61 protein-coding genes and 1 pseudogene (2 of these 62 running past the window's edge) are annotated in these 54659 nt (G+C 62.8%); 32 read left to right on the forward strand and 30 right to left on the reverse strand.

The annotated features are described in order from the left end of the window. From radA to rpsF, 9 genes are all read right to left on the reverse strand, one after another. Positions 1–867: the 5' portion of a DNA repair protein RadA gene (gene radA / locus NKI24_RS03270; protein WP_352453216.1), read on the reverse strand. The gene continues 552 nt to the left of window position 1, outside the view; only the first 867 of its 1419 coding nucleotides appear in the window; the start codon lies at positions 865–867; its stop codon lies beyond the left edge, outside the window. After that, positions 867–1472, reverse strand: coding sequence for a hypothetical protein (locus NKI24_RS03275; protein ID WP_352453217.1), 606 nt, complete (start codon positions 1470–1472; stop codon positions 867–869). The genes radA and NKI24_RS03275 overlap by 1 nt, the downstream gene beginning before the upstream one ends. A gap of 21 nt (positions 1473–1493) precedes the next feature. Then, positions 1494–2984, reverse strand: coding sequence for a replicative DNA helicase (locus NKI24_RS03280; protein WP_023677714.1), 1491 nt, complete (start codon positions 2982–2984; stop codon positions 1494–1496). A 207-nt stretch (positions 2985–3191) separates the two neighbouring features. Beyond that, entirely contained in the window at positions 3192–4160 is a 969-nt protein-coding gene (locus tag NKI24_RS03285) for a small ribosomal subunit Rsm22 family protein (RefSeq protein ID WP_352743324.1), read from the reverse strand. A gap of 3 nt (positions 4161–4163) precedes the next feature. After that, the gene (locus NKI24_RS03290) at positions 4164–4487 is read right to left on the reverse strand and encodes a YnfA family protein (RefSeq protein WP_352698635.1); all 324 of its coding nucleotides are present in this window, start codon (positions 4485–4487) and stop codon (positions 4164–4166) included. Positions 4488–4568: 81 nt separating this feature from the next. Beyond that, complete coding sequence (locus tag NKI24_RS03295) at positions 4569–5858, reverse strand: cyclopropane fatty acid synthase (RefSeq protein ID WP_352569676.1); 1290 nt, start codon at positions 5856–5858, stop codon at positions 4569–4571. A gap of 153 nt (positions 5859–6011) precedes the next feature. Next, positions 6012–6596 (reverse strand): 50S ribosomal protein L9, encoded by a 585-nt coding sequence (rplI, locus tag NKI24_RS03300; RefSeq protein ID WP_254820243.1) that lies wholly within the window; start codon positions 6594–6596, stop codon positions 6012–6014. A 213-nt stretch (positions 6597–6809) separates the two neighbouring features. Further along, on the reverse strand, positions 6810–7058 hold the full coding sequence (gene rpsR, locus NKI24_RS03305) for a 30S ribosomal protein S18 (protein WP_006203718.1): 249 nt from the start codon (positions 7056–7058) through the stop codon (positions 6810–6812). Then, complete coding sequence (gene rpsF / locus NKI24_RS03310; RefSeq protein WP_352743326.1) at positions 7058–7558, reverse strand: 30S ribosomal protein S6; 501 nt, start codon at positions 7556–7558, stop codon at positions 7058–7060. The genes rpsR and rpsF overlap by 1 nt, the downstream gene beginning before the upstream one ends. 455 nt (positions 7559–8013) lie before the next feature. On the opposite strand from rpsF, the gene NKI24_RS03315 reads away from it, so the two are divergent. Beyond that, positions 8014–9558, forward strand: a complete 1545-nt coding sequence (locus NKI24_RS03315) for a pilus assembly protein TadG-related protein (protein WP_352453221.1) — start codon at positions 8014–8016, stop codon at positions 9556–9558. Positions 9559–9589: 31 nt separating this feature from the next. Here NKI24_RS03315 and NKI24_RS03320 read toward each other — a convergent pair whose 3' ends face one another. Beyond that, positions 9590–11515 carry an LTA synthase family protein gene (locus NKI24_RS03320; RefSeq protein ID WP_023677707.1) on the reverse strand — a complete coding sequence of 642 codons (1926 nt, stop codon included), beginning with the start codon at positions 11513–11515 and terminating at the stop codon, positions 9590–9592. Positions 11516–11762: 247 nt separating this feature from the next. Between NKI24_RS03320 and fabD the strand changes: the two genes are divergently transcribed. The 9 genes from fabD (at position 11763) to gmk (ending at position 18810) form a co-directional block, all read left to right on the forward strand. Then, positions 11763–12740, forward strand: coding sequence for an ACP S-malonyltransferase (gene fabD / locus NKI24_RS03325; protein ID WP_352743329.1), 978 nt, complete (start codon positions 11763–11765; stop codon positions 12738–12740). 52 nt (positions 12741–12792) lie between these two features. Beyond that, on the forward strand, positions 12793–13014 hold the full coding sequence (gene relB / locus NKI24_RS03330; RefSeq protein ID WP_352467166.1) for a type II toxin-antitoxin system RelB family antitoxin: 222 nt from the start codon (positions 12793–12795) through the stop codon (positions 13012–13014). Next, a complete protein-coding gene (locus NKI24_RS03335) occupies positions 12998–13264 on the forward strand; it encodes a type II toxin-antitoxin system RelE family toxin (RefSeq protein WP_352467165.1) in 267 nt (88 codons plus the stop codon). Before relB ends, NKI24_RS03335 begins: the two co-directional genes overlap by 17 nt. A 54-nt stretch (positions 13265–13318) precedes the next feature. After that, positions 13319–14056 (forward strand): 3-oxoacyl-[acyl-carrier-protein] reductase, encoded by a 738-nt coding sequence (gene fabG, locus NKI24_RS03340; protein WP_352743332.1) that lies wholly within the window; start codon positions 13319–13321, stop codon positions 14054–14056. Positions 14057–14243: 187 nt separating this feature from the next. Then, positions 14244–14480, forward strand: a complete 237-nt coding sequence (locus tag NKI24_RS03345; RefSeq protein WP_006203723.1) for an acyl carrier protein — start codon at positions 14244–14246, stop codon at positions 14478–14480. 34 nt (positions 14481–14514) lie between these two features. Continuing rightward, on the forward strand, positions 14515–15777 hold the full coding sequence (gene fabF / locus NKI24_RS03350; protein WP_352467164.1) for a beta-ketoacyl-ACP synthase II: 1263 nt from the start codon (positions 14515–14517) through the stop codon (positions 15775–15777). A 93-nt stretch (positions 15778–15870) separates the two neighbouring features. After that, a complete protein-coding gene (mltG, locus tag NKI24_RS03355) occupies positions 15871–17091 on the forward strand; it encodes an endolytic transglycosylase MltG (RefSeq protein ID WP_352743335.1) in 1221 nt (406 codons plus the stop codon). A 138-nt stretch (positions 17092–17229) separates the two neighbouring features. After that, positions 17230–18120, forward strand: coding sequence for a YicC/YloC family endoribonuclease (locus NKI24_RS03360; RefSeq protein WP_352743337.1), 891 nt, complete (start codon positions 17230–17232; stop codon positions 18118–18120). Positions 18121–18153: 33 nt separating this feature from the next. Continuing rightward, positions 18154–18810, forward strand: coding sequence for a guanylate kinase (gene gmk, locus NKI24_RS03365; protein WP_023677701.1), 657 nt, complete (start codon positions 18154–18156; stop codon positions 18808–18810). Here the strand turns inward: gmk and NKI24_RS03370 are convergent. The 7 genes from NKI24_RS03370 to lptF all read right to left on the reverse strand — a co-directional run bounded on the left by NKI24_RS03370 (position 18743) and on the right by lptF (position 26858). Next, on the reverse strand, positions 18743–19105 hold the full coding sequence (locus NKI24_RS03370; protein WP_352743339.1) for a DUF1330 domain-containing protein: 363 nt from the start codon (positions 19103–19105) through the stop codon (positions 18743–18745). The genes gmk and NKI24_RS03370 overlap by 68 nt on opposite strands. 75 nt (positions 19106–19180) lie before the next feature. Continuing rightward, positions 19181–20014 (reverse strand): 16S rRNA (adenine(1518)-N(6)/adenine(1519)-N(6))-dimethyltransferase RsmA, encoded by an 834-nt coding sequence (gene rsmA / locus NKI24_RS03375; protein ID WP_352743341.1) that lies wholly within the window; start codon positions 20012–20014, stop codon positions 19181–19183. 67 nt (positions 20015–20081) lie between these two features. After that, the gene (gene pdxA, locus NKI24_RS03380; RefSeq protein WP_352743343.1) at positions 20082–21101 is read right to left on the reverse strand and encodes a 4-hydroxythreonine-4-phosphate dehydrogenase PdxA; all 1020 of its coding nucleotides are present in this window, start codon (positions 21099–21101) and stop codon (positions 20082–20084) included. Between the two features lie 12 nt (positions 21102–21113). Next, on the reverse strand, positions 21114–22040 hold the full coding sequence (locus NKI24_RS03385; RefSeq protein WP_352743345.1) for a peptidylprolyl isomerase: 927 nt from the start codon (positions 22038–22040) through the stop codon (positions 21114–21116). Between the two features lie 116 nt (positions 22041–22156). After that, positions 22157–24574: an LPS-assembly protein LptD gene (locus NKI24_RS03390; protein WP_352743347.1), complete on the reverse strand. Its 2418-nt coding sequence runs from the start codon at positions 24572–24574 to the stop codon at positions 22157–22159. Then, positions 24574–25659 (reverse strand): LPS export ABC transporter permease LptG, encoded by a 1086-nt coding sequence (gene lptG, locus NKI24_RS03395; RefSeq protein WP_023677695.1) that lies wholly within the window; start codon positions 25657–25659, stop codon positions 24574–24576. Before lptG ends, NKI24_RS03390 begins: the two co-directional genes overlap by 1 nt. After that, complete coding sequence (lptF, locus tag NKI24_RS03400) at positions 25656–26858, reverse strand: LPS export ABC transporter permease LptF (RefSeq protein ID WP_352471099.1); 1203 nt, start codon at positions 26856–26858, stop codon at positions 25656–25658. The genes lptG and lptF overlap by 4 nt, the downstream gene beginning before the upstream one ends. Before the next feature lie 354 nt (positions 26859–27212). On the opposite strand from lptF, the gene NKI24_RS03405 reads away from it, so the two are divergent. The 5 genes and pseudogenes from NKI24_RS03405 to NKI24_RS03425 all read left to right on the forward strand — a co-directional run bounded on the left by NKI24_RS03405 (position 27213) and on the right by NKI24_RS03425 (position 31886). Then, positions 27213–28379 (forward strand): flavin-containing monooxygenase, encoded by a 1167-nt coding sequence (locus NKI24_RS03405; protein WP_352743349.1) that lies wholly within the window; start codon positions 27213–27215, stop codon positions 28377–28379. A 72-nt stretch (positions 28380–28451) separates the two neighbouring features. Then, the gene (locus NKI24_RS03410; RefSeq protein ID WP_352743351.1) at positions 28452–28835 is read left to right on the forward strand and encodes a VOC family protein; all 384 of its coding nucleotides are present in this window, start codon (positions 28452–28454) and stop codon (positions 28833–28835) included. A 49-nt stretch (positions 28836–28884) separates the two neighbouring features. Then, positions 28885–30381, forward strand: coding sequence for a leucyl aminopeptidase (locus NKI24_RS03415; protein ID WP_352453235.1), 1497 nt, complete (start codon positions 28885–28887; stop codon positions 30379–30381). A 38-nt stretch (positions 30382–30419) separates the two neighbouring features. Then, complete coding sequence (locus NKI24_RS03420) at positions 30420–30869, forward strand: DNA polymerase III subunit chi (RefSeq protein WP_023719810.1); 450 nt, start codon at positions 30420–30422, stop codon at positions 30867–30869. Positions 30870–30960: 91 nt separating this feature from the next. Further along, positions 30961–31886, forward strand: a pseudogene (locus NKI24_RS03425) (aminoglycoside phosphotransferase family protein). A gap of 27 nt (positions 31887–31913) precedes the next feature. On the opposite strand, the gene NKI24_RS03430 reads toward NKI24_RS03425, so the two are convergent. Then, a complete protein-coding gene (locus NKI24_RS03430; RefSeq protein ID WP_352743353.1) occupies positions 31914–32381 on the reverse strand; it encodes a carboxymuconolactone decarboxylase family protein in 468 nt (155 codons plus the stop codon). An 85-nt stretch (positions 32382–32466) separates the two neighbouring features. On the opposite strand from NKI24_RS03430, the gene NKI24_RS03435 reads away from it, so the two are divergent. From NKI24_RS03435 to NKI24_RS03450, 4 genes are all read left to right on the forward strand, one after another. Next, the gene (locus NKI24_RS03435) at positions 32467–33138 is read left to right on the forward strand and encodes a TetR/AcrR family transcriptional regulator (RefSeq protein WP_352743355.1); all 672 of its coding nucleotides are present in this window, start codon (positions 32467–32469) and stop codon (positions 33136–33138) included. Between the two features lie 4 nt (positions 33139–33142). Further along, the gene (locus NKI24_RS03440) at positions 33143–33754 is read left to right on the forward strand and encodes a hypothetical protein (protein WP_352743357.1); all 612 of its coding nucleotides are present in this window, start codon (positions 33143–33145) and stop codon (positions 33752–33754) included. Continuing rightward, positions 33751–34599: a 23S rRNA (adenine(2030)-N(6))-methyltransferase RlmJ gene (locus NKI24_RS03445; RefSeq protein ID WP_352680759.1), complete on the forward strand. Its 849-nt coding sequence runs from the start codon at positions 33751–33753 to the stop codon at positions 34597–34599. Before NKI24_RS03440 ends, NKI24_RS03445 begins: the two co-directional genes overlap by 4 nt. A 123-nt stretch (positions 34600–34722) precedes the next feature. Beyond that, the gene (locus NKI24_RS03450; protein WP_352743360.1) at positions 34723–35175 is read left to right on the forward strand and encodes a hypothetical protein; all 453 of its coding nucleotides are present in this window, start codon (positions 34723–34725) and stop codon (positions 35173–35175) included. Between the two features lie 36 nt (positions 35176–35211). On the opposite strand, the gene NKI24_RS03455 is transcribed toward NKI24_RS03450, so the two are convergent. Next, positions 35212–35571 carry a VOC family protein gene (locus tag NKI24_RS03455; protein ID WP_352680757.1) on the reverse strand — a complete coding sequence of 120 codons (360 nt, stop codon included), beginning with the start codon at positions 35569–35571 and terminating at the stop codon, positions 35212–35214. A 116-nt stretch (positions 35572–35687) separates the two neighbouring features. Between NKI24_RS03455 and NKI24_RS03460 the strand changes: the two genes are divergently transcribed. After that, positions 35688–36440: a sulfite exporter TauE/SafE family protein gene (locus tag NKI24_RS03460; protein WP_352743363.1), complete on the forward strand. Its 753-nt coding sequence runs from the start codon at positions 35688–35690 to the stop codon at positions 36438–36440. Between the two features lie 38 nt (positions 36441–36478). Here NKI24_RS03460 and NKI24_RS03465 read toward each other — a convergent pair whose 3' ends face one another. Continuing rightward, a complete protein-coding gene (locus NKI24_RS03465; RefSeq protein WP_502901425.1) occupies positions 36479–37114 on the reverse strand; it encodes a TetR/AcrR family transcriptional regulator in 636 nt (211 codons plus the stop codon). 64 nt (positions 37115–37178) lie between these two features. Between NKI24_RS03465 and NKI24_RS03470 the strand changes: the two genes are divergently transcribed. Beyond that, positions 37179–37709 (forward strand): DinB family protein, encoded by a 531-nt coding sequence (locus NKI24_RS03470; RefSeq protein ID WP_352457640.1) that lies wholly within the window; start codon positions 37179–37181, stop codon positions 37707–37709. A 455-nt stretch (positions 37710–38164) separates the two neighbouring features. On the opposite strand, the gene NKI24_RS03475 is transcribed toward NKI24_RS03470, so the two are convergent. Continuing rightward, positions 38165–38464 (reverse strand): hypothetical protein, encoded by a 300-nt coding sequence (locus tag NKI24_RS03475; protein WP_352743365.1) that lies wholly within the window; start codon positions 38462–38464, stop codon positions 38165–38167. 655 nt (positions 38465–39119) lie between these two features. Here NKI24_RS03475 and NKI24_RS03480 point away from each other — a divergent pair. Next, on the forward strand, positions 39120–39716 hold the full coding sequence (locus tag NKI24_RS03480) for a glutathione S-transferase family protein (RefSeq protein WP_352743367.1): 597 nt from the start codon (positions 39120–39122) through the stop codon (positions 39714–39716). 77 nt (positions 39717–39793) lie between these two features. Here NKI24_RS03480 and NKI24_RS03485 read toward each other — a convergent pair whose 3' ends face one another. Beyond that, the gene (locus NKI24_RS03485) at positions 39794–40444 is read right to left on the reverse strand and encodes an outer membrane protein (RefSeq protein WP_292662341.1); all 651 of its coding nucleotides are present in this window, start codon (positions 40442–40444) and stop codon (positions 39794–39796) included. Between the two features lie 420 nt (positions 40445–40864). Between NKI24_RS03485 and NKI24_RS03490 the strand changes: the two genes are divergently transcribed. From NKI24_RS03490 to NKI24_RS03520, 7 genes are all read left to right on the forward strand, one after another. After that, complete coding sequence (locus NKI24_RS03490; protein WP_352743369.1) at positions 40865–41641, forward strand: SDR family oxidoreductase; 777 nt, start codon at positions 40865–40867, stop codon at positions 41639–41641. After that, positions 41638–43716, forward strand: coding sequence for an excinuclease ABC subunit UvrC (gene uvrC / locus NKI24_RS03495; protein ID WP_352452952.1), 2079 nt, complete (start codon positions 41638–41640; stop codon positions 43714–43716). The genes NKI24_RS03490 and uvrC overlap by 4 nt, the downstream gene beginning before the upstream one ends. A 100-nt stretch (positions 43717–43816) precedes the next feature. Beyond that, a complete protein-coding gene (gene pgsA / locus NKI24_RS03500; protein WP_023719790.1) occupies positions 43817–44413 on the forward strand; it encodes a CDP-diacylglycerol--glycerol-3-phosphate 3-phosphatidyltransferase in 597 nt (198 codons plus the stop codon). 1 nt (position 44414) lies between these two features. After that, the gene (gene moaD, locus NKI24_RS03505) at positions 44415–44672 is read left to right on the forward strand and encodes a molybdopterin converting factor subunit 1 (RefSeq protein ID WP_023677674.1); all 258 of its coding nucleotides are present in this window, start codon (positions 44415–44417) and stop codon (positions 44670–44672) included. A 3-nt stretch (positions 44673–44675) separates the two neighbouring features. Then, positions 44676–45155, forward strand: a complete 480-nt coding sequence (locus NKI24_RS03510) for a molybdenum cofactor biosynthesis protein MoaE (protein WP_352452953.1) — start codon at positions 44676–44678, stop codon at positions 45153–45155. Positions 45156–45220: 65 nt separating this feature from the next. Continuing rightward, positions 45221–45988: a YbaY family lipoprotein gene (locus NKI24_RS03515; protein WP_352452954.1), complete on the forward strand. Its 768-nt coding sequence runs from the start codon at positions 45221–45223 to the stop codon at positions 45986–45988. Between the two features lie 194 nt (positions 45989–46182). Then, entirely contained in the window at positions 46183–46452 is a 270-nt protein-coding gene (locus tag NKI24_RS03520) for a hypothetical protein (protein ID WP_352452955.1), read from the forward strand. 75 nt (positions 46453–46527) lie between these two features. Here the strand turns inward: NKI24_RS03520 and NKI24_RS03525 are convergent, their stop codons facing one another. The 5 genes from NKI24_RS03525 to NKI24_RS03545 all read right to left on the reverse strand — a co-directional run bounded on the left by NKI24_RS03525 (position 46528) and on the right by NKI24_RS03545 (position 50165). Then, positions 46528–47136 carry a class I SAM-dependent methyltransferase gene (locus NKI24_RS03525; protein ID WP_352743373.1) on the reverse strand — a complete coding sequence of 203 codons (609 nt, stop codon included), beginning with the start codon at positions 47134–47136 and terminating at the stop codon, positions 46528–46530. Positions 47137–47394: 258 nt separating this feature from the next. Continuing rightward, positions 47395–47817, reverse strand: a complete 423-nt coding sequence (gene ndk, locus NKI24_RS03530) for a nucleoside-diphosphate kinase (protein ID WP_023677669.1) — start codon at positions 47815–47817, stop codon at positions 47395–47397. A 244-nt stretch (positions 47818–48061) separates the two neighbouring features. Next, positions 48062–48358 carry a DUF1905 domain-containing protein gene (locus NKI24_RS03535; RefSeq protein ID WP_352743375.1) on the reverse strand — a complete coding sequence of 99 codons (297 nt, stop codon included), beginning with the start codon at positions 48356–48358 and terminating at the stop codon, positions 48062–48064. Between the two features lie 147 nt (positions 48359–48505). After that, positions 48506–49141: a 5,6-dimethylbenzimidazole synthase gene (gene bluB / locus NKI24_RS03540; RefSeq protein ID WP_352743377.1), complete on the reverse strand. Its 636-nt coding sequence runs from the start codon at positions 49139–49141 to the stop codon at positions 48506–48508. 313 nt (positions 49142–49454) lie between these two features. Next, positions 49455–50165: a glutathione S-transferase family protein gene (locus NKI24_RS03545; protein WP_352452960.1), complete on the reverse strand. Its 711-nt coding sequence runs from the start codon at positions 50163–50165 to the stop codon at positions 49455–49457. Positions 50166–50238: 73 nt separating this feature from the next. Here NKI24_RS03545 and NKI24_RS03550 point away from each other — a divergent pair, with 73 nt between their 5' ends. From NKI24_RS03550 to NKI24_RS03560, 3 genes are all read left to right on the forward strand, one after another. Continuing rightward, positions 50239–50751 (forward strand): DinB family protein, encoded by a 513-nt coding sequence (locus NKI24_RS03550; protein WP_352452961.1) that lies wholly within the window; start codon positions 50239–50241, stop codon positions 50749–50751. A 14-nt stretch (positions 50752–50765) separates the two neighbouring features. Continuing rightward, positions 50766–51065, forward strand: a complete 300-nt coding sequence (locus NKI24_RS03555) for a hypothetical protein (RefSeq protein ID WP_156937369.1) — start codon at positions 50766–50768, stop codon at positions 51063–51065. Between the two features lie 130 nt (positions 51066–51195). After that, positions 51196–51984, forward strand: coding sequence for a GGDEF domain-containing protein (locus NKI24_RS03560; RefSeq protein ID WP_352452963.1), 789 nt, complete (start codon positions 51196–51198; stop codon positions 51982–51984). A 12-nt stretch (positions 51985–51996) separates the two neighbouring features. Here NKI24_RS03560 and NKI24_RS03565 read toward each other — a convergent pair whose 3' ends face one another. From NKI24_RS03565 to NKI24_RS03575, 3 genes are all read right to left on the reverse strand, one after another. Continuing rightward, positions 51997–52299, reverse strand: coding sequence for a DUF982 domain-containing protein (locus NKI24_RS03565; RefSeq protein WP_352452964.1), 303 nt, complete (start codon positions 52297–52299; stop codon positions 51997–51999). Between the two features lie 164 nt (positions 52300–52463). Further along, positions 52464–54545 carry an ATP-dependent helicase gene (locus NKI24_RS03570; protein ID WP_352743380.1) on the reverse strand — a complete coding sequence of 694 codons (2082 nt, stop codon included), beginning with the start codon at positions 54543–54545 and terminating at the stop codon, positions 52464–52466. A 94-nt stretch (positions 54546–54639) separates the two neighbouring features. Then, positions 54640–54659 carry the end of a hypothetical protein gene (locus NKI24_RS03575; protein WP_023677660.1) on the reverse strand. Its footprint extends 154 nt past the window's final position, so 20 of the gene's 174 nt are visible here — the last part of the coding sequence; its start codon lies off the right edge, out of view; the stop codon is at positions 54640–54642.

Below are 54659 nucleotides of genomic sequence, written 5' to 3' on the forward strand. Positions count from 1 at the left end.
GCGCTCACCGAGGAAAAGCTCGGACGGGTTGGCGACTTCCCGCAAGCCCTTGTCCGACATTTCGAAGACGCCGATCTCATCGGTTGGCCCGAAGCGATTCTTGACCGTGCGCAGGATGCGGTAGTGGTGGCCGCCTTCGCCCTCGAAATAGAGCACCGCGTCGACCATGTGCTCGACGACGCGCGGTCCGGCGATCTGGCCCTCCTTGGTGACGTGGCCGACCAGAACGATCGCCGCCCCTGTGGATTTTGCGTAGCGGATCATCGCCTGGGCGGCGGCACGCACCTGGGTCACCGTGCCGGGCGCCGAATCGGCCATATCGGTCCACAGCGTCTGGATCGAATCGAGAATGACCAGATCCGGCCGCTTGCCATCGGCGATGGTGGCGAGGATGTCCTCGACATTGGTTTCGGCGGCGAGCTCGACCGGGGTGTCGGCGACGCCGAGCCGCTGGGCGCGCAGCCTGATCTGCGCGACCGCCTCTTCGCCCGAGACATAGACGATGCGGTGGCCCTTTGCCGCCAGCGCGGCCGCGGCCTGGGTGAGCAGCGTCGACTTGCCGATGCCGGGATCGCCGCCGACCAGCAGCGCCGAGCCGCGCACGAAGCCGCCGCCGGTGGCGCGGTCGAGTTCGCCGATGCCGGAGACGATGCGCGGCGCGTCCTCGATGTCGCCGGAGAGGCTGGTCAGCACCACCGCGCGGCCCTTGCGTGCATTGCGCGTATTGGCCGGGCCGGAACCTATGCCGCCTGACGTGCCTTCCTCGACCAGCGTGTTCCACTCGCCGCAGGCATCGCATTTGCCGGCCCAGCGCTGATGCACCGAACCGCAATTCTGGCAGATGAACTGGATACGGGATTTGGCCATCAGTTTATTGGTTCCAAGAGGTATTTGGAACGATCCCAGTAAATCGGCAGAGCATTTTCGACTGTATCGAAATGAGTGCGGCGCTGGCCGTTGCTCTGAGCCCAATTGTCGTATGCCGACCAACATGCATAGATGAACAAATTTACCGCCAAATCATTGTCTCGCCTGACTGCTTCATGCAGCGTTTCGAACAATCGCCTGAGCGCTAACGAGAGGCGGCGGTCCTGAAGCCGATGCATGAGAAGGAATGCACACCCGATCGCAGCGACAGACGTACTCTGCCGAGAGTCCCCTGACCAAAGTGCCAAAAGGCCCAGAAGATTATCGATGTCGCGAGTCGTTCCCAGCTTCCAAATCCGATAGAGGCCGGTCACTGCCGCGCTTCGCGAATAGTCTTCGACATGCTTGGCAAGGAATTTCCTCACCAATTCAACGTTCTCGGGCGTCGGTTCGCTTGAGTAGCAGAACACCAGCAAACCGGCGTGCGATTCCGTGCGAGAAATTGACCCGGCAGATCTCAGATATTCAGTGAGTTGCGCGCGTTCATCCTCGGAGATGTCATACTCTTCGAATTTTATCCTTTGGTAGATATCGCTAAAGTCCAATCGGCTGCTCCGCGACAATGCCTACTCGAACCGGTCCGGCAAATGATGCTCCTCGGCGAGGTCCGAGAAGCGGGTGAATTCGCCCTGGAAGGCGAGGCTGACCGATCCCGTTGGGCCGTGGCGCTGTTTGGCGACGATGACCTCGGCCTTGCCGCGCATCTCGTTCATCTCGTGTTCCCATTTGATGTATTCGTCGGTGCCCGGCTTCGGCTCGCGGTTCTTCAGATAATATTCCTCGCGGTAGACGAACAGCACCACGTCGGCGTCCTGCTCGATGGAGCCCGATTCGCGCAGATCCGAAAGCTGCGGGCGCTTGTCGTCGCGGCTCTCGACCTGGCGCGACAGCTGCGACAGCGCGATGATCGGCACCGCCAGCTCCTTGGCTAGTGCCTTGAGGCCGGTGGTGATCTCGGTGATTTCCTGGACGCGGTTTTGCGAGGATTTCGCGCTCGATCCCTGCATCAGCTGGATATAGTCGATAACGATGACGTCGAGGCCGCGCTGGCGCTTCAGGCGACGCGCGCGGGCCGACAGCTGAGCGATGGAAATGCCGCCGGTCTGGTCGATGAACAGCGGGATTTTCTGCATTGTCTGCGAGCAGGCGACCAGCTTTTCGAAATCCATCTCGCTGATCTCGCCGCGCCGGATTTTCGACGACGGGATTTCCGTCTGTTCGGAAATAATGCGGGTGGCCAGCTGTTCGGATGACATTTCGAGCGAAAAGAAGCCGACGACGCCGCCATTGGCCGCCTTGAACGAGCCGTCCGCCTGCTGCGCCGGGACATAGGCCTCGGCGATGTTGAAGGCGATATTGGTGGCGAGCGAGGTCTTGCCCATGCCGGGGCGGCCGGCAATGATGATCAGGTCGGACGACTGCAGGCCGCCCATGCGGCGGTCGAGATCGCGCAAGCCGGTAGCAACGCCCGACAAATGCCCGTCGCGCATATAAGCCGCATTGGCCATGTCGACGGCGGTCTTGACGGCATCGGTGAAGCTCTCGAAGCCGCCATCGTAGCGGCCGGTTTCGGCCAATTCGAACAGGCGCCGCTCGGCATCCTCGATCTGGTCGGAAGGCGACATGTCGACCGGCGCGTCATAGGCGATGTTCACCATGTCCTCGCCGACAGTGATTAGCGCGCGCCGCGTCGCCAGATCGTAGATGGCGCGGCCATAGTCGGTGGCGTTGACGACGGTGACGGCCTCGACCGCCAACCGCACGACATATTGCGCCACCGTCATGTCGCCGACCTTCTCGTCGGCCGGCAGGAAGGTCTTCAGCGTGATCGGCGTCGCGATCTTGCCCATGCGGATCAGCTCGGCCGCGACCTCGAAGATCTTTCTATGCAGCGGCTCGTAGAAATGGCCGGGCTTCAGGAAGTCGGAGACGCGGTAGAAGGCATCGTTGTTGACCAGTATGGCGCCGAGCAGCGCCTGCTCGGCCTCGATGTTGTTCGGCGCCTCGCGATAGAGCGGTGTTTCCGCCACGCCGAATTTTCGTGCTGCCTCTGCCATGATGTCCCCGGTCCTGATCCCCGGTCTCTCGATATCAGAACGAGACAAGTCGGTGATGACTTATCTGCATCAGTCCCCAACCAACCAACTTTGATGCCCGCGATTCACAGCCAGGTTCTTTCGGTGGAAAGAATCTCGATTGACTCGAATCAAGATGGCGAGCCTAGCCGTTCTCAGGCGAGAACAAAACAGGAAAATAGCTGCCGGTCATTCCGGCAAGGCATCACCCCAGTCCAGTCGCCGCGCGGTCTTGAACGTCTCGCCGTCGCGCTTGGTGAACAGTCGCTCGGCAGCATTCCCATTCTGTTGGCAAAGCTTCAGCAAGACCTTGCCGGAGCCCGACTTCGGCGGTGCGATCACTCGCGCTCGAGGCGGAGCGGCCGGATGGCGGGAAGCCGCGACAAAGATGAATTTCTCGTCCTCCCACGGCACCTCGGCATCCTTGGCCAGCCGGTGCAGGCGCGAGCGGGCGACGCGACGGGCGAAATGGCACCAGTCGGGAGCGACGAGCGGGCAGGGCGCCTCATGCGGACATGGCGCGAGCACATGCGCGCGCGCCTCGATCAGCTGTCGGCGCACGGCAAGGATGCGCTGCCAGCCGGCCGGCGTGCCTGGCTCTACGACCAGCAGCGTGTCGGCGGTCAGCTGCCAGAGCCGGTCGACGAGTTTTGCCAGCGATGCCGGCGCGATCTCGTCCAGCACATAGGCTGAGGTCACCAGCTCGGCCGGCTCCAGCTCGGCCAGGTCGATAGTGACATCGCCGGTCCGCCAGGCGGTCCTGGCAGTGACCGCCTCGGCGGCAAGCGCCTCGCCGACGCGTCGCACCGCGGCACCGGCCTCGAGCAGCACCGCCTGTTCGAGATCGGGCCAGAGATCGATTGTGGCCCAAAGCACCGTACCAGGGCCGGCGCCGACATCGAGCAGGGTTTTTGGGAAAAAATCCGGCCGTGCCTCGCTGACCGCATCGAGGCTGGCGCGGATGGCGGCATAGGTCGCCGGCAGCCGCGTTGCCAGATAGGCCTTCACCGCCAGGTCTTCGGCCATGTGCAGGCGACCGTCGCGCAACTCTGCGCGGGAGCGGTCCGACAGCGTCTTTGCCGCTTGCTTAAGCATCGGCAACGGCACCTGTTCGAGAAGGCGGTCGACGCCTTGTCTAAGCGGGACGGGCAATTCCATCGCTTACGCCGCCCGAGGTGCGAGCACGATGACCGAGGCGCCAACGATGCAGATCGCGGCACCGGCAAGGTCCCAGCGGTCTGGGCGCACGCTTTCCGCCAGCCACAGCCAGACCAGCGAGGCGGCAATGTAGATGCCGCCATAGGCGGCATAGGCACGACCGGCCGCACTGGCGTCGACCAGCGCCAGCAGCCACGCAAATAGCACCAGCGAGACGAGACCGGGCGCCAACCACAGCGGCGACTTGTCCAGCCGCCACCACGCCCAGAACGAAAAGCAGCCGGCGATCTCGGCAAGTGCGGCGGCGACGTAGAGGAGGTAGGTCATGAAAAAAGGTCCTGCCTTGACGGGACCCTTTTCAGCGTGCCGGCCGGCAATGGCAAGCGGCAATGGCGTGATGCCGGCAGTCTACTCCGGATCCGCCACCTTGCGGCGGCGAGTGGGCTTGGCCACCGGAGCCTTTTCGCGACGTCCAAGATCGCGCATCTCCAGCGCCTTCTCGCAACTGGCCATGTAGTCGCGCGTCATCGGCAGCGTGTCGTTCTTCTTGGCAATCTGGATCTGGAAGATCACCAGATCCTGCCAGCGGAAGGCAGCTTCCGAGGCGGCAAGATAGAACTCCCACATGCGGCAGAAGCGCTCGTCATAAATCGCCTTGGCCTTGTCGCGGTTGGCCGCGAAGCGCTCGCCCCAATGCTTCAGTGTCTCGGCATAATGCAGCCGCAGAACCTCGATATCGGTGACGACGAGCCCCGATTTTTCGATGGCCGGCATCACTTCGGATAGCGACGGGATGTAGCCGCCCGGGAAGATGTACTTGCGGATGAAGGCGCTGGTTGCCCACGGCACGCCGGAGCGGCCGATCGTGTGCAGCAGCATGACGCCGTCCGGCTTCAGCAGCGTCGCCGACTTGTCGAAGAAGGTGCGGAAATGATTGACCCCGACATGCTCGAACATGCCGACGGAGACGATGCGGTCGAAACGCTCATTGAGCTCGCGATAGTCCTTGATGTCGAAATGCACCCGGTTTTGCAGGCCTTGCGCATGGGCGCGGTCGGTGGCGACGCCGTGCTGCTCGGTCGACAGCGTCACGCCTTGCACGTCGACGTCGAACGCCTTGGCTAGATAGAGCCCAAGCCCACCCCAGCCGGAGCCGATATCAAGAACCGTCTGGCCGGCCTTCAGCCTGAGCTTGGCGGCGATATGGCGCTTCTTGGCCGCTTGTGCCTCGTCGAGCGTCATGTCCGGCTGCTCGAAATAGGCGCAGGAATATTGCATGTCCTCATCGAGGAAGAGGCGGTAGAGGTCGCCCGACAGATCGTAATGGCGCTGCACGTTGCGGCGCGCCCGCGACGCCGTGTTGATCTGCTGCAGGCGCCGGAAGGCGTGGCGCAGACCTTCGATCGCCTTCGACCAGGTGGCATCGATACCGCCGCTGCCCATGTTCTGGAAGGCAATCCGCATCACCCCCAGCACGCCGCCCTCGAGAATGTCGAGTTCACCGTCCATGTAGGCTTCCGGCACCGCCAGCATCGGATCGAAGGTTATTGCGCGCTCGGCATGCCTTGTCTTGATGTGCATGTGCACCGGCTCGCCGCTGCCGTCACCGAAAGTCACCATCGAGCCTTGCGGCCCTGTCACCTTGAGATTGCCTATGCGGACCAGGCGGTCGAGAACGCGCTTCAGCAGAATATTCATGACCAATTGTCCCCTCTCGGCCAGACATGCTGTCCTATTCTGCATCAAGATATAGGGGTTCGAAAAGTTCCATTTGGCATAAAAATGCCCGGGTACGAGGCCCGGGCATTGGTCCAGAATAGCGATTAGCCGGCGAATGCCGACGAATGACGATCAGCCGTTGTCTTCGCCGCCTTCGAACTCCGCATTCGGATCGAAGAAGTTTTCCGGCCGCGCATTATCGTTGATGTCCTCGCCGTAGATGGCTTCGGCGGTGGTCAGTGTTTCGCCCTTGGCCTGGCGCTCGGCTTCGTCGGCCGTGCGGGCAATGTTGAGCGTGATGGTAACCTCGACTTCCGGGTGCAGCGCGATCGCCACATTGGTGACGCCGATGGTCTTGATTGGCTGGTTGAGCAGGATCTGGTTGCGGTTGACCGAAAAACCTTCCGCCGTCACCAGCTCGGCGATGTCGCGCGTCGAGACCGAACCATAAAGCTGGCCGGTCTCGCCGGCCGAGCGCACCGCGATGAAGCTCTTGCCGTCGAGCTTTTCTGCAATCTGCGCGGCTTCGGACTTGCGCTCCAGGTTGCGGGCTTCGAGCTGGGCCCGCTGTCCCTCGAACTTCTTCTTGTTAGCTTCGTTGGCGCGCAGCGCCTTGCCTTGCGGCAGCAGGAAATTGCGGGCGAACCCGTCCTTGACCTTGACGGTATCGCCCATCTGGCCGAGGCGGGAAACGCGTTCGAGAAGAATGACTTCCATGGTTTTGTTCCTTCGCTTGGGCGCTATCCTCAGGATCGGCGCCGAGTTGTCTGGAACAGGTCAGGAAGCTGGGGCGTCGCCGCCTGTGTCGCTGTCCTGCCTGTCGCGGCAGTTAGGATCTCTTGTCGAAATCCAACCCGGGATTTGGTGTTCGATCCGCCTACGCCCGTCGTGGCCGATGAAAAAGCGGGCGGCGAACCGCCCGCGTAGATTTTAGCGGACCACGTAGGGCAGCAGGCCGAGGAAGCGGGCGCGCTTGATCGCCTTGGCGAGTTCGCGCTGCTTCTTCTGGCTGACGGCGGTGATACGCGATGGCACGATCTTGCCGCGCTCGGAGATGTAGCGCTGCAGAAGCCGCACGTCCTTGTAGTCGATCTTCGGCGCGTTGGCGCCGGAGAACGGGCAAGTCTTGCGGCGACGGTGGAAGGGGCGCCGGGTTGGGATCTGGTTGATGTCGACCATTATTCTGCGGCTCCTTCAAAGCCTTCGCGCGGACGGCGCGGGCCACGATCGGCACCGCCATCGCCGAAGCTGCGCGACGGACGATCACCACGGTCACCGCGATCGCGGTCGCCGAATGAGCGCGGGCCACGATCGCCACGGTCGCGGTCGCCGAAGCCGCCGCGTTCCGAGCGCTCTTCGCGCTTCTGCATCATTGCCGACGGACCTTCCTCATGCGAATCGACCTTGATGGTCAGGAAACGCAGCACGTCCTCGGACAGGCCCATCTGGCGCTCCATTTCATTGAGCGCGGCCGGCGGGCAGGTGATGTCCATGAGTGTATAATATGCCTTCCGGTTCTTGTTGACCCGGTAGGTGAGGGACTTCAGTCCCCAGTTCTCGACCCGGCCGACGGACCCGCCATTCGCGGTGATGACGCCCTTGTACTGTTCGACAAGCGCATCGACCTGCTGCTGCGAGAGGTCCTGCCGGGCAAGAAACACATGTTCGTATAGAGCCATAGTGTTCGTGCCTTTCTTCGTTTCTCTCCCGGTTCCCGGCGGCAAAAGCCTCTGCAACTTCTCTGACCCGCAATCCTTGCGAAGGCGGGGAAGAAAGGAGCATGACGAGACGGTCGAGAGCGGAGACACGGGAGGCGGAAGCGCTTCTGGCTTCACGCGAAGGTTTCGAAAAACCTCCGGCCCTCCGTTCAGCCCCCAGCAAGGACCGGCAGATTGCGGGCGTCTATACAGGAATTTGACCGCAAAGCAAGGCCAAACGACTGGGCAAACGGCCCTACCGTCCCAGAGCGCCACGGGCCTCGATGGCAAGGCTTACGGATTTCCTGAAACCGGACCTTAACCACCATGCGAAGTTCCAGCACCGGCGGGCGTGGCGGCAACCCGTCGTTCATCATGCCGATGCAAAAGCAAACAGTCTGCGCGAGGTCGGCAGCAAGGCGGTTTTGGGGACAAAAATGCTTTTCGACAAATTCTGCCGTTCGAAGAGCGGCAACTTTGCCCTGATGCTGGCGTTCGGGCTGCCTGCGGTTCTGACCGCCGTCGCCTTTGCCGTGGACGTGTCCACCTTGATGAGGGCCAAGGTCAGCTTGCAGAACGCGCTCGATGCCGCGAACCTTGCATCTTCGCATCTCGGCGACATCGAGGCTTCGCGCAAGGACGTCTTCGACCGCTACTTCCAGACCAATGTCGCCGGCCACAGCGAGTTGAGGAACGCCGAAGCGACGCTTACCGTGGAAAGGGGCCTCAATTACATCCAGACAAAGGCTGTCGCCATGGCGGACGTCAATTTGAACTTCGCCTTCCTGTTCGGCGACGACAAGCGCATCACCGTCGATGCCGGCGCCGTCGAATCGACCAATCAGCTCGAAGTCGTGCTGGTGCTCGACAATACCGGGTCGATGGCCAGCAACGATCGCATCGGTGCATTGCGGACGGCGGCGACGGCCCTGATCGATATGCTCGAAGCGGCGAAGTCGCCGACGCGCAGCGTACGTGTCGCGGTGGTGCCGTTCGTCACCGCCGTCAACGTCAAGGGCGAGGACTACGATCCGGCCTGGATCGACATGGCCGGCAAATCGCCGAACAATGGCGCCAATTTCCCCTTGGTCGGCGGCAAGCGCGTCAACCATATGGACCTGTTCAAGCAATTGGGCGTCGAATGGAGAGGCTGCGTCGAAGCGCGGCCCGGAACCAACAATGTTTCCGACATTTCGCCCGACCAAAACAAACCGGACACCCTGTTCGTACCCTATTTCGCGCCGGACGATCCAGGTAACGCTAAAAATCCAACCAGCTCCTACGGCAATTCAGCGACCGGCTACAACAATTCCTATCTCGACGATACCGTTGTCACCGTGCTTCCCGGCCTCACCAGCGACATGGCGAAGTACAGTGTTTCGACGATGAAGCTGATCAACGACAAGAGAGGCCCACTGACTATCGGCCCAAACCGGGCCTGTCCGACGCCGATAGTGCCGCTGACCGACGATTTCGACAAATTGCGGAAGGCCGTCGGTGAGATGATCGAATGGAACGGCTCGGGGACCAATGTTTCGGAAGGCTTGTCATGGGGGATGCGGGTGCTCTCGCCGGAAGCGCCTTACAGCGACGGCGCGCCGTTCAGGTCGTCAGGCACGACCAAAACGGTGCTGCTGCTCACCGACGGCGAGAATGTTGTCTATGGCGCGAAGGATACGCCACAGAAGTCGGACTATGGCTCCTACGGATTCCTGGCCTCGGGTCGGTTTGGATCCAGCGACCAGACCGCGGCTGCGCGCAATGTCGACGATTGGACAACCAATGTATGCAACACATTGAAGAAGCAGGACGTGCAGATATTCACAGTGCTGCTGCAGGCCGACACCGCAGCCAACCGCAAGCTCTACGAGGCCTGCGCATCGTCGCCGTCGGATTATTACCCGACCAACGACGTCAGTCAGCTCGAAAGCGTCTTCCTGAAAATCGGAAGCTCGATTTCGCAGCTGCACTTGACGAACTGAACGACGTCGGCCGCTCTCCCGCCGCCGCTGCTCAACTCGTGTGTGCAGCCACTTTGCCTGTGGTTTCGGGGAAGAAATCGGGCGCGGCATGGCGCTTGCCGAACATCATGTCGTATTGCAGCAGACGGAAGTCGCGGATTGCCGGATCGATCTCTTTCTGACGCGACCAATCGGGGGTGGCGTCGCCCCCCGGTGCCAAAAGCAAATTGCGGTCGATAACGCGGTAGCGCTCTCGCAACTGTCCGAGGAAGCCGGTGTAATAGGGATGGCTGATGCCGGCTGTCTTCAGGATATGGTAGGGCAGGAAGGACGGGCTGACGGCGCCTAGATCCTCGGCCGGGCCGCTGCGATTCGACCAGACGATCAGCGGCGTCTGGTGGTGCAGCAGCATCTGGTCGGCCGCCTCCTTGCGCGGCGCAACATTGTCCTTCAGGAAGCCGGTCTCGACGTAGACCGGCCCAAGCGGCGGCAGATGGTCGCCGAAGAACGCGATGACGGTCGGCCGCTCGCGTTTCTTCGCCCATTCGATCAGCCGCTCGAGGCCGCGGTCCGCGTCGGAAGAGCCTTCGGCATAGCTCAACAGCGATTCACGCGCCCATTGGCTGATCGGCGCCTGCACCTTGTGGGTCGGATTGTTATAGCGATACGGCTCATACGGCCCGTGGTTCTGCAGGCTGACGGCGAAAAAGAAGACCGGCTCGGCGCTGGTATCGGCTTCGTGGATGATCTCGTCGGTCATCGCAGCGTCCGACGCGAGCGGTCCGCGCTTCTGCATGGGCGGCAACGTCTCCTCGGACTTGAAGTCGTTGAAGCCGAAATCGGCATAGACGGCCCCCCGGTTCCAGAACCAGTTAGTGCCGGGATGGATAGCGCGCGCCCGGTAGCCTTGACTTTTCAGGAAGGTCGCCAGCGAGGGAGTCGGTGTCCGCACATATTGCTGGTAGGGAATGCTGCCCGCCGGCAGGAAGGCGTTGGAAAAGCCGGTCAGGGCCTCGAACTCGATGTTGGCCGTCATGCCGCCGAACTCGGGCGAGAACATGTAACCCGTGCGCAGTGCCCGCACATTGGGGATAGGGTCGGGCGTGATGGTGACGCCGGGCAGCTTGGTCGGATCCCAGAAGGATTCGCTCATGACGACGATGATGTCGGGCTTCTCGGCGGGTACCGAAGCCGTCACCTGCGGTTTGCCGATCGCTTCGATCGCCTTGCCGGAATAGCCGGGCGGCGCCGAGACATGCGCCATCGGGACGTTCAGCGCGAAGGCGAGCGCAAAACCGTTCGAGGCATAGTTTTCCTTCTGGTCCCACATGATCGGGATGATCTGCAGCCGGTCGCGCGTCCACGAGAAAGTGGCATAGTCCATGATGGAAACGAAGAAGGCGATCAGCGGTACTGTCAGCGTCAGCCGGGCAAGGCGGCCCTTGTGGCTGAGCGCCGGAACGCGGCGGCGCCACAGCCGCCAACCGTAGACGAGCAGCGACAGTCCGCCGACGATGCCGATCGCCAGGGCAATGGCGGTTCCCGGGCGATCGCGTACCAGAAGCGGCATCAGTGCCACGATCTGCCGGGAATAGAGGAAATCGGTCGGATAGAGCGGATCGCCGAGATACAGCGACTTCTGGTGGCCGACGAACGCCAGCGACAATGTCAGCGGCGCGACGATCATCAGGCTCTGATGACTGCGGCCGAGCACGGCGTCGAGGCCGATGAGGATCAGCGCAAAAATGATGATCGTGGTCCAGCCGGGTTTGAAAGGCTGCAGAAAGAAATCAATGGTGCCGGCAAAGTTGCCGCGCACGATCAGTTCGATGGCAAACACAAGGATGGCCGCAGCCAGCAAGCTGATAAGGCCATAGCGGATGACAGGCCATTTGCGCGCCGGCAGATAGCCGGTCGAGGGATCGCCTTCAAGAAACTGGGGCGCCGCCTCGGCTGCGCTCTGCTTGGTCTTTGCCACTTCAATAGTTCCCCGGCCCGCAACAAAAGCGTCACTCGATTGTCATCGAACTGTCACGCAAAGCCTAGCGCCTGTGGCGGAAATAAGAAGAGCCAGCAAACAAATCGTGAGCGGTTTTCATCATGAGTGATCGCCAAAAAGCCTGCCGAAACAGGCACTCGGCCGATATTACGCGATCAAGGTTGGACTTGACTTGGCCGCACGCCTTGCGTCACAGGCAACGTGAACCAGCAGCTGGGAGCCGCCGATGGCCATCGCATTCACCTTTCCGGGGCAGGGCAGCCAGGCTGTCGGCATGGGCAAGGACCTCGCCGATACCTTTGTGGAATCGCGGCGGATCTTCGAGGAAGTTGACGACGCGCTCGGCGAAAACCTATCGAAGCTGATCTGGGAAGGCCCGGAAGAGACGCTGACGCTGACCGCCAACGCCCAGCCGGCGCTGATGGCGGTGTCGCTTGCCGCAATCCGGGCGCTGGAGGCGCGCGGCTTCTCCCTGAACGGCAAGGTCACCTATGTCGCCGGCCACTCGCTCGGCGAATATTCGGCACTTGCGGCCGCAGGTTTCGTTTCGGTCGCCGACGCCGCCCGGCTGTTGCGCATCCGCGGCAATGCCATGCAGGCGGCTGTGCCGGCCGGCGAGGGCGCCATGGCGGCGATCATCGGGCTGGAACAGGCCGACGTCGAAGCCGCTTGCGCAGAGGCCGCCCAGGGCGCCGCCAAAGATCCTGCACAAGCCTTGGTTTGCCAGATCGCCAATGACAATGGCGGCGGCCAGCTGGTGATCTCCGGCGCCAGGCCAGCGGTCGAACTGGCGGCGAGGCTATGCACGGAGAAGGGCGCCAAGCGGGCGCTGATGCTGCAGGTCTCGGCGCCCTTCCATTCGGCATTGATGAAGCCTGCGGCCGAGATCATGCGGGAGGCGCTGGCCGCCGTGACGAAGAGTGCGCCGGTCGTGCCGCTGGTCTCCAATGTTACGGTGACCCCGACGAGCGATCCCGACGAGATCGCCCGCCGACTCGTCGAACAGGTGATCGGGCGCGTGCGCTGGCGCGAAACGGTGGAGTGGTTCGGCAGCAACGGCGTTGCGACGCTTTACGAAGTGGGCGCCGGCAAGGTGCTGTCGGGGCTGGCCCGCCGCATCAACCGCGACATTGCCACCAGCAGCATCGGATCGGCGGCGGAGGTCGAGACGGCAGTTGCCGCCTTGGGTGACCACGTAGCTTGAATTCATCTGTGCTTGCCGCTACATGAATACATGTATCGCAACAAGGTGCGGCATGCCCACATCGATCCGCCTTTCTCCTGAAGTCGAGCAGCGCCTGGATTTTCTCGCGGCCAAGACTGGTCGCAGCAAGGCCTACTATCTGCGCGAGCTCATTGAACGTGGTCTGGAGGACTTGGAGGATTACTACTTGGCTGCCGAAGTCGTTGAGCGGATCAGGCGTGGTGAAGAAGACGTCATGAGAGCCGAGGACTTCTGGCGTGGCCTGGACGCTTGAATACGCCCGCTCGGCGCGAAAATTTGTCGAAAAACTGGATCCGCAGACACGTCACCGTATCCGTGATTTTATTGAAAACCGCATTGCCGTTCTCGACAACCCGCGTGAACTCGGCAAACCGCTGAAGGGCCCGCTCGCAACCTTTTGGAGATATCGCGTCGGGGATTATCGCATCATTTGCGATGTGCAGGATAACCGGCTCGTCATTCTGGTGGTAACCATAGGCCACCGCGGCGACGTTTACAGATAGCCGAACTCACCGGCCCGTATGATTGGCCAGTACGATTTGGGAAGAGGATAAAACATGTTCGAATTGACCGGCCGCAAGGCGCTCGTCACCGGCGCATCGGGAGGTATCGGCGAGGCGATCGCCCGGGTGCTGCACGGCCAGGGCGCCATCGTCGGCCTGCATGGCACACGTATCGAGAAACTGGAGGCGCTGGCCGCCGAACTGGGCGACCGGATCAAGCTTTTCCCGGCCAATCTTTCCAACCGCGACGACGTCAAGGCGCTCGGCCAGAAGGCGGAGGCCGACCTCGAAGGCGTCGACATCCTCATCAACAATGCCGGCATCACCAAGGACGGGTTGTTCGTACGCATGGCTGACGCCGACTGGGATGGCGTGCTCGAGGTCAACCTGACCGCCGTGTTCCGGCTGACCCGCGAGCTTACCCATCCGATGATGCGGCGCCGCCATGGCCGCATCATCAACATCACTTCAGTGGTTGGCGTCACCGGCAATCCCGGCCAGACCAACTACTGCGCCTCCAAAGCCGGTATGATCGGCTTTTCCAAATCGCTGGCGCAGGAGATCGCCACCCGCAATGTCACCGTCAACTGCGTCGCCCCGGGCTTCATCGAATCGGCGATGACCGCCAAGCTCAACGACAAGCAGAAAGAGGCGATCATGGCGGCGATCCCGACCCGGCGCATGGGCACGGGCGCCGAAGTCGCCTCTGCCGTCGCCTACCTAGCTTCCAACGAGGCAGCCTACGTCACCGGCCAGACCATTCATGTCAATGGCGGCATGGCTATGATCTAACACTTGGGGAAACGCTTCATTCCGTCTTGGATGCACGGGATTTTTCGTGTAATGCCGCCCGCAACCCGGCGGTTCGGGCAAAAACCGGTCCTGTTCCGCTGCGTTTCCGGCAGGACCATCTTTCAGCTTGATTAGCGGCATTCTGCCCGCTAACGAAGACAGACAACCAAAAGACGAGGATGCCCAAATGAGTGACACCGCAGAGCGCGTCAAGAAGATCGTCATCGAGCACCTTGGCGTCGATGCCGACAAGGTGACGGAGCAGGCGAGCTTCATCGATGATCTGGGCGCGGACAGCCTCGACACGGTCGAACTTGTCATGGCGTTCGAAGAAGAGTTCGGTGTCGAAATCCCGGACGACGCCGCCGAGACCATCCTGACTGTTGGCGATGCGGTGAAATACATCGACAAGGCCTCCGCCTGACGCTATTTGCAGTCATCACCGGGGAGGACCTGCGATGAGGCGTGTCGTCGTCACGGGCCTTGGGCTGCTTTCGCCGTTCGGCATGGGCTTCGAGCACAGCTGGAAGGAGCTTCTGACCGGCCGCAGCGCAGCCAAGCGCATCACCGAATTCGAGGTGGAAGACCTTGCCTGCAAGGTCGCCCACGTCATTCCGCGCGGTGACGGCTCCAATGCCACTTTCAATCCTGAAGCCGTTCTCGAGCCGAAGGAACTGCGCAAGATCGGCGACTTCATCCTGTACGGGATCGCGGCCGCCGACGAGGCACTCAAGGATTCCGGCTGGCAGCCGAAGACGCATGAGGAACAGTGCGCCACCGGCGTGCTGATCGGTTCGGGCATCGGCGGCATCGAAGGCATCGCCGAGAATGCGATGATCCTCAAGGAACGCGGTCCGCGCCGCATCAGCCCATTCTTCATCCCTGGCCAGATCATCAACCTCGTCTCCGGTCAGGTCTCGATCCGGCATGGGCTGAAAGGCCCCAACCATGCCGTCGTCACCGCTTGCTCGACCGGTGCGCACGCCATCGGCGATGCCGCCCGGCTGATCATCTGGGGCGATGCCGACGTTATGGTCGCAGGCGGCGCCGAAGCGCCGGTGACGAGACTGTCGATCGCCGGGTTCGCCGCTTGCCGCGCGCTCTCCACAGAGCGCAACGACGCGCCACAAACGGCCTCACGCCCCTATGATCGCGATCGCGACGGCTTCGTCATGGGCGAGGGCGCCGGTGTTGTCGTGCTCGAGGAGCTCGAACACGCCAAGGCCCGCGGCGCCAAGATCTATGCCGAGGTCACCGGCTACGGTCTGACCGGTGACGCCTATCACATCACCGCGCCTGCCGAAGACGGCGACGGCGCTTTCCGTTGCATGACCGCGGCGTTGAACCGGGCGAAGCTGACGCCGGCCGATGTCGACTACATCAACGCGCACGGCACCTCGACCATGGCCGATACGATCGAACTCGGCGCCGTCGAGCGGCTGGTCGGCAACGCCGCCTCGAAGATATCGATGTCGTCGACCAAATCGTCGATTGGCCACCTGCTGGGCGCGGCTGGTGCTGCCGAGGCGATCTTTTCGATCCTCGCCATTCGCGACAACATCGCGCCGCCGACCATCAATCTTGACAATCCGGAGCGCGAAACGGCGATCGACCTGGTGCCGCACAAGCCGCGGGCCCGGCAGATCGACGTGGCGCTGTCCAACTCCTTCGGCTTCGGTGGCACCAACGCCTCGCTCGTCTTCCAGCGCTACAATGGCTGACCGCTCTGCCGGTTTCCGTCTGCCGTCAATTTTGCCATATTCGCCCCTACTCTGCCCGAGGGGATTCGTCGCAAGATCAAATGGTAGGGCACTATGAACACAAATCCGGCCGACAACGGGGAATTCGGGCAACGGGCAGCAACGCCCGGCCCGATCGTGCCGAAGACGGCCAGCGAGGCGTTGCGGCCCGAGGCCGGCACGCCGCCGCCGAAGCGCTCGCGTGCCTCGCGCAGCCAGTTCGTCGTGTTCATGAACTTCGTCATCTCTTCGGTGATGCTGATGGTCCTGGCGGCAGGCGTTGCGCTGTATTTCGGCAAGCAGGAGTTCAACGAGCCCGGCCCGTCGGCCAATGGCGACACTTTCCTGGTCAAGCCGAATAGCGGCGTCCAGGAGATCGCCGACCAGCTTGAGCGGCGAGGGCTGATCAGCGACGCCCGCATTTTCCGCCTTGGCGTGCGCGCCTTCGGAAATGATTCCGCCCTGAAGGCCGGCGAATACGAGATCAAGCCGCAGGCGTCGATGCACGATATCATGGAACTGCTGAAGAGCGGCAAGTCGGTGATGTATTCGCTGACTATCCCCGAGGGGCTGACGGTCGCGCAGGCGCTGCAACGGATCGCCGAGCAGGACGCGCTGACCGGCGATATGCCGTCGACCACTCCACCTGAGGGCAGCCTCGCCACCGACACGCTGCGTTTCACCCGCGGCGCAACACGCCAGCAGATGGTCGACAAGCTTCTGGCCGACCAGAAGAAGCTGGTCGACGAGGTCTGGCAGCGCCGAGCGCCGGATTTGCCGATCGCCAACGTTGAGGATTTTGTCACCCTGGCCTCGATCGTCGAGAAGGAGACCGGCAAGGGCGATGAACGCTCGCGCGTAGCCGCCGTCTTCCTCAACCGGCTGGCCAAGGGTATGCGGCTGCAGTCGGACCCGACCATCATCTACGGCCTGTTCGGCGGCAAGGGCAAACCCATCGACCGCCCGATCTATCAGTCGGACATCCAGAAGCCGACGCCCTACAACACCTATCTGATCAACGGCTTGCCGCCGACGCCGATCGCCAATCCCGGCCGTGCGGCGCTGGAGGCAGTCGCCAATCCGTCGAAGACCAGCGATCTCTACTTCGTCGCCGACGGCAGCGGCGGGCACGTCTTTGCCTCGACGCTCGATGAGCATAACGAGAATGTCGCTCGCTACCGGGCACTGCTGAAAAAGCAGGCGCAGGACGCCGCCAAGGCCGGGGCAACCAATACCGGAGCCGACACGCCGGCGGGAGCCATCGTTGACGATGCGGGCGCCACCGCCGCCCAGTAGGGCCGGACGCCATCAGGTTGGCCCTGTGCATGTCCGGGTGGATGTACAAGGGCTGCTATGGCATTGAAATTCACTTGATCCTGTCCGGAGAAAATCGCTCCGGCTTGAGGGGCATTCGGCAAAGGGACGCACGGCTACATGAACTTGCAGAGCATGACCGGTTTTGCGCGCAGTGTCGCCGAACACGACGGCACTTCGATTGCCTGGGAAGCCAAGTCCGTCAACGGCAAAAGCGTCGAGGTCAGGCTGCGGCTGCCGCAAGGTTTCGACCGGCTGGAGCCGGCCGTCCGGCAGACGGTGCAAAAGCGTTTTGCGCGCGGCAATTTCCAGATGACGCTGACCATTGGCCGCGCCGCCGGCGCGCAAGCGCAACCCGTGGTCAACGAGGCTTTCCTGAAGGATCTGGCGGGGTTGGCCAATCGGCTGCAGGAGCAGTTCGGAGTAGCCCCTGCGGCGGCCGACGGCCTGCTTGCGCTGCGCGGCGTCCTCGACATTCCCGAAACCATCGAAACCGAAGAGGCGCGCAGTGCGCTCGATACCGCAATACTGTCGGCGCTGGAAGCAGCACTGAACGGGCTGCAGCAGGCGCGCCAGGGCGAAGGTGCGGCACTTCGTTCCCTGCTGTCCGGCCATATCGATGCCATCGAGGCGCTGACGCTGCGGGCCGAGGCCGATCCATCACGCGAACCGGCCACGATCCGCGAAAGGCTCGCCGAGCAGATCCGCCTGTTGATGGATGCGTCCGCCAACCTGGACGCCAGCCGGCTGCATATGGAAGCGGCGTTCCTGGCCACCAAGGCCGACATACGCGAGGAGATCGACCGGCTGAAGACACATGTGGCGTCAGGCCGGGCGCTGCTCGCCGGCGGCGGCGCCATCGGCCGCAAGCTCGATTTCCTGGCGCAGGAATTCAACCGCGAATCGAATACGCTGTGTTCCAAGTCGAATGCTGCCGCGGTCACCGCCATCGGGTTGGAACTGAAGGCGGTCGTCGACCAGTTTCGCGAACAGGTCCAGAATCTGGAATGATCCCGATGCCAAGCCACATGACTGCCAAGCCCCATGACCGCTAGGGATGTGGGTTCCCGCATTCGGCGCCGCGGGCTGATGCTGGTCTTGTCGTCGCCGTCAGGCGCCGGCAAGTCGACGATTGCGCGCAATCTGCTGGAGAGCGATTCCAGCTTGGAATTGTCGGTCTCGGTCACCACGCGGCCACGCCGCGGCAGCGAGATCGAGGGCGTCCATTACCACTTCCGTACCATGCGCGAGTTCGAGCGGCTGCGCGATTCCGATGCGCTGCTCGAATGGGCGGAGGTGCACGGCAATTGCTACGCGACGCCGCGCGAGCCGGCAGAACAGGCGCTGGCCGAAGGCCGCGACATGCTGTTCGACATCGACTGGCAAGGCGCTCAGCAGCTCAAGGAGAAGATGCGCGCCGACATCGTCTCGATATTCATCCTGCCGCCATCGATGAAGGAATTGAAGGCGCGGCTGAAGCGTCGCGCCGAGGACCAGGAAGCGGTGATCGAGACGCGGCTCAAGAACGCCCGCAACGAGATCGAGCACTGGAAGGAATATGATTTCGTCATCGTCAACGACGATCTCGACCGCGCTTTCGCTGAGGTGCGCGGCATCGTCACCGCCGAACGGCTCAGACGCGATCGCCGGCCCGGCCTGTTCGATTTCGTCTCGGGGCTGCTCGACGAGAAGACGGATTGATCAAGGCGCTTATCCCCGCGACCAGGATCAGATTGCGGCTGAGCGCGGCGTCGCGCAGCTCCAATGCAGCGGCGTATTCGGCCGAGCGATACCAGCGCCGCGCCGTGTCCATGTCGGGGAATTCGACGATGATCAGCGGCCCGGGAGACCAGTCGCCTTCCAACATTTCCACCTCGCCGCCGCGTACCAGATAGCGCCCGCCATGCTGGGCGATGGAGGCAGCCGCGTGGGCGCGATAGGCTTCGATAGCCTCTGCGTCACGGATCGTGACGTCGGAAATGACATAGGCGGCCACTGTTTGTCTCCGGGCAGGGTTTGTCCGGCTATCTATGCCATGAGAGCGGAAATTCCACGCGGACGCTTCCCGGCATCACACCGCGTTGGTCAGGCGAACGAATTCCTCGACGCTGAGCGTCTCCGCACGCCTGGTCGGATCGATGCCGGCGCGGGTGAGCAGCGCCTCGCCGCCGAGGCTTTTCACGCTCTGCCGCAGCATTTTCCGGCGCTGGCCGAATGCCGCTTCGGTGACGCGGCTGAGCCGTTTCACCTCTGCCGGCAAGGGGTTGGCACGCGGCACAAGATGCAGCACCGAGGACGTCACCTTGGGTGGCGGCGTGAACGCCTGCGGCGGTACGTCGAAGGCAATCCTCGCCTCCGTCCGCCAGCCGGCCAGCACGCCGAGCCGACCATAGGCCTCGCTGCCGGGGCTCGCTGCAATGCGTTCGGCGACCTCGCGCTGGAACATCAGCGTCATCGATGTGTAGAAGGGCGGCCACTCGGTGACGGTCAGCCAGCGGATAAGCAATTCGGTGCCGATATTGTAAGGCAGGTTGGCGACGATTTTCGCCGGCCCGCCGCTTTCCCCTTTAGCAAGCGCTGCAAAATCGGTTTTCAGCGCATCGCCGGCTACAATCTCGAGCCGGCCCGGATAGTGGTTCGAGATCTCGGCCAGGGCCGCCAGGCAGCGCTCGTCGCGCTCGATGGCGACGACCCGCCGGGCGCCGTTGAGGAGCAGGGCACGAGTCAGCCCGCCCGGACCGGGACCGACCTCGATAACCGTAACGTCGCTCAGGTCGCCGGCGGTTCGCGCAATCTTGCTTGTCAGGTTAAGGTCGAGCAGAAAATTCTGGCCCAGCGCCTTTTTCGCCTGCAGCCCATGGCGCTCGATCACCTCGCGCAGTGGCGGCAGGCCGTCTATGCTCATCGGGCTGGGCTCATCAGGCGGGCTCATCGGGTTAAGGCCATCGAATTTGGCTGATTGGGCTCAGGGCCTACGGCCTTTTCCCGGTATCGGCAAGAACGCGAGCGAGTTTCAGCGCCGCAATCAGGCTGCCGGCACGGGCGATGCCCTTGCCGGCGATGTCGAAGGCGGTGCCGTGGTCGGGCGAGGTGCGGACGAAGGGCAGGCCGAGCGTGACGTTGACCGCCTCGTCAAACGCCAGCGCCTTGGCCGGGATCAGCGCCTGGTCGTGATACATACAGAGCGCCACGTCGTAGCCGGCGCGGGCGCGAGCATGAAACAGCGTGTCGGCCGGCAATGGCCCGAAGGCGTCGATCCCTTCCTGCCTCAGCCGGTCGACCGCCGGGCGCACGATCCGCTCGTCTTCGGTGCCCATGGTGCCGCCTTCGCCGGCATGCGGGTTGAGGCCGGCAATGGCGAGCCGCGGCTTGGCAATTCCGAAGCGGTTCGCAAGGTCGGCGGCGGTGATGCGGCCGGTGGCGACGATAAGGTCAGTCGTCAGCGCTTTCGGCACCTCGGCCAGCGCGATGTGGATGGTGACCGGCACGGTGCGCAGGTCCGGACCGGCAAGCAGCATCACAGGCGTCAGTTCGGCGCCGGTGTGAAGCGATGCCAGATGCGCCAGATATTCGGTGTGGCCGGGAAAGCGAAAGCCGGCGTCGTAGAGCGGCTTCTTGGCAATGGGGCAGGTGACGACCGCAGCAGCGCGGCCGGCCAGGCAGTCGGCAACGGCGCGGTCGATCGCCTCGATGATGCCGGCGGCGTTGGCTGGATCCGGGCGGCCGGGACTGTCGACGAAACGGGCAGCAAGCGCCACCACCGGCAGCGCGCGCGAAAACACCCCCGGCGCTAACGCCGGCGTCGTCTCGGCAATCGCGATATCGGTGCCGAGCCTGTGCGCCCGCGCGGCAATCAGTGCCGGATCGGCAAGGAGATAAAAAGACGGAACGCCAGCGCTATCGCGGCTCTGCCAAGCAGCGATGGCGATGTCCGGCCCCACGCCGGACGGATCGCCGACGCTCAACGCCAGCGGAAGCTCTGCGTCAGGCACGGCGCTTCGACTTCAGCGCTCGATTATGCGGGCTTTCTTCCGCAACTCCTCGACATATTTCTTCGAGAGTTCGTCGGCGTTCTTGTCGCTCGAACCTTCACTCTGGAACACCATCTGCGCGGCTTTGTCGTCTGACACTTCGCGCGACGAGCAGATGCCGATGAATTCGACACCGCGGTCGGTTTCGCGCGTCGTGGTGGCGCCGCCGACCTTTGTAGCCTTTATCTGCTCGGCCCAGTCCGCCGGCAATTGCGGCGCCAACACCCGGCCGAGATCGCGAACGGTGACATCGATCAGGCCCTTGGCGAATTCGCGGGTGGTGTTGCAGCCGTTGAAGCGGGCGCGCATGGCATCGGCTTCGCGTTTGCGCTTGGCCAGCGTCGCGCTGCGCTCGGCCGCCGGCACCACGAAGATGACCTGCTGCAGCATGTACTCTGTGGCGCTCGGTTTGCTGCCGCCTTTTTCGAGCATGCGCTTGACGAGGTCCTGCTCGCTCATTGCGCCGCCACCGTCTCCGGAACGGGAACGCGCGGTCAGCGCCTGGTTCCAGGCCATCTGCGCCCGGATAAACTCCTTGAAATGCTCCTTGGTGACGCCGGATTGCGCCATCGCGCCGTCAAGCTGCTTGAGCGGCATCTTGTTGCTGGTGGCGAAACGCTGATAAGCGGCATCGACCTGCGCGTCGCTGATGCGGATGCCGAGCCGCCGGGCTTCGGCCAGGCGCAGCGTCTGGTCGATCATTTCCTGGCCGGCATCGCCCTTTCTGTGCTGCAGGCGCAGGAAAGCGGCCCGATGCTGGATGTCGCCGGTGGTTATCGGTATATTGTTGACGACGTATTTGATCTCGGTGGCGAAAACTGGCCGCGTCACCGCGGTGGTCGAGAACGCCACCAGCAGCGCGAACCCTGCCGAAAAGAGGTATTTCCTCATCGAAAGCATCCCAATTCCATCCCGATTCGGCCCAACCTATCCAGTTCAGGCCGTCAAAATTCGTGCCTGCTCTATGCGGCGAAACAATGTCGTCCGCCAGGCGCCCCGTTGCCGACCGCTGCCCGTTATTGAATGGTGTCGATGGAGCGTTGCGACGAACCGAAATCGCCGAGCGTGCGGAACGACAGGTTGAAGCCGACGTTCTGCGATACTTCCTTGGTGTTCAGGTCACGTCTTTCCGAAAACGTCATCAAATAGGTAAAGCACGAATCACTATAGGCAAAGCCGACCCCGTCCTTGACCAGAACGCTCTGCTCCAGATCATACGTGCCGGTGCCAAAGACGCGCCAATTCTCGGCAAGATGTGTCGAGGCGCCGAGCGTAACCTCATGGCGATCGGTCGAGAAGCCATAGAGCGGCTGCGCCTGGATGAAGGCGTATTTGGCGCTCAGCGATACCGGCAGGCCTGAAAAGGCGGCCTTTACCTCAGCGCGGCGGATCTCGAAGCTTTGCTCGTCGAAACGGCCGCTGACCGAGCCGGAAAACCCGCTGGGGCTGTTGAAGCCGACAAGGCCGACATAGTCGGAGGTTGCAGTTTCAAGACCCGAATAGGCGCCGACATTGACCAGGTCCGGCGTGCCGAACGAGTTCTGGCCGCCGAGCTGGTAGGATTGGCCGAACACCGCATTGGTGCCCCAGCCATTGTCATATGCGCCGGAATAGCGCAGCCCGACATTGGCGCGTGTGCCGCCTTCCATGCGGTCATAGCCCGAGAATTTGTCGCGCTCGAACAGCGTCGTGGCGTCGAAGACGAAGCTCTGGGCGTCCTCGTTGGGGACCGCCAGCCCGCCGACATATTGCTCGTTCGGACGCATGAATACCTGCGCCATCGGTTCGAAGACATGGCTGGAACTGGTCATCGAAAACAGCACCGGCCAGCGCATCTCAAGGCCGGCGGTCGCCATGTAGCGGGCAAGCGATGAACGCATATCGTCCTCGACGCCGAGATTGGTCGCCATCTGGTTGACGGCGTCGAGCGAGGCCGAGGAGGCGTTGACGTAGCCGGCGTCGCCGCGCAGCGCCAGGAGCGGTGTCAGCAGCAGCCCGCCATCGGTGGTGAAGGTGCGCTTCCATTCGGCTTCCGCGGTAAGGCGCCCGGATTGACCGTCGATGCCGCGGACGTTGTTGACGGACGAAGGGATGCCCGAATTTGCAAGAGCCGTATCGAGCCTGTCGCGGTCAATGACCCGCGCGTTGACGTCGAACGACAGCTGCCCGCCGACCACCGGCATGTCGGGGATATAAGCGTAGTCGAGCGAGGGCAGCACCCAGGGCTGCTTGGCGGCGCGTGCAGTCGGATCGCTGGCGAGCGTGTCTTCCTGAACCTCGAAGTGCATGGCGCGCACGTCGAAGTAATTGCGATCGTTGAGCCCCGTCAGGTACACCTCGGAGCGGTGCACGCTATCGTTGAAGCCATCGATGTCGTAGGTGCGCGCGAAATTCTTGTCGCTCTGCAGCAGGATGTCCCAGCCGAAGTCCCAGCGCGGGTTGATGGCGAACTGGCCCTGGGTGCCCATCATGCCGCGGAACCTGTTCGGGTCGCCTTCGGTACCCGAATTCACGTTGTGGCCATTGTCGTCGATGAAGGCGTCGGGATTCTCCTGCCGGATGCCCGCAATCTTCAGGCTGTACTGACCGTTGTTGAAGCGCTGCCTCCACTCGGCCTCACCGAGGAAACCTTGCTTGGTATAGCCGCTGCCAGTGACAGTGAGATCGTAGGTCGGCGAGAGCGCGAAATAATAGGGGACTTTAACACCGACGCCGAGATCGCTCTTGTAGGCGACGCCGGGGATCAGGAAGCCGCTCTTGCGCTTGACCGTTGGGTCGGCGATCTCGAAAGCCGGCAGATAGGCCAGCGGAAAGCCGAAGAACTCGAAATTCGAGTTCTCGAAGCGCACCGTCTTCTTCTCGCCGTTCCAGATGATCTTCCTGGCCTTGATACGCCAGGTCGGCGCTTTGTCGGGCTTGTCCTCGCACGGCTCGCAGGCGGTGTAGACGCCATTGTGGAACGTCGTCAGCACGCCGCCCATGCGCTCCGCGCTTTCGGCGGCGAAATACGCCTTGTCTATGGTCTCGACCCGCAGCGCGTTGACGAAGCCGTCGGCGAAATCGTCAGTGATGTCGGCATGCTGCGAATAGATTTTGGTGCCGTCGCTATTGACGAGTTCGACATTGCCGCTGGCGACGAGGCGTTTGGTGTTGCGGTTGTATTCGACCCGCTGGGCGACCAGACGGTTGCCGCCATAGTCGATCTGGACGCCGCCGACGGCCGTCACGGTCTGCTTGTCGTTGTCGTAGACCAGCGTATCGGCTGCCAGCAGCATCTGCGTGCCGCTCGGAACCTTCTTTGCCAGCTCACTGACGTCCTGGGCAAAAGCCGGAGCAACCGGGGCGGCGCTGGCAAGCAGGCACGCCAAGGCGCTCGCCGCAGAGAGGCGTGCCAAACCGGCGTGCCTATGGCTGCGCAAAACCGCCTCCCTCACTAGCCGTCTTCCTTGTATAGCAGGAATGTCACCCCGAAGAACATAGCCACGACAACCGGGACCCAAGCCGCTACGGCCGTGGGTACGAATCCCGCTACGCCGAATGCCTTGACCAGCACCGAAACGACATAAAGCAGAAACCCGGCCACGATGCCACCCAGAATCATCGTTGCCGACTGCCCCATCCTCGCAAATCGCATTGATACCGTTGCCGCAATCAGCGTCATCGCGACAAGCAGGAAGGGCAGCGCAATCAGGGAATTGAACTGCATGGCGAAGGCATTTGCCTTGAGGCCGAAGGAGCGGGCCACTTCGATCTTGCCGGGCAGATCGTAGAAGGGAATGGTCTCAGGGCGCGCCAACCGCTCTTGCACGAATTCGGGCTTGAGATTGGTCGGCAGCCGATCGCTGGGTAACGACTGGATGGTACCGTCCCGGAACACCTTGACGTCCTGCAATTCCCAGTAGCCGTCCCGCAAAAAGGCGCGCGCCGCATCCTTGCGCTCGATGATGTCGCCTTGCGGGCTGAAGCTGAAGAAGACCGCGTCGGCCATCTCCAGGCCTTGATTGAGAATGGCGCGCGCGCCGATGATGGTGTCGCCGGCGTTGGTTTTCTGCCTGATCCAGGGCGCAGCATCGGCCGAGACGCTGTTCGACTTGCCCGAACGGAGCTGGGTCTCGATCTCCTCGGACCAGGAATAGGCGTGCGCGGCTACCGGATTGATGACGCCGACCGACAAGGCTCCAAACAGCAGCGCCCCGATGCAGCACGGCAGCAGGAATTGCCATGCGGAAACCCCGGCGGAACGGGCAATGACCAATTCATATTTGCGGTTGAGCGACACCAACGTCGCCATCGCCGAGAACAGGCCGACGAACGGCACCGTCTGCAGCATGATCATCGGCATCCTGAGCCCCGAAATGGCGAACGCAGTTGCGTAGGTGAAGCCCGGCACGCCGGTCGTGCGGCCGGAAAGCTCGGTGAAATCGATCAGGAACACCAGCGCCAAGAGGCCGATGAAGAACCAGATGGTGATCGTCACATAGCGAAAGAAGAAGTACCGACCCAGAGTCCAGCCCATCAGCCGGCTCCCTGTCCGGATGCGCCACGCCCGGCAAAACGGAGCTTGATGGCGCTCCAGCCGTCACTGAAGCGGCCGGCAAGATTGGTTATCCAATCGGCCCAGGCAACCGGCAATTCCATGGTCCGGTTGGAAACAATGAACCAGATGGCGATCGCCGATGCCACGATCGGGACGCCGTAGACCATATAGGCATATTGCGGCACCTTGTCGGCCTTGCCGGCGGCAAAGAACCCGAGCCAGCGCACGAACAGCGCGATCGCGATTGCCGTGATCAGCGGGTGCACACGCGCCTCGCGATGCGAGCGCGCATCTCCGGCAACGGCGAGCGCGATCAGCGCGAAGACGAGCGAATAGGACCACTCGGAAAAACGCTGGTTGAGCTCGGCCAGGTACCTGTTCGGCTTTTGCTGGTACATCTTGTCGTTCGGACTGGGATTGAGTAGATACTGGGTCGTCCGGTCCTTCGGCAAAAGCAGGATGTCAGATGATGCCGACATGAAAGCGGACAAGTCGAAGGCGTAGGAGGTGAACCGGATCACCGAGAGGTCGCCGGTCATGGTTTTGCGATGGATGACGCCGTCATTCATCATCAGCACCTTCTCGTCGCCGCGTTCGATGATGCTGCCGGTCTTGGCGTAGTAGATGAGATTGACGCCTTCTTCGCGCGAATCGGCGACGAAGATGCCGCCGAGACGGTTGTCGGGAAGCCGTTCGCCAACCTGCAGGAACAGGCCGTCATCGATCTTGCGGAAGGTGCCTTCCTGGATGATCAACGACAACAGATCGGCACGCGACGACGCAATCAACTCGCGGTTCTTCTGGCGTGCGTAAGGGTCGACGCCATTGTCGACGGCGAAGGAAAAAACGCTGGCTGCAAGTGCCAGAAGCATGATCGGCCTGACGATGGTCCAGCGTGAAGCGCCGGCGGCATTGATGACGGCCAGCTCCGAATCCGAATTCATCACGCTGAGGATCTGGGCGACCGCAACCACCAGGGCGAACGGCACGACGATCGGAACGATCGTCGGGATGATCAGCGCTGCGACTTCGAAGAAGGTGAGGGCCGACTGACCGCTATCGGTGACGAGGTCGATGCGGGCGAGCACCTGAGTCGTCCAGACGATCGCCAGCGTCCAGACGAGCGCCAGCGCGAATACCGCGAAAGCACGGCGCATGATGTAGCGTTCAACGACCTTCATGAAGGCTTTTCTCGGCGATTTCGAACGGCATCATGCCTTGGAACAAGGTAGTCGTCCGGCGCCGGCTGCACAACTGGCTCAGTTTGGCGGTTCGATCTGGGTTCTGTCCCGGATCGCAAAATCCGCTGGGCCGGAGTGTCGGCGGCAATGGATAAGAAAGAGCGAACATTGTTGGTTAACAACAGGTTGCGGCGGGAAGCGGGGCCGTGCCGCGACGAATCGTGGATGGTTCGATATCGCATATGGGAGCGATTTCGGCCAAAGTCTTGTCAAATGCGGCAAAACGACCAAATGTCGCGCCGGTCGCGACCGCCGCGGCGTGATAAGACGGGTCAGGATCTGTTGAGCCCCAGCATGGAAGCGGAAAAATTGCGCAGTCAAACCGGTCGGGAAACCGTCTTTGACGGCGCGATCGTGGTCGGCGCCGGCGCGGCCGGCCTTGCCGCCGCCCACGCCTTGATGAAGGCCGGCGTACCGACGCTCGTCCTGGAAAAGGAGAGCCGGCTTGCCGAACCCTGGCATCGGCGGCACCAGCGGCTGCATCTCAATACGCATCGCGATCTCTCGACGCTGCCCGGCATCGGCTATCCCGCAGGCACCCCGGCTTTTCCGCATAAATCGGCCGTCATTCGCCATCTGAACGATTTCAGCCAGGCGCATGGTCTGCCGGTCGCATTCGGCGTTGCCGTTGAAGAGATTACGTTCGACGGCGATCACTGGACCGTGCGGACGAACTCCGGACGTCGTCTGGCGCGCCATGTCGTCGTCGCCACCGGGCGCGACCGGCAGCCGTTTATTCCCGCGTGGAAAGGCATGAAGGATTTTGCAGGCCGGATTATCCATTCGGCCGATTTTGGCGAGGCGAAGGACTACGTCGGCAAAAAGGTGCTGGTCGTCGGAGCCGGCAATTCGGGGTTCGACGCACTCAACCATCTTGCGAATGCAGATGCCCAAAGCATCTGGCTGTCGGCCCGCAACGGCCCGTCGCTGCTGCCGAAACGCATCGGCAAGGTCGCCGTCCACAGGCTTTCACCGTTGATGGCGAGCTTGCCGGTGCGGCTGGCCGATGCGGTGATGGCGACAACCCAGCGCCTGGTTTTCGGCGACCTGACGAAATTTGGGCTTCCGCCGGCTCCCATAGGCGGTGCGAGCCGTCTGAGCGCCGACTACACCGCGATCGCAGCCGATGACGGCGCGGTTCGCGCCATAAAGGCAGGCACGATCGTGGTGGTGCCACCATTGCGGGAATTTACCCAAGACGGCATCGTATTGAATGACGGCAGGTTGATCACGCCCGATATCGTCATTGCGGCGACCGGCTATCGCACCGGTCTGGACCAGATGTTCGGCAAGCTCGGCGTTCTCGACGGCAAGGGCGTTCCGCTTTTCAACGGCGGCGATGCCGATCCGAAATTGCCCGGTCTGTGGTTTACCGGCATGCGGCCGAGCATTCGCGGTTGTTTCGCCAACGCCCGCATTCAGGCCAGGGCGATAGCGGCGCGGATTGTCAAGCAGCGATGATGAGCCGGACTATGCCGATTGTTCCGCCCGCAATAGACACGCCTTGTTGAGCGTGCTCGAACCGAAAGGTCAATGATCATGACGCCAGTCAGCATTCGCTACATGGTCGATGATGTCGCCGCCTCGATCGACTTCTACTGTGGACATCTGGGCTTCGCTGTTGAACAGGACGCGCGACCGGCTTTTGCTTCCGTCACTCGCGGCGCTTTACGGCTCCTTCTAAGCGGACCCGGCAGTTCGGGTGCACGGGCGATGCCGGATGGCCGGCAGCCGGTGCCGGGAGGTTGGAATCGCATCCTGTTGGTGGTGCCGGACCTAAAAGAAGAGGTTGCGCTCCTCAAGAGTGCTGGACTTGTCTTTCGCAACGATATCATAACGGGCGTCGGCGGTTCCCAGACGTTGCTCGAAGACCCATCGGGCAATGTTATCGAGCTGTTTCAACCCGCCGCTCACTGACGAACGTTTCTCGCAATAATCCAACTCACTTCCCCGAAAGCAGGACATGATGAATTCGAGACCCTCGATCGCCTTTGCCAAATTCGCCGCGCCCAAAAAAGGCAGCGTTTTCGTTCTGGTGGCCGACGAGGGCGGCCTCAGCGATGCCGCCAGGGCTTGCGATCCGGCAAAGACCCTCGAGCGGGCTTTTCCGGTCGCCGACTTCACCGGCAAATTCGCCAGCCTGGTCGAAGTGCTGGCACCGGAAGGGACATCGCTCGAGCGGCTGGTGGCGGTCGGTGCCGGCAAGGGCTCCAATCTCGATGATTACGCCTGGCTGAAGCTCGGCGGCACGATTGCCGCGTCCTTTCGCAAGGCAACCGAAGTGGCCGTCGTGCTCGATCTTCCGGGTGCGGCCGTCAGCGGCAGGCAAGCCGTTCAGCTTGCAGCGGGCATCCTGCTGCGCAGCTATTCCTTCGACAAGTACAAGACCAAAAAGAACAATGGTGACGACAAGCGCGAGCCAAAAAAGCCGGTCAAGGTGACTATTCACACCGCCGATCCGGCAGCTGCAAAGAAGGCCTTCGCCGATGAAGCGGCGGTGATCGGCGGCGTCTTGCTGGCGCGCGATTTGGTCAATGAACCGGCCAATGTTTTGGGACCGGTGGAATTCGCCGCCCGCATCGCCGAACTGGAGGCGCTCGGCGTCACGGTCGAGATCCTGGCCGAGAAGGAGATGAAGAAGCTCGGCATGGGTTCGCTGCTGGGCGTAGCGCAGGGTTCGCCGCGTGGCGCCCGCATCGCGGTCATGCGGTGGGACGGCGGCAAGGCCAAGGAAAGCCCGGTCGCCTTCGTCGGCAAGGGCGTCACCTTCGACACCGGCGGCAATTCGATCAAGCCGGCGTCGGGCATGGAGGACATGAAGGGCGACATGGGCGGCGCTGCTGCCGTCACCGGGCTGATGCACGCGCTGGCCGCGCGCAAGGCGAAGGTCAATGTCGTCGGCATTGTCGGGCTGGTTGAAAACGCCGTCGACGGCCACGCTCAGCGACCGGGCGACATTGTCACCTCGATGTCGGGCCAGACTATCGAAGTGCTCAATACCGACGCCGAGGGCCGCCTGGTGCTGGCCGATGCGCTCTGGTACTGCAACGACCGCTTCCAGCCGAAATTCATGATCAATCTGGCGACGCTGACCGGCGCCATCATGGTCGCGCTCGGCCAGCATTATGCCGGCCTGTTCTCCAACAATGACGAGTTGGCGGACCGGCTGACAGCGGCCGGACAGGCGACGCAGGAGCGGGTGTGGCGCATGCCGCTCGGTGCCGAATACGACAAGCTGATCGATTCCAAGAATGCTGACATGAAGAACATCGGCGGCCGCCATGGCGGCGCCATCATCGCCGCGCAGTTCCTGCAGCGCTTCGTCAAGGACACGCCCTGGGCGCATCTCGACATCGCCGGCACGGCGATGGGCGCGCCCTCCAACGAGATCAACCAGTCATGGGCTTCCGGCTTCGGCGTCAGGCTGCTCGATCGGCTGGTGCGCGATCATTACGAGCAATGAGCGGCTGGGGCGGGACTCCGACAATGTAGACTGAACGCATGGCCGAGATTCTGTTTTATCACCTGACCGAATCGACGCTGGAGGATGCGTTGCCCGGCCTCCTGGAGCGCAGTATCGATCGCGGCTGGCGTGCCGTGGTGCAGACCGGCACCGAGGAACGGCGCGACGCGCTGGACCAGCATCTGTGGACTTTCCGGGACGATTCATTCCTGGCCCACGCAACGGATCGCGAAGCCCATCCCGCCGAGCAGCCGGTGCTTCTGACCGTCGGCCCTGACAATCCGAACCAGGCGCAGATACGCTTCCTGGTCGATGGGGCGGTGCCGCCGGAGCTTGGCGGCTACCAGCGCGCCGTGTTCCTGTTCGACGGTCACGATGCAGCCCAGCTAGAGGCGGCACGCACGCACTGGAAGACAATGAAGGAGGCCGGCCACACCGTGACCTACTGGCAGCAAACGCCCGACCGGCGCTGGGAACGCAAGGCTTAGAGAATTTGCCGGCAAGGGAATCACTGGCGCCGCAAGAGTGCGATGACAAAAAGATGGACCGCCGGCTATTCAGAAGACCGGAGCAAGCCCGATGCCGCCCGATGAACGAACGCCAGGCATGCCGATAGATGCCGCACTTGTTCGCCGGCTGATTGCCGCGCAGTTCCCCAAATGGGCGGACCTGCCGGTAGAGACGGTCGAGCCTGGCGGCTGGGACAATCGCACGTTCCGGCTGGGCGACAGCATGTCGGTGCGGCTGCCGAGCGCTGCCGCCTATGTCGCCCAGGTCGAGAAGGAGCATCGCTGGCTGCCCCGCCTGGCGCCTCACCTGCCTCTGCCGATACCCGTGCCGCTGGCCAAAGGCGGGCCTGGAGAAGGCTATCCATGGCCTTGGTCCGTCTATCGCTGGCTTGGCGGCAGACCGGCGGCTGGTGGATTGATTGCCGATCTTACTGAGTTCGCCTGTTCGCTGGCCGGCTTTCTGGTTGCGCTCTACCGGATCGACGCTGCCGATGGGCCACCGGCAGGGCAGCATAATTTCCACCGCGGTGGCCGGCTTTCGGTCTACGACGCCGAGACCCGAGCCGCGCTCTCGGCGCTCGGCGGCCGCATCGACAAGGCCGCCGCCGAGGCCGTGTGGGCGACGGCCCTTGCCTCGCGATGGCAAGGCCGCCGGTCTGGGTCCATGGCGACGTCGCCTCGGGCAATCTGCTCGTCGAAGATGGCAAGCTCTACGCGGTCGTCGATTTCGGTAGTTCGGCTATCGGCGATCCTGCCTGTGATCTGGTGATCGCGTGGACGGAATTTTACGGCGAGAGCCGTCAGGCGTTCCGCGACGCCATTGCCCTTGACGAGCACAGCTGGGCGCGCGCACGGGGCTGGGCGTTGTGGAAGGCGCTGATCGTCGCTTCGGGACATGACGGCAACCAGCGCGAGGCGGAAAAATCGTGGCGGGTCATCGATGAGGTGCTGGCGGATCACACAAACAGTCGAAGCGGGAAGGCTAATTCAGTCTGAACGCGTCCCGCTCTAATAACGAAAGCATTACTGCCCGCCCATCTCCTTCCTGAACGTATCGAAATCGACCTGCATGCCGTTGAAGATGGTGCTCCAATGGCGGGTCAGCGCTGAAACGGCGACCGCCTCCTGTATCTCCTCGTCGGTGGCGCCGGCGCGCTTGGCGTCCTGCGTGTCCGACCAGATACAGTAGTTGCACGGGATTTGCGCCGCCACCGCCAGCGAGATCAGCGACTTGACCTTCGGCGGCAGCGCCGTCTTGTCGCTGAACTGGATGGCCTTGACCTCGGCCCATGCACCGGGCAGACCGGCTTTCGGGAACTGCTTTACGAAACCGGGCACCCCGCCCATGGTCGACTGGATGTCCTTGACGGCTGCGTCATACTCATCGGCATAAGAAGGAGCTGCAGCCAGCGTCAGCACACAGGTGGCGGCGAGCAGGCAGGCACGGCGGATGGAAGAATGCGTTGCTGAAAGAGTACGATAGGCAGACATGACATTCTCCTCTGGCGTTTGTTGGCCTTACGGTGTAAGGTAGCGTCGAAAATTAACCTTGCAGCGTAAGTTGTCAAGCGGCACCATGGACACATCGATCAAAAAAAAGCGACCGCGCGGCCGGCTGTCTCGCGAGATGATCGAGGATGCCGCTTTGAAGGTGATCGAGAGCGAGGGCCTCGCCGGGTTTTCGATGCGCAAGCTGGCGGCAGAACTCGGCTGCGAAGCCATGAGCATCTATCACCACTTTCCTTCGGTGGCGCATCTCTTCGAAGCCTTGGTGGATCGGCTGATCGGCTCCCTCGAAATGCCCGACGCGGACCTCCCTTGGCGACAAAGGTTACGCATTGCCGTGCAGGATTTCCGCCGCGTCGCGCGTGAGCACCCGGCCTTTGCCACGTTCCTTGTAACCTACCGGATGAATTCGCCGACCTGTCTCACTTGGCTGAACGGCATCCTTGGCCTGTTCGAGGCCGGCGGCTTCGGACCGGAACTGGGGGCGCGGCTGTTCCGCACCACCGGCTATTATCTGATGGGTGCCATCCTCGACGAGACTGCCGGCTATGCAAAGGGGCCTTCGGCCGTGACCATCGTCAGCGACGAGCAACTGGCGCAGGATTTTCCAAAAGTAGCTGCGGCCGGGCGTTATTTCGGCACCGCCGAGTTCGACCGGACGTTTGATCTCGGCCTTGACATGCTCCTGGACGAAATGGAGAACGCCCGCGACTGCGCCAGCGCGCCGAACACCGGGTCTTGACGTCATGCGCTCCCTGTTCGCTCTGATACTGCTCATCGGTACCGGCATCGGCGTCGTCTATCCTTGGGCGATGACCAATTTCTCCGGCCATGAGATCGGCACCTGGCGGGTTTACGACCAGGGCCGGTTCAAGCCGGTGACCGTGCCCCTGAGCGCACGCGACGGGCCGCTACGCGTGCTGGTCGACCTTACGGCGAGAGCCGAGCGCATCGTCTCGCAGCAGCGCACTGTGTTGACCCTCACTGCCGCCACCGGCGGCAGGACGGTGCTCGCCTCGACGCTGCAGTTCAATCACTCCGACAATCCGCGCCAGGTCAGCCCGCAACTGCCGGACAGGATCTTTCGCGACGAGGCCGGCCTGATCCCGACCGTTACCCCTGGTTCCTACATCTTCACCGTCGGTCCGGGCGACGCCGAAGGCATTCCGATGCGGGCCGTCGATCTCGTCCTGCGCTCGGGTGCCGGCGAGGTCGACCGCCGGGCGCGCCCGGTCGGTTTTTCCCTGATGGCGGCCGGCCTGGTCGGGCTGGTACTGGCATTCCGTTTCGGCGGCCGCCGGCCGGAAAATCCAAACTCGCAGCCGCCACCGCCGCGCTGGGGCAGGGGCTCCAATTGAACTATCGCCACGCCTACCACGCCGGGAACTTCGCCGACGTCGTCAAGCATGTCGTGCTCAGCCGGCTGATCGAATATCTGAAGCAGAAGGACAAGGCGTTTCGGGTCATCGACACCCATGCCGGCATCGGCCGCTACGATCTGTCCTCGACCGAAGCGCAAAAGACTGGCGAATGGCAAGGCGGCATCGGCCGGCTGGTCGACGCCGCACTCGATGCGCCGGCGGTGGCACTGCTGGCGCCGTATCTTGAAGCCGTACGTTCGCTCAATCCGGACGGCGGCGTGAAAAAATATCCGGGTTCGCCGTTGATCGCCCGGCACCTGATGCGCAAGCAGGACCGGCTGTCGGCGGTCGAACTGCACCCTAAGGATGCCGCCAGGCTGAAGGCGCTGTTCGACGGCGACTTCCAGACCCGGGTGATCGAGCTCGACGGCTGGCTGGCCCTCGGCGCGCATCTGCCGCCAAAGGAAAAGCGCGGCCTCGTGCTCATCGATCCGCCCTTCGAGGAAGAGGGCGAGTTCGACCGCCTCGTCGACGGACTGCAAAGGGCCCACCGACGCTGGCCCGGCGGCATTTACGCGCTGTGGTACCCGCTCAAGGACCGCAGGGCGGTCGCCGCCTTCCGCAAGGCGCTGAAGCAGACGGGCATTTCGAAGCTGCTCGACATCGGTTTTGAGATCAGGCCGGACGCCGTCGAGCCGAGCCTCGACGGCTGCGGCATGGTGGTGGTCAATCCGCCCTTCACCCTGGAAGGCGAGTTACGGACGCTGCTGCCGGCGCTGCACCGGCTGCTTGCACTTGAGCAGCCGTCGCATTGGACGCTGGACTGGCTGGCGGGAGAGTAGTTGAGGCGCGGCCCTGCCGTTCCGTCAGCGCAACCATCGTCACCACAACCACGGTCGCTACAACCGCTTGACCGCGCGTCAGCGAATCCGCACAGTGCGCGCAGTCGACCTTGAGAGGCTGCCATGACTCGCTTCGCCCAATCCGCCCTTGCCGCACTGCTCGCCTTTTGCACGCCGCTGGCCGCGCCTCTTGGCGTCACCCAGGCAGTCCAGGCGGCCGACCTTGCAATCTATACCGACGAGGATAGCAGCGTCTGCGGCGAGGCCTGGGTGCTGAACAAGATCACCGACCGCTTCTCCTATCAGGTGCATCACGTGCCGCATCTGCCGGATGTGCAGATCGTCGACTTCCAGCGCATCCACCAGCATCGCTATCTGCCGGCCGACGACACCTGGCCGATCGGCCGCCGTTATTGCGGCGCCACCGTCAGCCTCTCCGACGGCGGCGCTCGCACCATCTGGTACCTGATCGAGGAAGGCCAGGGTTTTGCCTCGATCGGCGACAATGTCGAATTCTGCGTCTCGGGCTTCGACCGCTGGATGGTCTACAACGGCCGCTGCCGCGTCCTGCGCTGACCAGCGCCTTCCGATCCCGACGGATTGTTGCGTCACTTAGGTGGTCGAGAAAAGGAACACCTGACGGCCATCAGGATCACGGACGATCACACGTCTGCCCATAGCTGTCGCCTTGACGTCCGCAATGATTCCAAAGCCGTTGGCCTTGGCGGCAGAAGCAGCTTCATCTGCGTTGGCGACTTCGAAGCCGATCATCGTTCCCGCTCCTTCCGGCGTCGTTGCTTCTGCCGGATAGAGTTCGATCGCAAGCCCTTCACCTTGGAACGCGAAATGTATCGGACCGGAGCCATGCTGCTCTTGCCTGAAGACAATTCCGAAATTCGCGTAGAAAGCCGCGGCTGATCTGGGATCAGCCGAAAACCATGTGACAAATGTCAAGCTCGGCAAGGAGGACATTCATACCTCTCTGGTGTTGAGGGTCCAAGGTCGGACGAGGTTGCGAAAATCGTAGACTTCCATGCATGTCAACGCCAACCGACCACATCGATCACTTTGCGGGGAAACAGCACTACATGGATTCGCTTGTTTATACTGTTGCTCTCGGCGCGGTCGTTGCAGGCTTCGTTCAGGGGCTGTCCGGGTTCGCTTTCAGCCTGGTTGCCATGTCGATTTGGGTTTGGACCGTGGAGCCCCAGCTTGCTGCCGCCATGGCGGTCTTTGGGGCGCTCACCGGCCAGATCATCGCCGCCGTCACCGTCCGCCGGGGCTTCGACCTCAGGCTTCTGCTGCCATTCCTGATCGGCGGGATCATCGGGATTCCGGTCGGTGTCGCCATCCTGCCCTTGCTGGATGTGCAGTTGTTCAAGCTGGTCTTCGGAGCGCTGCTGGTCGTTTGGTGTCCCTTGATGCTCTTTGCCCGTCGCCTCCCTCCCATCACGGTCGGAGGTCCTGTTGCAGACGGCGCAATAGGTCTGATCGGCGGCATCATGGGTGGACTTGGCGGCTTCACCGGCCCGGTTCCAACGCTGTGGTGCGTGCTGCGCCAATGGGAAAAGGACAGGCAGCGCATTGTCATCCAGAATTTCAACCTTGTGACCCTCTCCATGACGATGGCCGCCTATCTTGCGGCCGGAAAGATCAGGCTCGAAATGCTGCCGATGTTCGCCGTCGTCGCGCCAGCGATGTTGATACCGACACTCCTTGGCGCGAGACTCTACATCGGCGTTAGCGAGGCGACTTTTCGAAAGATCGTCCTCACACTCTTGGCCGCATCAGGTGCGGCATTGTTGGCATCGTCCTTGCCGCACCTCATAAGCCGGGTTTGAACGACACACAGAAATCCCGACTTCCGCCGTGCCATGCGCTATCGACCGATGCGGCCTGCTCCCGATAGGTAGGCGCAGATCAGTTCGACGAGTTGCTTTTGCAGCTCCGGCGCGGCGAGCATGTTCCGGCGTGCCGCGTTGTGGATCACACCTTCGATCGCTGACGATAGCATGCGCGCCACGGTCTCCATGTCGGCGCCTTTCCTTGGCTTGCGATAAGTGGCGACAGCAGTCGCATAGTGATTGAGGTATTGTGCCTGGAACGAAGCATGGGCGGCCCTGGAGCTGCGATCGCCCGGCGCCTCGTCGAGCAGCACCTGATGTAGTGTCGGGTGAATGCTGTGCGCGGCGATCATGCCGCGCACCAGCTCCTGCGCGAATTTCCTGAGCGGCTTTTGGTCTTCCGCCGAATCGCGAATGACCGACAGCACATGATCGAAGTGACGGCGCCGGACGGCAGCGAGCAGGGAAAGCTTGTCGGGAAAGTACTGGTAGAGCGTGCCGATGCTTACACCTGCTGTCTCGGCAACCTTGTTGGTGGTGAAGCCGGCCCAGCCCAGCCCGCTCAGAACATGAGCCGCCGCCTCGATGATCGCCTCGACGGTTGCCCTCGAACGCGCCTGGCGCGGCTGTTTGCGCATGCGCGGATGCGGTTTTGCAATGCGAGTAGACACGTTCGCCCATTCTCCTGAAAATATAAACAACATACTCGCATTTCCGGAAAAAAGGACACCGACCATGAATGCGCTCGCTCTGCTTCGCAGCCTGTTTGCCTATCAGGCCTGGGCTAATGACGAACTGCTGGAAAAGCTGGCGAGTCTCGACCCGCATGTTCACGGCAAGGAACGGCAGGCCGTGATACGGCTCGTCGATCACAGCCATGTGGTGTCGCGGATATTCTCGGCGCACCTTGTTGACGCAAGCCATGGCTACTCCGCCGACACCACCGAGGACACGCCGGCGTTCGACGAACTTCGCGCCGCGGTCGCAGCGACCGATCGCTGGTATCTCGATTATCTCGAAACCGTTTCGTCGCGGCAGCTGTCCGAGCCCGTCGCATTCGTGTTCACCGACGGGGATAAGGCATTGATGTCGCGACAGGAAATGCTGACCCACGTCGTACTGCACGGCGGCTATCATCGCGGTGAAGCGGGGCGCATCCTGGCGCAGATTTCGGTCATGCCGCCATGGGATACCTTCGCCGTCCATCTCCACAGGGCCGAGCCTTCGCGCCGGCTGCAGATGAGCCGTGAGCCGCTCGGCGCCTGAACGGCCGAGCGCTTTCGATCGCGGTCGGCTCGACCGGATCTATCGAGCGATATCCTGTCCTTCAGAAATGCGAGCTGTCCGCTTACTTTCATCGCGTCGTGCAAGATAGTGCAGCGGCGTGCTCGTCGCGTTGCTTCCTACTTACCTGTAGTTTATCGTTTCGGACAAGACGAGGCGGGCGACCGCCTTCGCTCTTGACAATGTTCGCGCCGAGCGTCGGACGTTGAAGCGCAAAGCTGGTCGAAAAGGTCCTGAGCTTGACGAGAAGACCGGTCGAGATAGAGCGACCAGAATTTCTGCCGCAGAACTTCGCTGCGGGACACAAAGATTCGCAGCCGGTTTTTGCGCGGGTAAAATGGTCGCGCGCTCGCCGTAACCGAAACTTAAGCTACAAAAATCATTCTAATGCTTCGCTGGCTAGCAAGCCGCGAGTCAGATATGCAATGCGCGCCGGGTCAATAACGGCCGTCGGCACAACGGAAGGGGCATGATATGGCTAAGCAGTCATCCAAAGCGCCGGCATCCAAGGCACCGGCAAAGTCACCGGCAAAGAAAGCACCGGCAAAAGCAGCCGCGGCAAAGGCCGCAACTGCTGTGAAGAAAGCAGCACCCGCTGCCAAAGCGAAGGCCGCTGCGCCTAAGGCAAAAGCAGCGCCGGCCAAAAAGCCGGCCGCTAAGGCCGCGGCAAAACCAGCCGTGAAGAAAGCAGCACCTGCCAAGGCAAAAGCAGCACCGGCCAAGGCTGCACCGGCCAAGAAGGCGGCACCGGCCAAGAAGCCGGCTGCAAAGGCCGTGGCGAAGCCCGCTGCGAAGAAGGCAGCACCGGCAAAGGCCGCCGCTGCGAAATCTTCTGCAGCAGTGAAGAAAGCAGCGCCCGCGGCCAAGCCGAAGGCAGCGCCCGCAAAGGCGAAGGCCAAGAAGTAGTCGCGGTCCTGCTGTCGCAGGGGACAGTACTCAAGACAGCCAGGGCGGGATGCCGGACAGGCGCCTCGCTTCTTGGTTGACAGTCGGGCAGGACAGAAAGAGGCGGGAGGAAGACGTCTTTTCGCAGCTCCCAGGACTTCGCCATGCGGCGAAGTCCGGTGGGATTTTCGTGGCTGCCAAAACCAACCTTCGGTGCAAGGCCGAGTTGGTAGCTAATCGGATTTGGATTGTCCGACCCGCTCGCGTCTGCCGCACTGCGGCTTATCACATCGCGATTGACGTCGAGACAATGGTTATACGCTGGCGGCGCGGTTTTCCGCCTCTGGCCGTTGATGAACCCTGCATGATCGGTCAACAGTGCCCACGCACGAGCCCCTGTCGGAATCGATTTTCGGTAAGGGTCATGCGCGAAGTCACAATGCTACCGCGTCCTTTTGCGCGTCCAATAGGACGTATGGAGCTGTAGCCGGCAAACAGGAATCGACAATGCCCAGACTGCTCTACGCGTCTACTTCCCCCTACAGTTCCAAGGTGCGCATGGCAGCACTTCATGCCGGCATTGCGGTCGATCTCGTGCCGATAAAGACCGAGGAAAGGCCGGCAGAACTGATCGGCGCCAATCCGCTCGGCAAGATCCCGGTGCTGGTGCTCGATGACGGCCGCTCGGTCCACGACAGCCGCGCCATCACCCAGCATCTCAACCGGATGTCGAAGAACGCATTGTTTCCGCGCAATCCCGACAAGCGCCTTGAGGCGGAGGTGCTGGAGGCATTGGCCGACGGCATCTGCGACTGCGCGCTGTCGATGGTCTATGAGCGGCGCACACGGCCGGAAGAGATGGTCTACCAGCCTTGGCTCGAGCGCCAGTGGACGAAGATTTCGGACGCGCTCGATCTGCTCAACGCGAACCCGCCGAAGCTGCCGAAGAAAATCACCCTCGGCCCGATCGCATTGCGCGCCTGCCTCGGCTATCTCTCGCTGCGCTTCGCTGGAAAATGGGAAAAGGGCCGCGGCCGGCTGACGCGCTGGGCGGCACGCTTCGACGAGAAATTCCCGGAGCTGAAGCCCGCCATCCCGGCTTGAGGGCGGGCGGCCTCAACCGGTGCCACAAAAAAAGCCGGGCGCGAGGCCCGGCTTTTTCGTGTCGTGGCTTGGACGACTTAGAACTTCATACCGACGCCGAAGGTGACGCGATTGTCGGTCGACTTGACCTTGCCGATACCGTCGAAGTCCTTCCTGCCAAAGTCCGTGTAACGATACTCGACGCGGCCGAACACATTGTCGGTGATCTTGATGTCGGTACCCACGCCGGCTGTCCAGCCAAACTGCGTGTTGGTGTCGCTTACGCCGGCAGCTTCAATCTTCTGGTTCTTCAGCGCGCCACCGGCGGTGCCGTAGAGCAGGATGTCCGGGGTGACAGCGTAGCCGAGGCGGGCACGCAGCGAGCCCTCGAAGCCACCCTTGGCCTCGATGCCGGCATCGTCGCCCTTGACGCCGTTGTAGCCGATATCGGCTTCGGCACCGTAGACGAAGTTCTCCTGCTGCCAGTTATAGCCGCCGAAGACGCCGCCGACAAAACCCTTGGTGTCGACGTCGACGCCAATGTCTTTGGCTTTGGCGTGGCCAGCGAAGCCGTAGCCGACGCTCACACCGGCATAGGGACCGGCCCAGGATGCGACCGGAAGTTCTGCGATCGGGGCAGGTGCCGGCGGCTCTTCCTGAACCACGTCCGCGGCATAGGCGGTTCCGCCGAGGGCGAACAGCCCAAACGCCACCGCGAGCGGTCGCGCAAATTTAAGATTGGCTTGCATTGTTCTTTACTCCTTAAGCCACAGGACACAGGCTTGTTTTTTCATGAGCGCCCTCAACCCGTCCGGGGGGTGAAACGGATCCGGCGTTCAACGGTTCCAAATGTCGTGTCGAAATGCGGCTGAAGCGAACCTGAACTTGGGTCATTACCTGGCACGAATGAGGCAGAACCTTGACGTTGCATCTTCGCAACAGCGAATGTCAGCAGGTTCGCCGTGCTGCACTGCACACGGCTTGGTGTAAGGGCTCCAGCGCCCTATATTGCGGGCGGGCTGGCCCGAATTCCGGTCGAGCCAAAACGCCCACCGGCCACTTTGCCACAATCTTGCCCCAGGTGGAAATGGGATTTAACGCTTGGCGGGCCATAATTTGCCGGGGCGATCCCGGCAGGTCGGAATCGGCATCGGATTAAGGATTGACAGATGAGCAAGGTCGCCGCGACGGCACTGGTGACGGGCGGGGCGAAGCGGATCGGCAGGGCGATCGTCGAGGATCTTGCCGCGCATGGTTTTGCCGTCGCCATTCACTGCAATCGCTCGCTGGCCGAGGCGGAGGCACTGGCGGCCCAGATCAACAGTGGTCATTTTGGTCGACATGGCCGGGCCGCAGTGGTTGCTGCCGACCTGACCGAGATGGACGCCGTCGGCGACCTAGTCGGTCGCGCGGCGGCGGCGCTCGGGCCGGTGTCGCTGCTGGTCAACAACGCCTCGCTGTTCGAGCACGACAGCATTGAGGATTTCGACTGGCCGGCCTGGGATCGCCATTTCGCCATGCATGTCAAGGCGCCGGCGCTGTTGGCACAGACTTTCGCCCGGGCCTTGCCGCAGAACAGTGAGGGGCTGATCGTCAACATGATCGATCAGCGCGTCTGGCGGCCGACGCCGCGTTATTTCTCCTATGCGCTGTCGAAGTCGACCTTGTGGGCGGCGACCGAGATGATGGCGCAGGCGCTGGGTCCCCGCATCCGTGTCAACGCCATTGGTCCTGGCCCGACCTTGAAGAACACGCGTCAGCACGACAGCGATTTCGATGCCCAGATTGCCGGGCTGATCCTGAAACGCGGCCCGGAATTGCCGGAATTCGGTGCCACTATCCGTTATCTCTGGGCGGCACGCTCGGTCACCGGCCAGATGATCGCGCTTGACGGCGGCCAGCATCTTGCATGGCAGACGCCCGATGTGACAGGCATGACGGAATGAGCCCCATGGACCAGAAACAAAAAACGCGCGGTGGCGCCGACGACCTGCCGCCCGAAATCGACCTTGAGGACGAGGCGGCCGAGGAGGTCGTCGAGCCTGCAGCCAGCGGTCCGGACGTTACCTTCACCGCCATCGACTGGACCCCGCATGCCGGCGACGCCGACGGCATGGTCGGCGCCGAGGTGATCCAGACGCTGGTAAAGCGGCTGCCCAATGCGCCCGGCGTCTACCGCATGATGAATGCCGCCGGCGACGTGCTCTACGTCGGCAAGGCACGCAGCCTGAAGAAGCGGGTCACCAGCTACGCGCAAGGCCGGTTCCACACCAGCCGCATCGGCCGCATGGTGCGCGAGACGTCGACCATGGAGTTCGTCGTCACCCGTACCGAGATCGAAGCGCTGCTGCTTGAAGCCAACCTCATCAAGCGCTTGCGGCCACGCTTCAACGTGCTGATGCGCGACGACAAGTCGTTCCCCTATATCCTGTTGACCGGCGACCATGTCTCGCCCGGTATTTACAAGCACCGCGGCGCGCGCTCGCGCAAGGGCGACTATTTCGGCCCCTTCGCCTCGGCCGGCGCAGTTGGCCGTACCATCAACTCGCTGCAGCGCGCCTTCCTGCTCAGGAGTTGCACCGACTCCTTCTACGAGAACCGCACCCGGCCTTGCCTTTTGTTCCAGATCAAGCGCTGCGCCGGCCCGTGCACCGGCGAAATCTCGCACGGCGACTATGCAAGGCTTGTCGCCGAGGCGAAGGATTTTCTCTCCGGCCGCAGCCAGAAGGTGAAGACGGAGATCTCCGCCGCCATGCAGCAGGCTTCGGAGAACCTCGATTTCGAACGCGCCGCCATCTATCGCGATCGGCTGGCGGCGCTGTCGCATGTGCAGAGCCATCAAGGCATCAATCCGCAGACCGTCGACGAGGCCGATGTCTTCGCCATCCATCAGGAGGGCGGTCAGGTCTGCATCCAGGTGTTCTTCTTCCGCACCGGCCAGAACTGGGGCAACCGCGCCTATTTTCCCAAGGCCGATCCGGCGCTCGAAGCCGGCGAGGTGCTGGGATCGTTCCTGGCGCAGTTCTACGACGACAAGCCGACGCCGCGCACCATCCTGTTGTCGCATGGCGTCGAGGACCAGGAATTGCTGGCGGAGGCCCTCTCCACCCGCGCCGGCCGCAAGGTGTCGATCTCCGTGCCGCAGCGCCGCGAGAAGAAGGACCTGACCGACAACGCGCTGCAGAACGCGCGCGAGGCGCTCGGCCGGCGGCTCGCCGAAACCTCGACCCAGGCGCGGCTGCTCACTGGCTTTGCCGAGACCTTCGGCCTGGAAAAACCGCCGGTGCGCATCGAGGTCTATGACAACTCGCACATCATGGGCACCAACGCCGTCGGCGCCATGGTCGTCGCTGGGCCGGAAGGTTTTGTGAAGAACCAGTATCGAAAGTTCAACATCCGCTCGACCGAGATCACGCCGGGCGACGATTTCGGCATGATGCGCGAGGTGATGCAGCGGCGCTTTTCGCGGCTGTTGAAGGAACATGGTGACGCCCCGCAAACCGAGGGCGCGGACGAGGCGAGCCCTACCGAACCGGGCGACGATATCGAGGACGCGGGCGGCTTCCCCGCCTGGCCCGACGTCATCCTCATCGACGGCGGCCAGGGCCAGATGACGGCGGTGCGCAAGATTCTCGCCGATCTCGGCATCGAGGACCGCGTCGTGGCCATCGGCATCGCCAAGGGTCAGGACCGCGATGCCGGCCGCGAACGCTTCTTCGTCAAGGGCAAGGCCCCATTCTCGCTGCCCGTTCGCGATCCGGTGCTCTATTTCGTCCAGCGGCTGCGCGACGAAGTCCATCGCTTCGCCATCGGTTCGCACCGCGCCCGCCGCAAGAAGGAGATGGTCAAGAGCCCGCTCGACGAGATCAGCGGCATCGGCCCCGGCCGCAAGCGCGCGCTGCTGATGCATTTCGGTACGGCCAAGGCGGTCAGCCGTGCCGCCGTCGAGGACCTGGTCAAGGTCGACGGCATTTCGGAGCAGGTGGCGAAATTGGTCTACAATCATTTTCACGAGAGCTAAGACCTATTGCCGATATTTCGGCTGGCTAATCGATTCTGGCCTGTTGACCCCCCACATTCGCTTCTGATTTGACTAAGCAGGCAGAAAGAGTTCCCAAAACATGTCCCAGCGCGCGTTCAACCTGCCCAACATGCTCACTTACGCCCGCATCCTGGCGGTGCCGCTGGTGGTGCTGTGCTTCTTCCTGGAAGGGCATCTGAAATCGAGCGACTTCGCCCGCTGGTCGGCGCTCATCATTTTCCTGCTCGCCTCGATCACCGATTACTTCGACGGCTATCTGGCGCGCGCCTGGCAGCAGACCTCCAACATCGGCAAGATGCTCGACCCGATCGCCGACAAGCTGCTGGTCGCCACTTGCCTGCTGCTGCTTGCCGCCGACACCGACCGCCATGCCGGCATCGCCGGCTGGTCGCTATGGGCGGCGATCATCATCCTGTGCCGCGAGATCCTGGTCTCGGGCCTGCGCGAATATCTGGCGGCCTTGAAGGTCTCGGTGCCGGTGACGCAGCTCGCCAAATGGAAGACCACCATCCAGATGATCGCCATCGCCTTCCTGCTTGCAGGTCCCGCCGGCGACAAGATCTTCCCGCTGACCACCCAGACCGGGCTGGTGCTGCTGTGGATCGCAGCCCTGGTGACGCTCTACACCGGCTACGACTATTTCCGCGCCGGCCTCAAGCACATCATGGATGAATAAAATGTCGACGAAGCTCATCTATTTCGCCTGGGTGCGCGAGCGGATCGGCAGACCGGAGGAAGAGGTCGAACTGCCGGCCGGCATCGAAACGGTCGCCGACCTGTTGCGCTGGCTGAAATCGCGCGGCGAGGAGTACGAGAACGCGCTGCAATATCCTGACGTGATCCGCGTCGCCATCAACCAGGAACATGTCGAGCACCGCGAGAAGATCGCCGGCGCGCGCGAGATCGCGCTGTTCCCGCCGATGACCGGTGGCTGAACCATGTCCGCGGTGGTGCCGGTCGTGCGCATCCAGGCGGAGGATTTCGACGTCGCCGCCGAGATCGCCAGGCTGACCAGGGGTCGCAACGATATCGGCGCTGTGGTGACCTTCTCCGGCCTTTGCCGCGACGAGCAAGGCAGGCTCTCGGCGCTCGAGCTCGAACATTATCCCGGCATGGCGGAAGCCGAGATATCCCGCATCGCCGGCGAGGCAATCGATCGCTGGCCGCTGCAGGGGCTCACCGCGATCCATCGCCACGGCAAGATCGCGCCCGGCGAAAACATCGTGCTGGTAGTGGCGGCTTCCGCCCACCGGCAAGCGGCGTTCGAGGCCGCGAATTTCCTGATGGACTATTTGAAATCACGCGCGCCGTTCTGGAAAAAGGAACACCATAGCGACGGTTCCGAGGGCGGCTGGGTCGACGCCAAGGATGCCGACGACAAGGCGGCGAGCCGCTGGAAGCAGCCGCCGTCCGAATAAATCCCGCGACAGCCATTCATTGACCGCAATCCTGCGAAACCCTTGGCCGGAAGGGGAGCAGGATCATGCTGGACAGGATCGCCGAGTTCTTCATCTTCGGACTGGTGCCGCTGGCCGTCGGCATCCTGGCCGTCCCGGATCGTTCCGCGGCTGCCGAAAAGACCCTCAAGGGCGAGGTGATGTATCGCGAGCGCATCGCGCTGCCGCCCAATGCCGTGCTTTCCGTGCAGCTTGCCGACGTGTCGCTGGCCGACGCGCCGGCCGCAATCATCGGTGAGCGCAAGGTGGTGCCGGCCGGCCAGGTGCCGATCAAGTTCGAGATCAGCTTCGATCCGCAGGTGATCCGGCCTGATATGACCTACGCGCTGCAGGCGCGCATCACTGTCGACGACCGGCTGCTGTTCGTCACCGATGCGCGCCACCAGGTCGACCCGCTCAGCGACGCGCCACAGACCATTATGCTGAAAATGGCGGCGCCGAGCGATGCGCCGGCGGCAGCCTCGGTGTTCGGCCAAAGCTGGCTGGTCGAATATATCGACGGTGTCGGCGTGATTGCCGAGCCGCGGGCGACATTCCGCATCAGCGAAGCCGGCAAGGCCGGCGGCAGCGGCCCTTGCAACGTCTATTTCGCCACTGCCAGGGTAGACGGCTCGACGATCGCCATCAGCGACATCGGCTCGACCTTCAAGGCCTGCGCGCCTCAGGTCATGGTCGAGGAAAAGGCGCTGTTCGAGGCGCTGGCCAAGGCGGCATCCTACCACGTCGACGCCGGCAAGCTTGTCATCATTGACAGCGGCGGCCGCGACATTCTGCGCTTCAACGCCGCGAGCTAGCGCATCACCCAAGCCGATTACTCTCTGCGGCAGCTGCATGCCGATCACGTTGTGTTTCAGCGGGAATAGGCCGGGCAGGGGGCGCGTTAGTTCCACATAAAATGGCGGGTAAGGCAAACGGGACGTTTGTCCCTTCGTTGAAGCCGCCAGAATGGCTGCGGCTCGTTCTGGCCTTAACTCAAAGGAGTCCAGACATGAAAACGCACACGCTTATCCTTGCCGCCACCGGTGCATCGCTCCTTGCCTTTACCGGCCTTGCCAAGGCGGACGACCATCTCGTCAATGCTCTTGACCACGGTCTCAAAGCGGAGAGCCAACCGTTCCAGACCAACAAGGCCGGCCATAGCGGCGATCTCGCACCGGGGCAGGGCAGCCCGTTTTCAGGTGAAGAGACCAAGACCCCGTCCACCGACACGGAAGCGGCGAACGAACATGCGAACGTGAAGGAACGCCAGGCGAAATAGACCGGCAGAACCCGCCGCTAGGGGGCGGCGGGCGACATGTATCGGGCGACGATGCCGCATTTCATGCGATATTTCTCAATTCGTCGCGAGTTTGAATACCGCGCCATAGTGATAGGGCGGCACATCAACCAGCTCGGCGAGCTTGAACCCGCTCGCTTCCACCGACGCGGTGGTCTGTTCGGGTGACAGCCTCAGCTCGGTCTTTGGCCCGCGCGGCTCACCCAGGACCGTGGTCTGCTCGCGCGGATACTGGTGCCAGTTGACGATGGCAAAACGACCGGCAGGGCCAAGCGTCGCGCGCACGGCGCGGGCAAGCCGCGGCCGATCCGGAACGCCGTGGAAAGCGTTGGCGATAAAGACGAAGTCGACGGTTTGAGGCACCAGCCTGGCGAGTTCATAGGCGTCGCCCGCCAAAAACTCGCAATTGCTCGCGCCTCCTTCGGCCAGCCGGCGCCGGGCGACTTCGAGCAGATCGGCATCGAGGTCGATCGCAATGACCTGACGGGCGACCCTGGCGATTGGCAGAGTGAACCAGCCGTCGCCGCAGCAGAGATCGACCACGTCCGTGCCGGGCTTCATGCCGACTGCCGCCAGGACACTGGCAGGCTCGGGCCACAGCGCTTCCCACCAGCCGCTGGTTGGCATTTCGGTGCCTTGGAAGAAACCGGGAATGGTGCTGGTCATGGCCTGGTCGGCTCCATTGTCGGGACCGCGTTTGATCCGCCCCTCCGAGCTTAACGCACCCGTGACCCGTCGAGGAGCCTGAAGCTGAAAATGTCCGCTACTGCATGTCGCGCAAAAGTGTGCAGCGGTTTTGCGATAACGACACGCATCAAGACAAGAAACCTAAAGCGCGTCGCATGAGGCCGGTCGAACGCGACGCGCTTCAGAAAAAAAGGCCGGCGTTGCGCCGGCCTCTTTGATGGAGTTCGGGATGCCAACTCAGCCGACGATCTCGGTGTCCGAGAACCAGTATTTGATCTCCTGCGCGGCGGTTTCCGGCGCATCGGAACCATGCACGGAATTCTCGCCGATCGACAGCGCGTGCAGCTTGCGGATGGTGCCTTCGGCGGCGCTTGCCGGATTGGTGGCGCCCATCACTTCGCGGTTCTTGGCAATGGCGTTCTCGCCTTCCAGTACCTGCACGACTGTCGGGCCCGACGACATGGATTCGACCAGCTCGCCGAAGAACGGACGCTCCTTGTGGACCGCATAGAAACCTTCCGCCTCGCGGCGGCTCATCCACACCCGGCGCGAAGCGACGACGCGCAGGCCGGCATCTTCCAGTATCTTCGTGATAGCGCCGGTGAGATTGCGACGGGTCGCGTCCGGCTTGATCATGGAAAAGGTGCGTTCGAGCGCCATGGGATCGTCCTTGTGATGGAGAGTGGAATTGAGGGTGGCGGGCTCTATACAAGCCGCCCGCCGCCTTGCCAAGTGGAGGCCGGCGCGGCGCGCATTTCTGCGCTGGGGCGGCGGACTTTCAAGTCGAACCATGCCGCCGCTCCATCTTTTTGCTGAGCATCGGATTTTCCAGAAACCGTACTCACTTTGGGTCCGATCGACTGGCCGCCCTATAGCGCGTCGTCGTCAGCCTGAGACTACGTCGTCATAACTGCATCTCAATCGTCAGGTTGGCCGTGTCGCCAGCCCCGAGGCCTTCGCGGACCCGCACCGCAGTCTTGATCGGCAAGAGCAGACTGCCGGATTTCTTGTCGGGAAACAGCGATGTCCGCCATCTGGTCTGGCCGACGACGGCTTCCACGCCAAGCGAGCCCCAGGGCCTTGCCATCCCCAGCATCGCCGTCTTGATCCGGGCTCCAAGCTCCGGCGGCAGCGTCACGAAATGCCAGCCGCCCTTGCCCGGATAGACCCAGATCTCGGCCTGCACGTCGCAGCGAAACATTCAATGCCCTTCCTCAGATCAAGGCCGTGACGACTGGCCTTGCCACGGTCTCTTGTTGGCGATGCTGACGATCGGCGAAATCATCCAGAATATCCTTTCTGCCCTGCAAGGGAGGAGCGCAAAGAGGATGGCAGCGCCGCCGTTGCACTACCGCCTTATCACGATCGAAGCGCGCCGGACCTCCCAGCCTTCCCGTTCCAGTTCCGGCACGCTGTGGTTCTCGCTGGGGTAGCCGACGCAGAAATAGCCGATCAGCGTCCACTCCGCCGGCACGTCCATGATCGTCGCCACCTCGGCCGGATCGAGGATCGAGACCCAGCCCATGCCTATTCCTTCGGCGCGCGCCGCCAGCCACATCGTGTGGACCGCCATGACAGCGGAATAGTCTATGGTGGCTGGCATGGTCAGGCGGCCAAGCCCATGCCCTTGCTCGGTTGCGCGGTCGGCGAAAACCGCAAGCTGGCAGGGCGCCTCATTCAGGCCGGCAAGCTTCAGGCGCGAATACAGGGCGGCGCGTTCACCGCAAAAGCTTTGGAGTGCCTCCGCGTTGCAGCGCTCGAAGCAGGCCCTGACGGCGGCGCGGCATGCTTCGCTCTCGGCGACGACGAAGCGCCAGGGCTGGCTCAGCCCGACGGACGGTGCGGCGCTGGCAAGCTCGAGCAGCCGCTCCAGCGCTCCATCGGGGAGCGGCATCGGCTTGAACCGCCTGACATCGCGCCGCCACAGGAAGAGATTGGCGAGCCCAGCGCGAAAATCGGCCGGGAAATCTGGGTTTGCGGTCATGGCGCGCTGCCTTTGTTGTGATTGCCTGGTTCGCCGGATGTTCGTCTTGTTTGCTTCGATCCAGGCGCTGATGAGGCGCTTCGAGCGACACTTCGTCTACCCGCATTGTCGCATTTCGCCGGCTGGCAACTTTCAGCTAAGGCCGGACGACGTCCCTGCCGGCAACGCAGTTGGACCTCGATCGGCAAACAAAACCCGCCTCGGCAAGCCGGGCGGGTCGTCGGTACGAATCAGCACCATACCCAAATTAGTAGCATAGCTGCCGGCACAAAGCAAGAACAAAATGTGGCGCCTCCGATGAAAACTGCCGATTTCAACTCTCGAGGCGGGAGATCGCTGCCGCCACGACGTTGCGGCCGAGGCCGCCATGCAGATCGAGGCATCGTTCGAACCATTGCGCCACGACGTCGCCGTCGTCGAGCAGCCGGTAGGGCGTGGCGATGCGCGCCCATTGCAGCGCGCCGAAGACGATGTAGTCGGCAAACAGCGCCGACCGGCCGCCGATGAACGGCTGATAGCCAAGCATCGAGCGCAGCGGCTCCAGCGAGGCGCGGAAGCCGGCGAGCCCGGCGTCGCGGGTGGCGTAAACCGCCTCCAGGCGCTTGCCGAAGCGCTGCTCGCGGTTCTGCCGGAAATAGGCGGCGTTCGCCTCGTCCTGCATGGCGTGCAGGTCCAGTATCGCAGCGGTGGTGACGTAGGGATGGATGGTCAGCTGCGACCAGCGTTCGATGAAGCGCGCCGTCGCCTTGCCGCCGTCGCCGGAAAACAATGTCGGGCGCTCAGGATAGGCCTCCTCGAGATAGAGCGCGATCGCGAAGGAATCGGCGACCACCGTCTCGCCGTCGCGGATCACCGGAACGAGCTTCGAGACGCCGCCTTCCACCTTCGGCACTTCGAGGAAACGGGTCGGCTCGCTGGTGATGTCGAGCCCTTTGTGGGCCAGCGCCATCGCCGCCTTCCAGCAATGTGGGCTGAATGGGCGGGCGGCGTCGCGTCCGACAAGGTCATAGAGCAGAATGGTCATTGGCGGCAGCGTCCTTGCAGTCTAACTATGCCCGAAACAGACCCGCGCAGGGGGTCTCGCAGGTCGAGAGAAAATGAAACAGCATTTCAGGATGTTTGCGGCCTACAATCAATGGGCCAACGGCCGCATCTACGATGCCGCCGCCGATCTCGACGAGGAAGAGTTCGACCGCAATGTCGGCGCCTTCTTCGGTTCGATGATGGGAACGCTCAACCACCTCCTGGCAGCCGACCGTATCTGGATGAAACGCTTCACCGGCGAGGGCGACGCGCCGGCAAGGCTCGACACGGTCCTGCACCGCGCCTTGCCAGGCTTGCGGCTGGCGCGCGAGGCCGAGGACAAACGGATCATCGACTGGGTCGACGGCCTGAGCGACAAGGCGCTGTCGGGCCGCTTCTCCTACATGACCGTCTCGGATATGCGCACCGTCTCGCAGCGGCTGGCGCCGGCGCTCGACCACTTCTTCAACCACCAGACCCACCATCGCGGCCAGGCGCATGCGATCCTGACCATTCTGGGCAAGCCAAGCCTCGGACTGGACCTGACGATGTTCCAGCGCAGCGAGGAGGGCAGGGCCTTCGCCTGAACCTGGGGCGGCTGGTGAAGCGGACGGTGGATAGAGGACGATCTGCCGAGATTGCAAAACGCGCCAAAACATTTTATGGAGCGCACGGTCGTGAGGGCGGCCGCTTCAGCAGCATTCAGCAGCAACAGCGAGAATTGGCACGCATGCCCAATGAACCCTTGCGCCTCGTGGCGTTCTTCGCCGTGGTCCTGGCGCTCCTCAACTCCGGTTATTATTTCCACCAGGGCGACATCGTCGCGACCATCTATTTCATGATCGGCGCCATTCTTGTGACCGCGGTCACCCGGATGAGCATCAGAAGGCAGCTGATTTAGGACCGATCTCCTTATCTGGCCGCCATCTCGACGGCTGGTTCGCTTCGACTGCGATCGAATTGAAAGCAAAGTCTTAGGACTTCGTTTGCGCTGTTGCTTCAAGGTAGCCGGCTGAAGCAGGAGCAAAAGCATGCAGATCGATTTGTCCCCGACGAGCTGGGGCAGGGTCGTGGCGGTTACCGTCGCGGGCACGGCGGTCTGCATTGCAGCCGCGTTCTTCGTCGATTCCTTCAATTTCCCGTATTTGTCGCCGGAAGCGCTGTGGCGGGCGCAGCTCACAGACCTGCTGCTGCCGCTTGTCCTGGCCAGCTCGTTCTTCTTCTTCCTCATGTGGAAAATGCGCCAGCTGGCGATCGCGCAGAAGGTACTGGCCGTCGTCGCGGCGACCGACAGCCTGACGGCGGTATTCAACCGGGGTGCATTTTCCATGCTCGTCGAGGCCTATCTCGAACAGGCCCGCAGCCATTCCGTCGTAAATGCCGGAGCCTTGCTGATCGTCGATGCCGACCATTTCAAATCCGTCAATGACCGCCTCGGCCACGACTGCGGAGACCAGGCGCTCAAGCTGATCGCCAGGACAATCCAGGGCCAGCTACGCGGCGCCGACATCGTCGGCCGGATCGGCGGCGAGGAATTTGCGGTTTTCCTTCCCGGCGCGGATCCTTCGCAGTCCTGGCTGGTGGCGGAGACAATTCGCCGGCGCGTCCGTGAGGCGGAGTTCACGCCTGGCGGCCGGCCCTGTCCTCTCACGGTCAGCATCGGCGGCGTCGCCTTCAGCGGGCCGACCACCTACGCCGAGATGTTCGTGGTGGCGGACAAGCACCTTTACAAGGCCAAATCGAACGGCCGCGATCAGGTCAGTTTCGAAACCGCGGCAGCGGGCGACCCGCCGGGCGGCGGCCCGATGACGGTCCATTGATGGTCGTTTCTGTCAGGCGGCGTAGCCGCCGAGGCCCCGGGCGACCGGCTTGACCGAGACTGCCGGCTGGGCGGCCGGCCAGAGGATGCCTGCCGTTACGGCAAAGGTGATCAGGGCGTCGCGTGCCGCTTCGGCCGAGATCTCGCCGGCACGTGCCGCCTCGCAGGCCTTCACCGCGGCGCCATAGCTCAGCCGGCGGCGCGAAGGCGGGAACTCGGTGAGGAATTCGTGCATCTCGGAGAACGAAGCGATCGTACGCTTGTAGCCGGCGCCAACGGTTAGGGCGACCGGGGTGGAAAACGTCCTGTCGTGCATTCTGGCCTCTCGAATGGGCGGAGGTCACGGCGGACGCCGTTCTCCGGTCTGGGGGTCGGGCAGAAACGCGGATCACGGCGCGAGGTTCCATGTTGCCGGTATTGTTTTTTCGCCGGCTCCGGGAGCGGTCGCCGGGCGAGCAGCGCCGACGTCGAGGCGGGTGCCTATTTCCACATGCCGCGCATGCGGGCGCCGAGGTCGACACGCACCTGCGGCTGGCGGCGCGGATCGTCCGGGGCCTGGACGCTGGCCCAAGCCACCTGTTCGAAGGCGCCTAGGATCGAGCGCGGGATGAAGCGCGTGCGCGAGGCATAGACATGGCGGTCGCCGCGCGCCGCCTGGCCGTGGACGAAAAAGCGATGCGGCATGACCAGGTGCAGGCTGTCCTTGGCCCGCGTCATCGCCACGTAGAGCAGCCGCCGCTCTTCGTCGACGTCCTCCTTGCTGCCGACGCCGAGATCGATCGGGATGCAGCCGTCGACGGTGTTGAGCACGAAGACGTTCTTCCACTCCTGGCCCTTGGCCGAATGGATCGTCGACAGGATCAGATAATCCTCGTCGCGGTGCGGCGGGCCGGCCTCGTCGCTGGTCGCGTCCGGCGGATCGAGTGTCAGCTCGGTGAGGAAGCGCTCGCGCGACGCATAGCCGGAAGCGATCTGCTCGAGCTGCAGGAGATCGGCCCGGCGCGTCGTTGCATCCTCGTGGATACGTTCCAGATGCGGCTCGTACCAGAGCCTGACCTGTTCGATGTCGGCCGGCCATTTTTGCGCGCCGGCGCGCAGGCCGCTATAGAGCGCGACAAAGCCCGGCCAATCGTCGGCGGCACGCTGCGGCGGCCGATAGCGGGCAAGCCCCATCGTCTCGTCAAGCGAATTTGCCATGGTCTCGACGATCGCATTGGCGGCCGAAGGGCCGATGCCCGGCAGAAGTTGCAGCACGCGAAAGCCGGCGACGCGGTCGCGCGGGTTTTCGGCAAAGCGCAGTACAGCCAGCAAGTCCTTGACGTGAGCTGCATCGAGAAATTTCAGCCCGCCGAACTTGACGAAGGGGATGTTGCGGCGCGTCAGCTCGATCTCCAGCGGGCCGCTATGGTGGGAGGCGCGAAACAGCACCGCCTGTGCTTTGAGAACGGTTCCGGCCTCGCGTTCGGTGAGTATCGCCTGGCAGACATAGCTCGCCTGCTCGGTCTCGTCGCGCACGCTCACCAGCTTCGGCTTTTCCGCAGATTTGCGCTCGGTCCAGAGATTTTTGGTGAAACGTTCCGACGCTTCGCCGATTACCGCATTGGCGGCCGCCAGGATGGTCTCGGTCGAGCGGTAATTGCGCTCCAGCATGACGACTTCCGCCGGCTGCGCGAACTGCTTGGGAAAATCCAGGATATTGCGCACTTCCGCGGCGCGGAACGAATAGATCGACTGCGCGTCGTCGCCGACCACCGTCAGCCCCGATCCGTCGGGCTTGAGCGCCGTCAGGATCGATGCCTGCAGCCGGTTGGTGTCCTGGTATTCATCGACCAGCACATGGTCGAAACGTGCACCCAGATGCGCGGCGATTTCCGGCTCGCCGGCCATCTGCGCCCAGTAGAGCAGCAGGTCATCGTAATCGAGCACGTTCTGCGCCTGCTTGGCCTCGACATATCGGGCGAACAATTGCTTCAGCTGTTCGGCCCAGCCGGCGCACCACGGGAACACCGAACCCAGCACCTCGCCGAGCGGCGCCTGTGCGTTGACGGCGCGCGAATAGATCGCAAGGCAGGTGCCCTTGGTCGGGAAGCGGGCTTCGGTCTTCGAAAACCCAAGCTCGTGGCGGGCGAGGTTCATCAGGTCGGCGGAATCCTCGCGATCGTGGATGGTGAAGGCCGGATCGAGGCCGATCTCCAGCGCATAATCGCGCAGCAGCCTGGCGCCGATGCCGTGGAACGTGCCGGCCCAGCTCAGCGCATCGGTAATCACCGAGGCATCGCGCCCCAGCACCTCGCCGGCGATGCGCTCGACCCGCTTGGCCATTTCCGCTGCGGCACGGCGCGAAAATGTCATCAAAAGGATGCGGCGCGGGTCGGCACCCCTGACGATCAGATGCGCGACCCGGTGCGCCAGCGTGTTGGTCTTGCCGGAGCCGGCGCCGGCAATCACCAGCAACGGTCCGGCGATCTTGCCGTCGCCATGTTCGACGGCAAGCCGCTGCTCGGCGTTGAGCTTCGCCAGATAGGCCGGCTGGAAGGACGAATCACGGGCGGCGAGGTTCATCGCCCATCAAGCATCGTTTCTGCTTTGTTCGCAACGGTTTGCGGAGCCGGAATAGGGCCCGTGAGCGAAGAAGCCTTGCGGGCAGGCCTGTCGACTAACGCTCGGGCTCGACGC

Source organism: Mesorhizobium sp. M0701 (assembly GCF_040320365.1).
In the GTDB taxonomy this organism is placed as follows: Bacteria; Pseudomonadota; Alphaproteobacteria; order Rhizobiales; family Rhizobiaceae; genus Mesorhizobium.

Excerpts from the sequence above, each read along its gene's own strand:
- NKI24_RS03280 (WP_023677714.1), bottom strand. The coding sequence starts at position 2,984 with ATGGCAGAGGCAGCACGAAAATTCGGCGTGGCGGAAACACCGCTCTAT.
- NKI24_RS03285 (WP_352743324.1), bottom strand. The coding sequence starts at position 4,160 with ATGGAATTGCCCGTCCCGCTTAGACAAGGCGTCGACCGCCTTCTCGAA.
- NKI24_RS03290 (WP_352698635.1), bottom strand. The coding sequence starts at position 4,487 with ATGACCTACCTCCTCTACGTCGCCGCCGCACTTGCCGAGATCGCCGGC.
- NKI24_RS03295 (WP_352569676.1), bottom strand. The coding sequence starts at position 5,858 with ATGAATATTCTGCTGAAGCGCGTTCTCGACCGCCTGGTCCGCATAGGC.
- rplI (WP_254820243.1), bottom strand. The coding sequence starts at position 6,596 with ATGGAAGTCATTCTTCTCGAACGCGTTTCCCGCCTCGGCCAGATGGGC.
- rpsR (WP_006203718.1), bottom strand. The coding sequence starts at position 7,058 with ATGGTCGACATCAACCAGATCCCAACCCGGCGCCCCTTCCACCGTCGC.
- rpsF (WP_352743326.1), bottom strand. The coding sequence starts at position 7,558 with ATGGCTCTATACGAACATGTGTTTCTTGCCCGGCAGGACCTCTCGCAG.
- NKI24_RS03315 (WP_352453221.1), top strand. The coding sequence starts at position 8,014 with ATGCTTTTCGACAAATTCTGCCGTTCGAAGAGCGGCAACTTTGCCCTG.
- fabD (WP_352743329.1), top strand. The coding sequence starts at position 11,763 with ATGGCCATCGCATTCACCTTTCCGGGGCAGGGCAGCCAGGCTGTCGGC.
- relB (WP_352467166.1), top strand. The coding sequence starts at position 12,793 with ATGCCCACATCGATCCGCCTTTCTCCTGAAGTCGAGCAGCGCCTGGAT.
- fabG (WP_352743332.1), top strand. The coding sequence starts at position 13,319 with ATGTTCGAATTGACCGGCCGCAAGGCGCTCGTCACCGGCGCATCGGGA.
- NKI24_RS03345 (WP_006203723.1), top strand. The coding sequence starts at position 14,244 with ATGAGTGACACCGCAGAGCGCGTCAAGAAGATCGTCATCGAGCACCTT.
- fabF (WP_352467164.1), top strand. The coding sequence starts at position 14,515 with ATGAGGCGTGTCGTCGTCACGGGCCTTGGGCTGCTTTCGCCGTTCGGC.
- mltG (WP_352743335.1), top strand. The coding sequence starts at position 15,871 with ATGAACACAAATCCGGCCGACAACGGGGAATTCGGGCAACGGGCAGCA.
- NKI24_RS03360 (WP_352743337.1), top strand. The coding sequence starts at position 17,230 with ATGAACTTGCAGAGCATGACCGGTTTTGCGCGCAGTGTCGCCGAACAC.
- gmk (WP_023677701.1), top strand. The coding sequence starts at position 18,154 with ATGACCGCTAGGGATGTGGGTTCCCGCATTCGGCGCCGCGGGCTGATG.
- rsmA (WP_352743341.1), bottom strand. The coding sequence starts at position 20,014 with ATGAGCATAGACGGCCTGCCGCCACTGCGCGAGGTGATCGAGCGCCAT.
- NKI24_RS03385 (WP_352743345.1), bottom strand. The coding sequence starts at position 22,040 with ATGCTTTCGATGAGGAAATACCTCTTTTCGGCAGGGTTCGCGCTGCTG.
- lptF (WP_352471099.1), bottom strand. The coding sequence starts at position 26,858 with ATGAAGGTCGTTGAACGCTACATCATGCGCCGTGCTTTCGCGGTATTC.
- NKI24_RS03405 (WP_352743349.1), top strand. The coding sequence starts at position 27,213 with ATGGAAGCGGAAAAATTGCGCAGTCAAACCGGTCGGGAAACCGTCTTT.
- NKI24_RS03410 (WP_352743351.1), top strand. The coding sequence starts at position 28,452 with ATGATCATGACGCCAGTCAGCATTCGCTACATGGTCGATGATGTCGCC.
- NKI24_RS03415 (WP_352453235.1), top strand. The coding sequence starts at position 28,885 with ATGAATTCGAGACCCTCGATCGCCTTTGCCAAATTCGCCGCGCCCAAA.
- NKI24_RS03420 (WP_023719810.1), top strand. The coding sequence starts at position 30,420 with ATGGCCGAGATTCTGTTTTATCACCTGACCGAATCGACGCTGGAGGAT.
- NKI24_RS03430 (WP_352743353.1), bottom strand. The coding sequence starts at position 32,381 with ATGTCTGCCTATCGTACTCTTTCAGCAACGCATTCTTCCATCCGCCGT.
- NKI24_RS03435 (WP_352743355.1), top strand. The coding sequence starts at position 32,467 with ATGGACACATCGATCAAAAAAAAGCGACCGCGCGGCCGGCTGTCTCGC.
- NKI24_RS03440 (WP_352743357.1), top strand. The coding sequence starts at position 33,143 with ATGCGCTCCCTGTTCGCTCTGATACTGCTCATCGGTACCGGCATCGGC.
- NKI24_RS03450 (WP_352743360.1), top strand. The coding sequence starts at position 34,723 with ATGACTCGCTTCGCCCAATCCGCCCTTGCCGCACTGCTCGCCTTTTGC.
- NKI24_RS03455 (WP_352680757.1), bottom strand. The coding sequence starts at position 35,571 with ATGTCCTCCTTGCCGAGCTTGACATTTGTCACATGGTTTTCGGCTGAT.
- NKI24_RS03460 (WP_352743363.1), top strand. The coding sequence starts at position 35,688 with ATGGATTCGCTTGTTTATACTGTTGCTCTCGGCGCGGTCGTTGCAGGC.
- NKI24_RS03470 (WP_352457640.1), top strand. The coding sequence starts at position 37,179 with ATGAATGCGCTCGCTCTGCTTCGCAGCCTGTTTGCCTATCAGGCCTGG.
- NKI24_RS03480 (WP_352743367.1), top strand. The coding sequence starts at position 39,120 with ATGCCCAGACTGCTCTACGCGTCTACTTCCCCCTACAGTTCCAAGGTG.
- NKI24_RS03485 (WP_292662341.1), bottom strand. The coding sequence starts at position 40,444 with ATGCAAGCCAATCTTAAATTTGCGCGACCGCTCGCGGTGGCGTTTGGG.
- NKI24_RS03490 (WP_352743369.1), top strand. The coding sequence starts at position 40,865 with ATGAGCAAGGTCGCCGCGACGGCACTGGTGACGGGCGGGGCGAAGCGG.
- uvrC (WP_352452952.1), top strand. The coding sequence starts at position 41,638 with ATGAGCCCCATGGACCAGAAACAAAAAACGCGCGGTGGCGCCGACGAC.
- pgsA (WP_023719790.1), top strand. The coding sequence starts at position 43,817 with ATGTCCCAGCGCGCGTTCAACCTGCCCAACATGCTCACTTACGCCCGC.
- moaD (WP_023677674.1), top strand. The coding sequence starts at position 44,415 with ATGTCGACGAAGCTCATCTATTTCGCCTGGGTGCGCGAGCGGATCGGC.
- NKI24_RS03510 (WP_352452953.1), top strand. The coding sequence starts at position 44,676 with ATGTCCGCGGTGGTGCCGGTCGTGCGCATCCAGGCGGAGGATTTCGAC.
- NKI24_RS03515 (WP_352452954.1), top strand. The coding sequence starts at position 45,221 with ATGCTGGACAGGATCGCCGAGTTCTTCATCTTCGGACTGGTGCCGCTG.
- NKI24_RS03520 (WP_352452955.1), top strand. The coding sequence starts at position 46,183 with ATGAAAACGCACACGCTTATCCTTGCCGCCACCGGTGCATCGCTCCTT.
- NKI24_RS03525 (WP_352743373.1), bottom strand. The coding sequence starts at position 47,136 with ATGACCAGCACCATTCCCGGTTTCTTCCAAGGCACCGAAATGCCAACC.
- ndk (WP_023677669.1), bottom strand. The coding sequence starts at position 47,817 with ATGGCGCTCGAACGCACCTTTTCCATGATCAAGCCGGACGCGACCCGT.
- NKI24_RS03535 (WP_352743375.1), bottom strand. The coding sequence starts at position 48,358 with ATGTTTCGCTGCGACGTGCAGGCCGAGATCTGGGTCTATCCGGGCAAG.
- bluB (WP_352743377.1), bottom strand. The coding sequence starts at position 49,141 with ATGACCGCAAACCCAGATTTCCCGGCCGATTTTCGCGCTGGGCTCGCC.
- NKI24_RS03545 (WP_352452960.1), bottom strand. The coding sequence starts at position 50,165 with ATGACCATTCTGCTCTATGACCTTGTCGGACGCGACGCCGCCCGCCCA.
- NKI24_RS03550 (WP_352452961.1), top strand. The coding sequence starts at position 50,239 with ATGAAACAGCATTTCAGGATGTTTGCGGCCTACAATCAATGGGCCAAC.
- NKI24_RS03560 (WP_352452963.1), top strand. The coding sequence starts at position 51,196 with ATGCAGATCGATTTGTCCCCGACGAGCTGGGGCAGGGTCGTGGCGGTT.
- NKI24_RS03565 (WP_352452964.1), bottom strand. The coding sequence starts at position 52,299 with ATGCACGACAGGACGTTTTCCACCCCGGTCGCCCTAACCGTTGGCGCC.
- NKI24_RS03570 (WP_352743380.1), bottom strand. The coding sequence starts at position 54,545 with ATGAACCTCGCCGCCCGTGATTCGTCCTTCCAGCCGGCCTATCTGGCG.